General features: G+C 70.9%; 49 protein-coding genes (2 of these 49 only partly in view). 26 read left to right on the top strand and 23 right to left on the bottom strand.

What is annotated here, in order from left to right; translation table 11 throughout:
- From OU416_RS30010 to thiC, 3 genes are all read right to left on the bottom strand, one after another.
- On the bottom strand, positions 1-796 hold the start of the coding sequence (locus tag OU416_RS30010; protein ID WP_270930400.1) for an FUSC family protein. The gene continues 1,178 nt to the left of window position 1, outside the view; only the first 796 of its 1,974 coding nucleotides appear in the window; the start codon lies at positions 794-796; the stop codon falls past the left edge of the window.
- A gap of 201 nt (positions 797-997) precedes the next feature.
- Positions 998-1,864 (bottom strand): bifunctional hydroxymethylpyrimidine kinase/phosphomethylpyrimidine kinase, encoded by an 867-nt coding sequence (gene thiD, locus OU416_RS30005; RefSeq protein ID WP_270930399.1) that lies wholly within the window; start codon positions 1,862-1,864, stop codon positions 998-1,000.
- 118 nt (positions 1,865-1,982) lie between these two features.
- A complete protein-coding gene (thiC, locus tag OU416_RS30000) occupies positions 1,983-3,626 on the bottom strand; it encodes a phosphomethylpyrimidine synthase ThiC (protein ID WP_270930398.1) in 1,644 nt (547 codons plus the stop codon).
- Between the two features lie 169 nt (positions 3,627-3,795).
- On the opposite strand from thiC, the gene OU416_RS29995 reads away from it, so the two are divergent.
- Complete coding sequence (locus tag OU416_RS29995) at positions 3,796-4,431, top strand: Uma2 family endonuclease (protein ID WP_270930397.1); 636 nt, start codon at positions 3,796-3,798, stop codon at positions 4,429-4,431.
- Here OU416_RS29995 and OU416_RS29990 read toward each other — a convergent pair whose 3' ends face one another.
- The gene (locus OU416_RS29990) at positions 4,432-5,013 is read right to left on the bottom strand and encodes a peptide deformylase (protein ID WP_270930396.1); all 582 of its coding nucleotides are present in this window, start codon (positions 5,011-5,013) and stop codon (positions 4,432-4,434) included.
- A gap of 272 nt (positions 5,014-5,285) precedes the next feature.
- On the opposite strand from OU416_RS29990, the gene OU416_RS29985 reads away from it, so the two are divergent.
- A complete protein-coding gene (locus tag OU416_RS29985) occupies positions 5,286-5,627 on the top strand; it encodes a DUF3263 domain-containing protein (protein ID WP_270930428.1) in 342 nt (113 codons plus the stop codon).
- Positions 5,627-6,262 carry a LytR C-terminal domain-containing protein gene (locus OU416_RS29980; protein WP_270930395.1) on the top strand — a complete coding sequence of 212 codons (636 nt, stop codon included), beginning with the start codon at positions 5,627-5,629 and terminating at the stop codon, positions 6,260-6,262. The genes OU416_RS29985 and OU416_RS29980 overlap by 1 nt, the downstream gene beginning before the upstream one ends.
- An 81-nt stretch (positions 6,263-6,343) precedes the next feature.
- Here the strand turns inward: OU416_RS29980 and OU416_RS29975 are convergent, their stop codons facing one another.
- From OU416_RS29975 to moeA, 5 genes are all read right to left on the bottom strand, one after another.
- Entirely contained in the window at positions 6,344-8,545 is a 2,202-nt protein-coding gene (locus OU416_RS29975; protein ID WP_270930394.1) for an AAA family ATPase, read from the bottom strand.
- A 100-nt stretch (positions 8,546-8,645) separates the two neighbouring features.
- Complete coding sequence (gene pssA, locus OU416_RS29970; protein WP_270930393.1) at positions 8,646-9,566, bottom strand: CDP-diacylglycerol--serine O-phosphatidyltransferase; 921 nt, start codon at positions 9,564-9,566, stop codon at positions 8,646-8,648.
- Positions 9,563-10,279: a phosphatidylserine decarboxylase gene (locus OU416_RS29965; protein WP_270930392.1), complete on the bottom strand. Its 717-nt coding sequence runs from the start codon at positions 10,277-10,279 to the stop codon at positions 9,563-9,565. The genes pssA and OU416_RS29965 overlap by 4 nt, the downstream gene beginning before the upstream one ends.
- A gap of 760 nt (positions 10,280-11,039) precedes the next feature.
- Positions 11,040-12,986, bottom strand: a complete 1,947-nt coding sequence (locus OU416_RS29960; protein ID WP_270930391.1) for a M48 family metallopeptidase — start codon at positions 12,984-12,986, stop codon at positions 11,040-11,042.
- Between the two features lie 62 nt (positions 12,987-13,048).
- Entirely contained in the window at positions 13,049-14,293 is a 1,245-nt protein-coding gene (gene moeA / locus OU416_RS29955) for a molybdopterin molybdotransferase MoeA (protein WP_270930390.1), read from the bottom strand.
- 175 nt (positions 14,294-14,468) lie between these two features.
- Between moeA and OU416_RS29950 the strand changes: the two genes are divergently transcribed.
- The 7 genes from OU416_RS29950 to OU416_RS29920 all read left to right on the top strand — a co-directional run bounded on the left by OU416_RS29950 (position 14,469) and on the right by OU416_RS29920 (position 23,140).
- Positions 14,469-15,152, top strand: coding sequence for a TIGR00266 family protein (locus OU416_RS29950; RefSeq protein ID WP_093357848.1), 684 nt, complete (start codon positions 14,469-14,471; stop codon positions 15,150-15,152).
- A gap of 418 nt (positions 15,153-15,570) precedes the next feature.
- Positions 15,571-15,774: a cold-shock protein gene (locus OU416_RS29945; RefSeq protein ID WP_093158410.1), complete on the top strand. Its 204-nt coding sequence runs from the start codon at positions 15,571-15,573 to the stop codon at positions 15,772-15,774.
- Between the two features lie 129 nt (positions 15,775-15,903).
- Positions 15,904-17,136, top strand: a complete 1,233-nt coding sequence (locus OU416_RS29940) for a serine/threonine-protein kinase (protein WP_270930389.1) — start codon at positions 15,904-15,906, stop codon at positions 17,134-17,136.
- A 228-nt stretch (positions 17,137-17,364) separates the two neighbouring features.
- Entirely contained in the window at positions 17,365-18,999 is a 1,635-nt protein-coding gene (gene groL / locus OU416_RS29935) for a chaperonin GroEL (protein WP_093357812.1), read from the top strand.
- Positions 19,000-19,093: 94 nt separating this feature from the next.
- Positions 19,094-19,756 carry a copper homeostasis protein CutC gene (locus OU416_RS29930; RefSeq protein ID WP_270930388.1) on the top strand — a complete coding sequence of 221 codons (663 nt, stop codon included), beginning with the start codon at positions 19,094-19,096 and terminating at the stop codon, positions 19,754-19,756.
- A 58-nt stretch (positions 19,757-19,814) separates the two neighbouring features.
- Positions 19,815-20,978: a MalY/PatB family protein gene (locus OU416_RS29925; RefSeq protein WP_270930387.1), complete on the top strand. Its 1,164-nt coding sequence runs from the start codon at positions 19,815-19,817 to the stop codon at positions 20,976-20,978.
- Between the two features lie 152 nt (positions 20,979-21,130).
- A complete protein-coding gene (locus OU416_RS29920) occupies positions 21,131-23,140 on the top strand; it encodes a beta-N-acetylhexosaminidase family protein (RefSeq protein ID WP_270930386.1) in 2,010 nt (669 codons plus the stop codon).
- A gap of 7 nt (positions 23,141-23,147) precedes the next feature.
- Here OU416_RS29920 and OU416_RS29915 read toward each other — a convergent pair whose 3' ends face one another.
- The 3 genes from OU416_RS29915 to OU416_RS29905 form a co-directional block, all read right to left on the bottom strand.
- Positions 23,148-23,375 (bottom strand): PspC domain-containing protein, encoded by a 228-nt coding sequence (locus tag OU416_RS29915; protein WP_270930385.1) that lies wholly within the window; start codon positions 23,373-23,375, stop codon positions 23,148-23,150.
- Positions 23,376-23,535: 160 nt separating this feature from the next.
- Positions 23,536-24,114: a suppressor of fused domain protein gene (locus OU416_RS29910; protein ID WP_270930384.1), complete on the bottom strand. Its 579-nt coding sequence runs from the start codon at positions 24,112-24,114 to the stop codon at positions 23,536-23,538.
- Between the two features lie 42 nt (positions 24,115-24,156).
- Complete coding sequence (locus OU416_RS29905) at positions 24,157-24,633, bottom strand: SRPBCC family protein (protein WP_270930383.1); 477 nt, start codon at positions 24,631-24,633, stop codon at positions 24,157-24,159.
- A gap of 59 nt (positions 24,634-24,692) precedes the next feature.
- Here OU416_RS29905 and OU416_RS29900 point away from each other — a divergent pair, with 59 nt between their 5' ends.
- From OU416_RS29900 to OU416_RS29885, 4 genes are all read left to right on the top strand, one after another.
- Positions 24,693-25,271 carry a TetR family transcriptional regulator gene (locus tag OU416_RS29900; RefSeq protein ID WP_270930382.1) on the top strand — a complete coding sequence of 193 codons (579 nt, stop codon included), beginning with the start codon at positions 24,693-24,695 and terminating at the stop codon, positions 25,269-25,271.
- Positions 25,272-25,315: 44 nt separating this feature from the next.
- A complete protein-coding gene (locus tag OU416_RS29895) occupies positions 25,316-26,209 on the top strand; it encodes an AAA family ATPase (protein ID WP_270930381.1) in 894 nt (297 codons plus the stop codon).
- 23 nt (positions 26,210-26,232) lie between these two features.
- Positions 26,233-27,363, top strand: coding sequence for a vWA domain-containing protein (locus OU416_RS29890; RefSeq protein ID WP_270930380.1), 1,131 nt, complete (start codon positions 26,233-26,235; stop codon positions 27,361-27,363).
- 90 nt (positions 27,364-27,453) lie between these two features.
- Positions 27,454-28,572 carry an XdhC family protein gene (locus tag OU416_RS29885; protein ID WP_270930379.1) on the top strand — a complete coding sequence of 373 codons (1,119 nt, stop codon included), beginning with the start codon at positions 27,454-27,456 and terminating at the stop codon, positions 28,570-28,572.
- A 135-nt stretch (positions 28,573-28,707) separates the two neighbouring features.
- Here OU416_RS29885 and OU416_RS29880 read toward each other — a convergent pair whose 3' ends face one another.
- Positions 28,708-29,601 carry a transglutaminase domain-containing protein gene (locus OU416_RS29880; protein WP_270930378.1) on the bottom strand — a complete coding sequence of 298 codons (894 nt, stop codon included), beginning with the start codon at positions 29,599-29,601 and terminating at the stop codon, positions 28,708-28,710.
- Between the two features lie 260 nt (positions 29,602-29,861).
- Here OU416_RS29880 and OU416_RS29875 point away from each other — a divergent pair, with 260 nt between their 5' ends.
- The 5 genes from OU416_RS29875 to OU416_RS29855 all read left to right on the top strand — a co-directional run bounded on the left by OU416_RS29875 (position 29,862) and on the right by OU416_RS29855 (position 35,548).
- The gene (locus OU416_RS29875; RefSeq protein WP_270930377.1) at positions 29,862-30,419 is read left to right on the top strand and encodes a (2Fe-2S)-binding protein; all 558 of its coding nucleotides are present in this window, start codon (positions 29,862-29,864) and stop codon (positions 30,417-30,419) included.
- A complete protein-coding gene (locus OU416_RS29870; protein WP_270930376.1) occupies positions 30,416-32,848 on the top strand; it encodes a xanthine dehydrogenase family protein molybdopterin-binding subunit in 2,433 nt (810 codons plus the stop codon). Before OU416_RS29875 ends, OU416_RS29870 begins: the two co-directional genes overlap by 4 nt.
- Entirely contained in the window at positions 32,845-33,699 is an 855-nt protein-coding gene (locus OU416_RS29865) for an FAD binding domain-containing protein (RefSeq protein ID WP_270930375.1), read from the top strand. Before OU416_RS29870 ends, OU416_RS29865 begins: the two co-directional genes overlap by 4 nt.
- A gap of 486 nt (positions 33,700-34,185) precedes the next feature.
- Positions 34,186-34,998 (top strand): SRPBCC family protein, encoded by an 813-nt coding sequence (locus OU416_RS29860; RefSeq protein ID WP_270930374.1) that lies wholly within the window; start codon positions 34,186-34,188, stop codon positions 34,996-34,998.
- 292 nt (positions 34,999-35,290) lie between these two features.
- On the top strand, positions 35,291-35,548 hold the full coding sequence (locus tag OU416_RS29855; protein ID WP_270930373.1) for a hypothetical protein: 258 nt from the start codon (positions 35,291-35,293) through the stop codon (positions 35,546-35,548).
- 43 nt (positions 35,549-35,591) lie between these two features.
- On the opposite strand, the gene OU416_RS29850 is transcribed toward OU416_RS29855, so the two are convergent.
- Positions 35,592-36,572 (bottom strand): o-succinylbenzoate synthase, encoded by a 981-nt coding sequence (locus tag OU416_RS29850; RefSeq protein ID WP_270930372.1) that lies wholly within the window; start codon positions 36,570-36,572, stop codon positions 35,592-35,594.
- 181 nt (positions 36,573-36,753) lie between these two features.
- Here OU416_RS29850 and OU416_RS29845 point away from each other — a divergent pair, with 181 nt between their 5' ends.
- On the top strand, positions 36,754-39,057 hold the full coding sequence (locus OU416_RS29845; protein ID WP_270930371.1) for a choice-of-anchor P family protein: 2,304 nt from the start codon (positions 36,754-36,756) through the stop codon (positions 39,055-39,057).
- Between the two features lie 433 nt (positions 39,058-39,490).
- On the opposite strand, the gene OU416_RS29840 is transcribed toward OU416_RS29845, so the two are convergent.
- Both OU416_RS29840 and OU416_RS29835 read right to left on the bottom strand, forming a co-directional pair.
- Positions 39,491-39,760: a hypothetical protein gene (locus OU416_RS29840; protein ID WP_270930370.1), complete on the bottom strand. Its 270-nt coding sequence runs from the start codon at positions 39,758-39,760 to the stop codon at positions 39,491-39,493.
- A 21-nt stretch (positions 39,761-39,781) separates the two neighbouring features.
- Entirely contained in the window at positions 39,782-40,150 is a 369-nt protein-coding gene (locus tag OU416_RS29835; protein ID WP_270930369.1) for a hypothetical protein, read from the bottom strand.
- Positions 40,151-40,304: 154 nt separating this feature from the next.
- Here OU416_RS29835 and OU416_RS29830 point away from each other — a divergent pair, with 154 nt between their 5' ends.
- Complete coding sequence (locus OU416_RS29830) at positions 40,305-41,159, top strand: helix-turn-helix domain-containing protein (RefSeq protein ID WP_270930368.1); 855 nt, start codon at positions 40,305-40,307, stop codon at positions 41,157-41,159.
- Entirely contained in the window at positions 41,156-41,371 is a 216-nt protein-coding gene (locus OU416_RS29825) for a DUF397 domain-containing protein (RefSeq protein WP_270930367.1), read from the top strand. The genes OU416_RS29830 and OU416_RS29825 overlap by 4 nt, the downstream gene beginning before the upstream one ends.
- Before the next feature lie 2 nt (positions 41,372-41,373).
- Here OU416_RS29825 and OU416_RS29820 read toward each other — a convergent pair whose 3' ends face one another.
- The 3 genes from OU416_RS29820 to OU416_RS29810 form a co-directional block, all read right to left on the bottom strand.
- Positions 41,374-41,967 (bottom strand): suppressor of fused domain protein, encoded by a 594-nt coding sequence (locus OU416_RS29820; RefSeq protein WP_270930366.1) that lies wholly within the window; start codon positions 41,965-41,967, stop codon positions 41,374-41,376.
- Positions 41,968-42,154: 187 nt separating this feature from the next.
- Positions 42,155-43,816: a DNA repair helicase XPB gene (locus tag OU416_RS29815; protein ID WP_270930365.1), complete on the bottom strand. Its 1,662-nt coding sequence runs from the start codon at positions 43,814-43,816 to the stop codon at positions 42,155-42,157.
- A 163-nt stretch (positions 43,817-43,979) separates the two neighbouring features.
- Positions 43,980-48,746 (bottom strand): RHS repeat-associated core domain-containing protein, encoded by a 4,767-nt coding sequence (locus OU416_RS29810; protein WP_270930364.1) that lies wholly within the window; start codon positions 48,744-48,746, stop codon positions 43,980-43,982.
- A 390-nt stretch (positions 48,747-49,136) separates the two neighbouring features.
- Here OU416_RS29810 and OU416_RS29805 point away from each other — a divergent pair, with 390 nt between their 5' ends.
- From OU416_RS29805 to OU416_RS29795, 3 genes are all read left to right on the top strand, one after another.
- Complete coding sequence (locus OU416_RS29805; RefSeq protein WP_270930363.1) at positions 49,137-49,883, top strand: LppU/SCO3897 family protein; 747 nt, start codon at positions 49,137-49,139, stop codon at positions 49,881-49,883.
- A gap of 240 nt (positions 49,884-50,123) precedes the next feature.
- Positions 50,124-51,722 (top strand): benzoylformate decarboxylase, encoded by a 1,599-nt coding sequence (gene mdlC / locus OU416_RS29800; RefSeq protein ID WP_270930362.1) that lies wholly within the window; start codon positions 50,124-50,126, stop codon positions 51,720-51,722.
- 110 nt (positions 51,723-51,832) lie between these two features.
- Positions 51,833-52,726: a S41 family peptidase gene (locus OU416_RS29795; RefSeq protein WP_270930361.1), complete on the top strand. Its 894-nt coding sequence runs from the start codon at positions 51,833-51,835 to the stop codon at positions 52,724-52,726.
- Between the two features lie 195 nt (positions 52,727-52,921).
- Here OU416_RS29795 and OU416_RS29790 read toward each other — a convergent pair whose 3' ends face one another.
- The 4 genes from OU416_RS29790 to OU416_RS29775 form a co-directional block, all read right to left on the bottom strand.
- Positions 52,922-53,926, bottom strand: coding sequence for an ABC transporter ATP-binding protein (locus OU416_RS29790; RefSeq protein WP_270930427.1), 1,005 nt, complete (start codon positions 53,924-53,926; stop codon positions 52,922-52,924).
- 24 nt (positions 53,927-53,950) lie between these two features.
- Positions 53,951-54,745, bottom strand: coding sequence for an ABC transporter permease (locus tag OU416_RS29785; protein WP_270930360.1), 795 nt, complete (start codon positions 54,743-54,745; stop codon positions 53,951-53,953).
- Positions 54,742-55,509 (bottom strand): ABC transporter permease, encoded by a 768-nt coding sequence (locus tag OU416_RS29780; RefSeq protein ID WP_270930359.1) that lies wholly within the window; start codon positions 55,507-55,509, stop codon positions 54,742-54,744. Before OU416_RS29780 ends, OU416_RS29785 begins: the two co-directional genes overlap by 4 nt.
- A gap of 208 nt (positions 55,510-55,717) precedes the next feature.
- Positions 55,718-56,725 (bottom strand): ABC transporter substrate-binding protein, encoded by a 1,008-nt coding sequence (locus OU416_RS29775; RefSeq protein WP_270930358.1) that lies wholly within the window; start codon positions 56,723-56,725, stop codon positions 55,718-55,720.
- Positions 56,726-57,329: 604 nt separating this feature from the next.
- On the opposite strand from OU416_RS29775, the gene OU416_RS29770 reads away from it, so the two are divergent.
- Positions 57,330-57,671, top strand: the start of a protein-coding gene (locus OU416_RS29770; RefSeq protein ID WP_270930357.1) for a sensor histidine kinase. 2,805 nt of this gene lie beyond the right edge of the window; 342 of the gene's 3,147 nt are visible here — the first part of the coding sequence; its start codon is at positions 57,330-57,332; the stop codon falls past the right edge of the window.

The following is a 57,671-nucleotide window of genomic DNA, read 5'->3' as shown; positions in this document are numbered from 1 at the left end:
CGTAGGGCAGACCGGTGCAGGCGCGGGAGCGCACCGCCCTGGCCAGCTCCGCGGCGACCTTGTCGGCCTCGGCGACGATCCGCTGCAGCCGGTCGGCCTCGATGCGATCGCTCTGCTGGGCCTGCGCGAGCAGCGTCTCGCGGGCGGCGCGGAAGCGCGCGGCACCGGCCAGCACCTCGCCGAGCCAGGTGCTGGAGCCGTCCGCCCGCCACGCGGCGGCAGCCGACTCCACCACGCCGGGGCCGGGTTCGAGCAGCGTCCGCGCGACGGCCACGCGGGTGGCGCGGCCGGGATCGCTCAGGCCGATGATCACCCGCAGCAGCAGGGCGAACGCCGCGCCGGAGGCGGAGGCGGCCAGCAGCATCCACACCGGCTGGTCGCTGCCGATGCCGGTCGTGGTGGACACCAGGGTCGCCGCGGCGAAGGTCTGCCCACCGATCCGGTAGTGCTCGCCGAGCGCGGGCAGCATGCCGGAGCCGAAGACGACGAGCGCCACCACCAGCCCGGCCAGCACCGGGATGTTCGCCAGCAGCGGGCCGAGGGTCATCACCAGCACCAGCGCCGGGGTGAACCAGACGAACCGGCGCAGGTCCGAGCGCAGCGACTGGCCACCGGTGGCGACCAGCGCCAGCACCGCGGTCAGCCCGGCCAGCAGCGCGGGCGTCTGCAGGTCGAACAGCCAGCCGACTGCGGTCCCCGCGATCACTGCGACGAGCACCAGCACGGCGTACTGGCGCTGCCTCGGGTCCGGCGCGCCCGCCTCGGTGGCGAGCAGCTGCCGGGCTCGGGCGGCCAACGCCGACTTAGCAGTCCTGACCGATTTAGCCACGCTGTCGAAAACCCCTGTCATCGTCGTTTCGCGCAGCGCGCACAGGACCGCGCGCTGCAGAGGCGTGCGGTCCTGGGAATTACGCGCTTCTCGACCAGTTTGTCGATGAGGCACACCATTCGGGTTACAGATCCGGGATGGAAATCACTCTATTAGGGGCTCGGAGGGTCAGAACGACCGCGGGCTGACGCGCCAGAAGGTCGACACCGGGCCGACGCCCGCCCCGAGCGGGTAGGCGTGCGAGACGCTGCGCGTGACGAACCGCTTGCCGCTGCGCACCGCGTCCGGCATCGACGCGCCCTTGGCGAGCGCCGCCGTGATCGCGGAGGCGAAGACGTCGCCCGCGCCGTGCGTGTGCACCGTGGCGTAGCGCGGCCCGGCCAGCGGGATGGCCTCGGCGCCGTCGAAGAGCAGGTCGATGCACTCGGGGTCGTCGGGCAGGTGACCGCTCTTGATCAGCACCCACTCCGGGCCGAAGTCGTAGATCGCCTTGGCCGCGTCCAGCAGATCGGCGCGGGTGCGCGCGTCGATGCCGGTCAGCAGCCGCACCTCGTCGAGGTTCGGCGTCACCAGGGAAGCGCGCGGGAACGCCTCGTTGCGCAGCGCGTCGAGGGCGTCCTTCCGGAGCAGCGGCTCGCCGCTGCGGGAGGCGGCGACCGGGTCCACCACGAACGGCGTGCGCCCGCCGCGGCCGATGCCGTGCGCGTCGCAGACCTCCAGCACCGCCTCGATGGTCGCGGCGGAGGCCAGCACCCCGGTCTTGGCGGCGTCCACGCCGATGTCGGAGGCCACCGCCTCGACCTGCGCGGCGACGGTCTCCGGCGGGATCTCCACCAGGCCGGTGACGCCGACGGTGTTCTGCACGGTCACCGCGGTGACCGCGGTCATCCCGTGCACCCCGCAGGCGAAGAAGGCGCGCAGGTCGGCGTGCATCCCCGCGCTGCCCCCGGAGTCCGATCCGGCGATGGTCAGCGCGGTCGGTGGGGCGGTGTCGTGCGCGGGCCGTGCTTCGTGCTCCGCCGAGATCTCGTGCATCCACTCCATGCTACGGCCCCGCTCCTGCCGATCTTCCCGGGTGCGTGCGCGCATTTCCGCAGGTCAGGTTCCGTGAGTGCTTTGGGGTGCCAGAGCGCCCCAAAGCACTCACGGGTTCTCAGTCGGCCAGCGGCAGGTAGACCTTGCCGCCGGTGCCCGCGAACTCCTCGGACTTCTCCCGCATGCCTGCCTCGATTGCCTCGACGCTGGTCAGGCCGCGTTCCTCGGCGAACTTGCGGACGTCCTGGGTGATCTTCATCGAGCAGAACTTCGGCCCGCACATGGAGCAGAAGTGCGCCGTCTTGGCCGGTTCCGCGGGCAGCGTCTCGTCGTGGAACGCCTTCGCGGTGTCCGGGTCCAGCGACAGGTTGAACTGGTCGGTCCAGCGGAACTCGAAGCGCGCCTTGGACAGCGCGTCGTCGCGCTCCTGCGCCCGCGGGTGGCCCTTGGCCAGGTCGGCGGCGTGCGCGGCGATCTTGTAGGTGATCACGCCGGTCTTGACGTCGTCCCGGTTGGGCAGGCCCAGGTGCTCCTTGGGCGTGACGTAGCAGAGCATCGCGGTGCCGGCCTGGGCGATCATCGCCGCGCCGATCCCGGAGGTGATGTGGTCGTAGGCGGGAGCGATGTCGGTGGTCAGCGGCCCGAGCGTGTAGAACGGCGCCTCACCGCACAGCTCCTCCTCCAGCCGCACGTTCTCGGCGATCTTGTGCATCGGCACGTGGCCGGGGCCCTCGATCATCACCTGCACGTCGAGCGCGCGGGCGATGTGCGTGAGCTCGCCGAGGGTCTCCAGTTCGGCGAACTGCGCGCGGTCGTTGGCATCGGCGATGGAGCCGGGCCGCAGGCCGTCGCCGAGCGAGAACGTGACGTCGTAGTCGCGCAGGATCTCGCACAGCTCGCTGAAGTGCGTGTACAGGAAGCTCTCCCGGTGGTGCGCCAGACACCAGGCGGCCATGATCGACCCGCCGCGGGAGACGATGCCGGTGACGCGCTGGGCGGTCAGCGGCACGTACCGCAGCAGCACGCCGGCGTGCACGGTCATGTAGTCCACGCCCTGCTCGCACTGCTCGATCACGGTGTCCCGGTAGATCTCCCAGGTCAGCGCGGCCGGATCGCCGTTGACCTTCTCCAGCGCCTGGTAGATCGGCACGGTGCCGATCGGCACCGGCGAGTTGCGCAGGATCCGCTCGCGGGTCTCGTGGATGCGCTTGCCGGTGGACAGGTCCATGACGGTGTCGGCGCCCCAGCGGGTCGCCCACACCATCTTCTCCACCTCCTCCTCGACCGAGGAGGTCACCGCGGAGTTGCCGATGTTGGCGTTGACCTTCACCAGGAAGTTCTTCCCGATGATCATCGGTTCGCTCTCCGGGTGGCACCGGTTGGCCGGGATCACCGCCCGGCCGCTGGCCACCTCGTCCCGGACGAACTCGGGGGCGACGCCCTCCCGCGCGGCGATGTACTCCATCTCCCGCGTGATGGCGCCGGACCTCGCCCAGCCCAGCTGGGTCCGGTGCTCCCGCCCGTCGGTCCAGCCCGCTCGCATCCGGTGGAGTCCGCTGTGGACGTCCACGGTGGCGTTCTCGTCGGTGTACGGCCCGGAGGTGTCGTACACGTCGAGGTGCTCGCCGTTGGTGAGCTCGATGCGGCGGAATGGCACTTGCAGGCCGGATTCGGTGCTGCGGAACACCTTTCGCGAGCCGCTGATGGCTCCGGTGGTGATCTCGCTGCCGTTCTCGGACGCGTTCGGACGCACGTCGGCCACTGCCAATCCACTCCCTACGCCGGCATTACCCGGTCAGGTTCTGCGGTCGGCGGCCCCGGAATTCTCCAGCCGCCCTCTCAGCCCGCTGTTGGTGCGAGCTCCCGCGGTGTTCGTTTGCCGCTGCAACGCTAGCCGCACCCCCGCGGGCTGCCAACCCCCGTTCACCCCGATGTCCGAGCGCAACGTCCTGACCTGGGAAGACGTGAATTGTCAGAGCGGGTGGCTACTTTGGGTGCGTACATCGATCACGAAGGGTGATGAAATGGATTCATTTCTCCAGGCCGAGTTCCAGCGTGCCTGGGAGGGTTTGTGCGTGCCGGAAGGCTGGCGCGCGGAGTTGATCTCGGGGCGGATCGAAATGCGGCCGCCGACGGCGGAAATGCCCGCGATCCTCGACCGAATTGCGGCTTCGCTGGTGCCTTCGGCCTCAGTGGATTGGGTGCTGCTCCGCGACACGCACGTTGAAATTCCCGGCTGGCGGGGGATTTATCAACCGAACCTGGTCGTGGTGTCGCGCGATTCCGTGCCTGCCAGAGGTGCGCGGATTCCCGGTGCGAAGGCGTTGCTGGTGGTTGAGGTCGTGACGAGCAATTCCGAACCGGGCCGGACGAAGCTGCGCGAATATGCGCGCGCCGGAGTGGGGATGTGCTTGTTGGTCGATCGATTCCAGGAAGATCGGCCGCCGGTTCAGCTGTTCACGGGTCCTGCGGAAAGGTCGTACACCCGTTGGCGGGGATGGGAATTCGGAGAACCGGTCGAGATCCCCGAACCGTTCGACCTCACCCTGGACACCAAGGGCTTCTGATCAGTCCTCGTCGTCGGCGAAGGGGTCGCCGTGCTCGGCCGGGTCCCAGGTCAGGCCCGGCACGCCCCAGCCGTTGCGCTTGATCATCTTCTTCGAGGCGCGCTTGTGCCTGCCCACCAGGCGGTCCAGGTAGACGTAGCCGTCCAGGTGGTCGGTCTCGTGCTGCAGGCAGCGCGCGAAGAACCCAGTGCCCTCGACCTCGACGGGCTTTCCGTCCACATCGGACCCGGTGACCTTGGCCCAGCTCGCCCGGCCGGTCGGGTAGGACTCGCCGGGCACCGACAGGCAGCCCTCCCAGTCCTCGTCCGGGTCGGGCATCCCCTCCGGGACCTCCGACGTGGTCAGCTCCGGGTTCACCACCACGCCGCGGTGCTGGACGCCCTCGTCGTCGGGGCAGTCGTAGACGAACAGCCGCAGGTCCACGCCGATCTGGTTGGCCGCCAGCCCGACGCCGTTCGCGGCGGCCATCGTCTCGAACATGTCCTCGACGAGGGTGCGCAGTTCGTCGTCGAAGTGCTCCACCGGGCGCGTGGGGTTGTGCAGCACCGGGTCGCCGAAGACGCAGATCGGGTGAACAGCCATGACCGCGACTTTATCGGTAACGCCGTCAGCCGGTCCGCGGGTGCTCTTTTCCGGTAGCCCGGCGGTGTGATCCGCGCACCCGGGATTGGTGGGCATGGTGTAATCAAGGGGGAATCACAGCCGTGTGATTCCGCGAACGCGCCGAAGGCCCGGATCGCGAGGCGAGGAGTCGGATGGACGCCGCCCAAATGCTGACCGCGCAGGAGATCGCTCGCCAGTGCGAGCAGCTGGCGCGCGGGCAGGAGCAGCGGGCAACGCCGGAGGGGCGGCGATTGCGGGCCGTCGAAGCGGTGCCGGAACAAGCACCCGCGCCCGAGCCGGAACAAGCGCCCGCCCCGGAGCCGGAACTGCTGCCGTCCGGCGAGCTCACCGTCCGGGAGCGCGGCGTGCTGGCGTTCGAGTCGCAGTGGTGGAAGCGCTCGGGCGCGAAGGAGCGGGCGATCCGGGAGCTGTTCGACATGTCGCCGTCGCGCTACTACCAGGTGCTGAACGCGCTGCTGGACAGTCCTGCAGCTTTTCGGGCTGACCCTATGCTGATCAAACGGCTGCGCAAGGCACGGGCGGCGCGGCAGCGCGAACGGGCCGCTCAACGACTGGGAATCGAGTTGCACTGATGACTTCAGGGGAATCCGCCGGACCCGCCAAGGCCAAGCTCATCGGCTTCGGGCTGATCGGGGCCGGTGTGATCGCGGGCGCCATCGGCATCGCCACGCTGGTCTCCGGCGGCGACGCGCCGAACTCCGCCCAACCGCTGCCCCCCGAGCCGGGGAACTACCCGGCCAAGTCGTCGCTGGTGCAGCAGCCCCCGCCGCCCGCCGCCACCGAGCCGGTCCAGCAGCAGCCCGAGAACCCGCCCGCGCCGCTGCCCTCACCGGAGAACCCGGGCGGCCAGCAGGTTCCGCCGCCGCCGCAGCGCCCCGACTCGCCGGGCGGCTCCGGCCAGCAGTCCGAGGTGATCGTGGTGCGGGTCTACAACAACAGCACGATCAGCGGACTGGCGCACCGCGCCGCGGAGGACTTCCGCCGCACCGGCTACGACGTGCCGGAGGTGGGCAACTACTCGGCGGGCCTCATCCCGACGACGACGGTCTACTTCCGCCCGGGCACCCCGGAGGAGACCCAGGCCAAGCAGCTCGCGGCCCGCTTCGGCGCCCGCGTCGAGCCCCGCTTCGACGGCATCCAGGACGCCACCCCCGGCCTGATCGCCATCATCACCAACGACTACAAGGGCCCCGTCGACGCCAAGTAACCCGATCGGGCAGCCCAGCGTCCCCTTCCGCCCCAGGTGGGCGTCAATTTCGTACGAAATTGACGCAGGGCCGGGTGACGGTCAGGGGCGGTGGGAGTGGGCGTAGGACTCCAGGGATGCGAGTTGGGCGGGGTCGAGGGAAGGGCGGACCGCCTTGCGGGCGGTGGTGAGGTGGGTTGCCGAGACCTCGGCCGCGGAGATGGATTCGCGCATCGCGGTGAGGGCCGCTTCTCGGATCAGGGCTGCGCAGTCGGCCGCTGAGTAGCCGTCGAGGTCGGCTGCCAGGGCTGGGATGTCCACATCGGAGGCCAGCGGGGTGTTCTTGGCCGCGGCGCGCAGGATCGCCTCGCGGGCTTCGGCGTCCGGCGGGGGTACGTAGACGAGGCGCTCCAGGCGGCCTGGGCGCAGCAGGGCCGGGTCGACCAGTTCCGGGCGGTTCGTCGCGCCGAGCACCACCACGTCGCGCATCGGCTCCACGCCGTCGAGCTCGGTCAGCAGCGCGGCCACCACGCGGTCGGCCACGCCGGAGTCCGATGACTGGCCGCGGCGGGGCGCCAGTGCGTCCACCTCGTCCAGGAACACCAGCGCCGGAGCGGCGTTGGCAGCGCGCAGGAACAGCTCCCGGACCGCGCGCTCGGACTCGCCGACCCACTTGTCCATCAGCTCCGCGCCCTTGACGGCCAGCACGTTCAGCCGCCCGCTGCCCGCCAGCGCGCGGACCAGGAACGTCTTGCCGCAGCCCGGCGGCCCGTACAGCAGCACGCCGCGCGGCGGCGCCACGCCGAGCCGGGTGAACGAGTCCGGGTACTGCAGCGGCCAGAGCACCGTCTCGGTGAGCGACTGCTTCACCTCGGTCATGTCGCCGACGTCGTCCAGCGTCAGCCCGCCGGTCTGCAGGTTGTCCGATGTGGACATCGAGATCGGCCGAACCGAGGCCAGCGCCGCCACCAGGTCCTGCTGGCGGATGCGCGGGTCGGCGGTGTCGGCCTGGTGCCGAAGGGCGGCCCCGACGGCGGCCTCCCGGCACAGCGCGACGAGGTCGGCGACGACGAACCCCGGGGCGCGCTCGGCGATCTCGGACAGCTGCACGTCGCCGTCCAGCGGCGCGTTGCGCAGCAGCACCCGCAGCAGGTCGGTGCGGGTGGCGTCGTCCGGGAGGCCGAGCGTCAGCTCCCGGTCGACCAGGCCCGGTTCGCGCAGCCGCGGGTCGATGGACTGCGGCTGGGAGCTGGTGACGACCACGGCGAGCCGGTCGGTGCCGATCGCGGCGCGGATCGCGTCCAGCGCCACGGTGGCCAGCGGCGGCGGTTCGGTGCCCGGCAGCAGGCTCTCCACGTCGGTCAGCAGCAGCACGCGGTTGCCCTGGGCGCTGGTGGCGCGGTTGATCGCGTCCTGCAGGCGCTTCGCGGCGGCGCCCGGTTCGAGCGCTGCCACGCTCGGCGCGGACAGCTCGACCAGCTCGGCGCCGATGTCGGCGGTGACCGCGCGGGCCAGCGTCGCCTTGCCGACCCCGGACGGCCCGCTGAGCAGCACGCCGAGGTGCGGTTCGGCACCGAGGCGGCGCAGCAGGTCCGGCTGGTCGAAGGCCAGGCGCAGCCACTCGCCGAGCCGCTTGGCGGTGTCGCGGGAGCCGACCAGGTCGGCGACCGGGACCACCGGCTCGCTCGGCTGCTCCACCGGTGCCGGTGGTGCCGCGACCGGTGCGGCGGCGGGCTCCGGGCTGCTGACGTCCCGCCATTCGACCACTGTGGACGGACGAACGGCGACCGCGCCCGCCGGTTCGGTGGCGGCCACGGTGATCAGCTCGTTGGTCCAGGTCATGCCGATGGCGGTGGACAGCTTGCGGCGCACCTCGACGGCGTTGCCGGTGGTCGTGGGCGCCACGTCCTGCGGCAGCAGCGAGACCGAGTCGCCGGTGCCGAACACCTTGCCGGTCAGCGCCAGCCGCAGCGTCTCCGGGGCGACGGTGGCCCGCGCGATCCGCGAACCGGCGATGACCACCCGCTGCGCCGCGCTGACCTGCACCGGGGCGACGCCGACCTCGGCTCCTTCGGCGAGCCCGAGGTTCATCAGCGCGACGTCGTCCAGCAGCACCACGCCGGTGGGGCTGCCGGCCCCGGCAGCGGCGGCGAGCGCCACGGTCACCCGCGCTCCGGTGAGCTGCACGGCGTTCCACGGCCGCAGCCCCAGCGCATCGAGCACTTCGGGGTGCAACCGCACCACCCCGCGCCGAGCGTCTTTGGCGGAGGGCGAAACCCGGGCGGTCAGCGTTATCGACGACACGCCGCGAGCTTAACCGCGCGCTACCGCCTCATCAGCGTTACGCGAGTTCCATCGAAGTCGTGTGTCCGACTTCAACGGAACTCGCGTCATCCAGGGCGGCTCAGCGGTTGGTGTCGTTGCGGTCGCGGCGCAGTTCCAGGCGCCGCCAGCTGCGGCGGGGGCCGTTCGGGTGGCTGTAGCGGCGGCGCACGCGGCGCGCCGCGCCCGCCACGCTGCGGCGCAGCGGCGGGCGGAGGCCGGTGCGGCGGCGGATCGCCCGCCGCTCGCGCGGCGGTGCTTCCCACGCCTCCGGGTGGTTGGCCAGCCAGTTGTGCCGGTAGATCGCGTACGGCACGTGCAGCAGGTAGATCACCATGGCGATGGCCAGCGAGATCAGCGGGAACATGATGATCGCGGCCGCCAGCAGCGCCACCAGCACCAGCAGCGGCGCGACCAGGCGCGGCGGCACCTTGACGGTCTTGAGCGACAGCGTGGGGACCCGGCTGACGGCGAGCGCGGCGATCAGCACCATCCAGATCATCACCACGGTCTGGTCCGCCCACCAGCCCGGGTGGCCGAAGTGCGCGGTGATGATGAGCGGCAGCAGCGCGAGCAGCCCGGCCGCCGGGGCGGGCACGCCGACGAAGAACTCCTTGGCGTACGGCGGCTGGTCGGCGTCCTCCAGCAGCGTGTTGAACCGCGCGAGGCGCAGCACCATGCACGCCACGAAGATCAGCGCGGCCACCCAGCCGAGCCGGTTGTCCTGCAGCTGCCAGGCGTAGAGCGTCAGCGCCGGGGCGACGCCGAAGGACATCGCGTCGGACAGCGAGTCCAGTTCGGCGCCCATCTTGGAGGTGGCGTCGAGCAGGCGGGCGATCCGCCCGTCGAGGCCGTCGAGCACCGCGGCGACCGCGATGGACCCGATGGCGCCGGGCAGGTTGCCGGTGAGCGCGAACTGGACCGCGGACAGCCCGGCGCACATGGCCAACACGGTGATCGCGTTGGGCAGCAGCCGGACGCCGGGAGTGGTCCGCATGCTCATGAGTCGCCCCGGGGCAGCTCGGCGAGCGCCGTCTCGCCGCCGATGGTGCGCTGGCCGGGCTCCACCAGGATCCGGCTGCCCGCGGGGACGTAGAGGTCCACGCGGGAGCCGAAGCGGATCAGCCCGTAGGTGCGGCCGGCGGGCAGCTCGTCGCCCTCGGCGACCGAGCAGACGATGCGGCGGGCCACCAGGCCGGCGATCTGCACCACGGCCACCCGGGTGCCGTCCGCGCCGCGGATGACCATCGAGTTGCGCTCGTTGTCCTCGCTGGCCTTGTCCAGGTCGGCGGAGAGGAACTTGCCCGGCCGGTAGGCGATGGTCTCGATCCGCCCGGCCAGCGGGATGCGCTGGACGTGCACGTCGAAGATGGTCAGGAACGCGCTGATCCGGACCATCGGCTCGTCGCCGAGGCCGAGTTCGGCGGGCGGCACGGCGGGCTCGATGTGCGAGATCGTGCCGTCGGCGGGGGCCACCGCGAGGCCTTCGCGGCTGGGCGTGGTGCGCGCCGGTTCGCGGAAGAACCACGCGCACCAGGCGGTCAGCACGCCGCCGAGAACGCCGGCGGGGCGCCAGATGCGGCGCAGCAGGAGGGTCGCGGCGGCGGCGCCGAGCACGAACGGACGTCCGGCCGGGTGCATCGGTGGGATGGTGTCGCGCGCGAGGCCGGCGAGGTGGGCCAGCGGGCTCTTCTTCGGTTCTTTCGCGGTGCTCATCGCGGTGCTACGCCCCTGCGTCGGCGGGTCCTTGGTGCGGCCGCGCGGTCGCCGGTCCCGCAGGTGCTCGGGTCCGGTGGCCGGTGCCGTGGTCGGTACAGCATCGCGGACGCCTCGGGCCAACTGACGCCAGGGGGCGTAGTTGATCAAGAACAGCCGAGCTGACCTGCGCATATGGCGCGCTGGAATGGTACCGCTGCATTGATCCCGAAGTCACCCGACGGGGTGAAAACAAGAAACAGGGACCGTTCGGCGGCTCCCCGTAGTCGCCGAACGGCCCCTGCTCGCGCGGGTCCGTGCGCCCCCCGACGGCGCACGGCCCTCGAAGTGTCCGCCGCCACCGGGCAAGCAGTGGTGTTCAGCGGACGTCTAGTAGATGCATCTGCACGACTGTTCGTTACGCGGATTCCAGTGTAATTGACGTCACACAAACTCCGTAGCCGCTTTCGGAGGATGCTTCCAGGCCGTTACATGACGCGGAGTGATCAACTTGCGGCTCGAAGTCACTCGAACGTTTTCATCTTGGCCGACGACCGCCGCCGCGATGATCGACGTGCCGCACTGCGGAAGGTGTCGCATGCGCCGCAGGCGCATAGCCCACCCTCGCAGCTGGCACCGCCGCGGGTTCTCAGCGTTCGCCTGGCGAGGACGGCCCGGCCGCCGTGTATTGGTCTATACATCAGGTCGGGCACCCGCAGTCCAGGCGGGCGCTGAGGTTCCGCTACCGGCACCGCAACGCAGAACGAGCCTGGAAATGGCTCTACTCGATCGCGGCTAGCGGTTCTTCGACGTTCATCCGTGCGCCCATCAGCTCGCCGAGCCCCCGGTACGGGTCGCCGTGCTCCACGCCGTCGGCGCTGCTGCGCAGCACCAGCTCGGAGGCGCCGTCCTCGTCGCCGCGCACCAGGCCGTCGTCCAGGTCGGACACCGCGTACTCGTCGAGGTAGAGCTCGAGCGACAGCGACCAGCCCGCGCGGTCCTGGTCGAGCCGGGCGCTGGCCACGTCGCGGCTGTCCACCCACTGCGCGCCGGAGCGCTCGCGGAGCTCGCCGACCGGCGTCGCGGCCAGCTCGCCGAGCTGCTCCAGCTCCGCCTCGCGGAACCGCGCCAGGGTGCCCGCCAACAGGCGCTTGGTGGTGCTCGCCGAGCTGGGCAGCAGCACCAGCCCCCGATCGGTGACCAGCAGGTCGTAGCTGCTGCCCGCGCACTGCACCGGGCTGACGATCCCGGCCAGCTCCGGCTCCGGCTCGGCCGCCGGGCGGCGCGCGTGGTTCAGCGGCACGCCCAGGTTGACCAGCGCCCGGTGCAGACCGGGGATCAGCCGGGGGTCGACCACCGCGGGCCGCACCAGCCGGTCGGCGTCCAGCGGCTGGCCGCCTGCCAGCCGGACCGGCGGCGGGCCGCCCCAGTCCAGCTCGTGGTGCGCGCGGCGCGCGCAGACCAGCGCGTCCACCACGACGCAGCCGAGCAGCTCGACCAGGGTGTCCTCGGCGGCCTGGTCGATGAGCTCCGGGTTCAGCCCGGGGTTGAGCACCGGGTTGATCAGGTCGCGGCCCTGGCCGCGGTGGATGGCCGCCAGCACCCCGGCGATGGACGGCTCGATCGGCAGCCCGCTCTGCTCCACCGCGGAGCTCAGCAGCGCGGCCTGCTCGGCGACGTGCGCGGCACCGGCCCGCTGCGCCAGCTCCGGCCACGGCAGCCGCTGGTCGAGGCCGTCGACCAGCAGCCGTCCCTCCAGCTCGGGCACGCTCTTGCGCGGGTTCTTCAGCACGGCGAACGCGGGCCGCTCGTCGAGCTCGCGGTCGCCGGTCTTGATCCGCTTCATCGCCTCGATGCGCTTGCGGGTGCGCGGCTCCTCGGCGATGGTCTGCTTGGCCCGCTCGGCCAGCCGCGGCTTGCGCGCCGGGTGGGCCATGAAGTTGCGGAAGCCCAGCAGCACGTCCGGGGCGTGGCCGATCGCGGTGGCCATGCTCAGGTACTCGTCGGCGTACTCGCGCCAGCCGATCTCGACGGCCACCGCCTTGCGCAGCGCGAGCACCGCGGTGCGGGTCCCGGCCTCCCGGACGGCGACCGCGTCGGCGGCCAGCTCCAGGTCCTGCGCGGTGGTGGCGGCGACCGTGGTGAACGCGCGGGCGTACCCGTTGAACAGCCACTTGGTCGGCCCGCCGGTGAGGCCGGCCGCGGTGCGCTCGACGCTGGCCGACGTGCGGTAGGCGAGCACGGTGAGCCGGTTGCGCCCGGTCAGGCGGCCGATCTCGCGGGCCATCGCGGCCCGCAGCTCGCTGACGTTGAGCGCCGCCAGCAGCGGCAGCCCGAGCTCCAGGTACCGGGTGCGGGTGCGCAGGCCGAGCAGCGCGGTGTCCTCGCGGACCACCACGACCGGCTCGGAGGTGATCCGGATCTCGTCGGGTTCGGGGGCTTCGGCCGAGGCGGCGATGGAGTTGGCCATCCGCCACAGCTGGGGTTGCTCCGCGCGGTCCAGCCGCACCCCGCGGGCTCGCACCCGCGAGCGCAGCACGGCGCGCAGGCCGACCGCGAACAACGCGCCGACGACCAGTGCCGCCGCGGCGGCTTTGAGCCCGCTGGTCCGGTCGTAGCGGAAGGTGACGACAGCGATCGAGAGCAGGCCGAGGACCAGCGCGATCGGGGCGACGAAGAAGGCGATGTGCAGCGCCAGTGCCAGGGCGGCGCGCCAGGGGCCACGCACGTGCAGAACTCCGGAGGGGTGGGCGGGACGGTGGTGCAGTCTTCGCGACGATGCCGGATCCGTCAATCCAGCAGCATCACGTCCACTGTGGACTCCGCGGCGAGTTCGGTGACGCCCTCGGGGATTTCCAGCAGGCAGTTCGCCTGCGCGAGCCCGGCGAGCAGGTGCGAACCGGGCGCGCCCTGCAGGCCGACGGTGCCGGTGGCCGGGTCGAACCGGCCGCGCCGGTACTGCCGCCGGTCGGTGGGCGCGGTGAGCGGCTCGGTGAGCACCGCCCGGCGCACCGGCCGCCGCGTCGTCCGGTGCCCGGCCGCGGCGAGCAGCGCGGGGCGCACGAAGACCTCGAACGACACCATCGAGCTGACCGGGTTGCCCGGCAGCGTCACCACGGCCATCCCGCCCCGGTAGCGCCCGCAGCCCTGCGGCATGCCCGGCTGCATCGCGACCTTGGTGAACTCGACGCCCTCGCCGGTCAGCGCGTCCTTGACCACCTCGTACGCGCCCGCGCTCACCCCGCCGGAGGTGATCAGCAGATCGGTGCTCGCCAGGTGCGGGGCGAGCGCGCGGTGGAAGGCCTCGACGTCGTCGGGCACGAACCGCAGCAGCGTCGCCTCGGCACCGGCCTCGCGCACCGCGGCGGCGAGCATCAGGCCGTTGGACTCGTAGATCTGCCCGGGCTGCAACGCCGTGCCGGGCTCGACCAGCTCCGAACCGGTGGACAGCACGAGCACCCGCACCGGGCGGTGCACGGGCAGCTGCGCGGCGCCGATCGCCGCGGCGACGCCGAGCTGAGCGGCGGAGAGGGTGGTGCCCGCGGTGAGCACCGTGGCGCCTGCCACGACGTCCTCGCCCGCCCGCCGCACGTGCGCGCCCGGCTGCACCGAGGCGAACGCCCGCACGTGCTCGGTGCCGCGGTCGGTGCGCTCCACCGGGATCACCGCGTCCGCGCCCGGCGGCATCTGCGCGCCGGTCATGATCCGGTGCGCGGTGCCGGGCTGCAGCGGCGGCACGTCGATCCGGCCAGCCGGGACGTCCTCCTGGACCGGCAGCTCCACCGGCTGCTCCGGGCTCGCGTCGACCAGGTCCACCGAGCGCACGGCGTAGCCGTCCATCGCCGAGTTGTCGAACGGCGGCAGCGAGATCGGCGCGACCAGGTCCTCGGCCAGCGCGTGCCCCAGGCAGTCCGCCAGCGGCTTGACCTGCACCGGGGTCGGCTGCAGCAGCGCCGCGACTTTCGCCTGGTGATCGGCGACCGCGGTCAGGTCGGGAGTTCCGGTTCCGTTCGGCACGCCCCGATCATCGGCCATCACCACCCCCGCTGTCGCCACTGGCGTGTGAATCGACACCGGATCCTGTCGTGGCAGACTCGTCCGAGCGCGTCCGGATCCGGGCATCGCGGCGCACGTGTTCGCCGAAACCGCAGGTCGGCGGCTCGTGCGCGGCGCGGGTCGAGCCGGGCGCCGTCGGACACAGGAGGTATTCGTGCAGGTTCGGACCCGCCACACGCCGTCCTTCGGGGTGGCCAGGTTGATGCTGGCCCCGGGCGAGCCGGTGCAGGTCGAGAGCGGCGCGATGCTCGCGACCAGCTACGGGGTGACCGTCGACGCCCGTGCGCAGGGCGGCTTCCTGAAGTCGCTGGCCCGCGCCGCGCTGGGCGGCGAGTCGTTCTTCGTGTCCACCTTCACCGCGCCGCAGCAGGGCGGCTGGGTGGACGTGGCGCCGAACCTGCCCGGCGACCTCAACGTGCTCGAGCTCGACGGGCGGGTCGGCTGGTGCATCACCAAGGGCTGCTGGCTGGCCTCGGCGAGCACGGTGCAGCTGGACACGCAGTGGGGCGGGTTCAAGAACCTCTTCGGCGGCGAGGGCGGGTTCATGACGCACGCCGCGGGCCAGGGGCCGATGGTGGTCTCCTGCTACGGCGCGCTGGACGTGGTGACCCTGCAGCCCGGTGAGTACGTCACGATCGACACCGGTCACGTGGTGGCATATGCCGATACGGTGCAGAGCCGTTTGCGGCAGATGAGCCAGGGCGCGATGCAGTCGCTCAAGAGCGGTGAAGGCCTGGTCTTCGATTTCGCCGGGCCGGGGCAGATCCTGACTCAAACTCGCAATCCCCGGGGCCTTGTCAGCTGGCTGCAGGCGAATGGTCTCGGAGCCCGGTCCTGACCGGACTCGGCATCCGGCGCAATCGGCTGTTCGGGTGACGGCGAAAGTCGGAACCGAAATCCGAATGGTGCGCCTGCTCCGTTCGGGAAAGGCCGGGTCGGCGCCATTCCGCCGACCGGCGCAGTGCGCGGGCCATGACCTGCGGGGAATCGGTGGAACGCCGAGGTCGACGGCGGCTGGACGCCTGCCTGCGGCGCCGCTCCGCCGGGCGCTTTCGCTGTGGGCGGAATGGATTGGTGCCGTTGGGGGAACATTCCGGCGGGATAACGGACGGTGTCCGGTTGCGGCACCCGTTCGGCCCAGTCGTTAACGGAAAAGTTGCATTGCCGAACCCGCGACGAGATCCGAATTCGGGGGTAGTGTGACCGTTGCTCCAGCGGCGTTCGCGCCGTGCATCACTTTTCATGAGGAGGACGCCGTGGCGGTCGGCACGGTCAAATGGTTCAACTCGGAGAAGGGCTACGGATTCATCGCAACGGACGGTGGATCTGATGTGTTCGTCCATTACTCCGCCATCGACATGTCGGGTTTCCGCACCCTTTCCGAAGGGGACCGGGTGCAATTCGAGGTGAAGGCGGGGCGTGACGGCCGCACCCAGGCTGACGGGGTCCGCAAGGTCTGATCGAGCACGCTCGCGGCCCGGTCCCGTCCCTCGGGGCCGGGCCGCTGTGCTGGGGCTCACCGGGGTCGATCGAGCCCGGCCGGGCCAACCGTGAGACGAGCGTGATCTAGGCCGGTTACGCTGCTGCTCGTGTCGGAAGACCTCACCGGGAAGCGTCTCGGCCACTACAAGATCGACGGAGTGCTCGGTCGCGGTGGCATGAGCGTGATGTACCGCGCCACCGATGTCCGACTCGGCCGCAAGGTCGCCCTCAAAGTCATGGGCGAGCACATCACCGGTGATGCCGAGTTCCGCGAGCGCTTCGTCGACGAGGCGCGCAACACCTCGGCGATCGACCACGCCAACATCGTGCCGCTGTACGACTTCGGCGAGGTCGACGGCATGCTCTTCATCGCGATGCGGCTGGTCGACGGCTCCGACCTGGCGAGCCTGATCAAGGACGGGCCGATCTCGCCGAAGCGCACCCTGGAGCTGCTCTCGCAGATCTCCGAAGCGCTGGACATGCTGCACGAGCGCGGCCTGGTGCACCTCGACCTGAAGCCGGCCAACGTGCTGGTGACCTCGCGCGAGTCCGTCCACGAGCACGTCTACCTGGCCGACTTCGGGCTGACCAGGCGCGGCGCGACCGGCCACCGCACCTCCAGCGGCGACTTCCTCGGCTCGCCCACCTACGCGGCGCCGGAGCACCTGCGCGGCGAGCCGGTGGACGGCCGCACCGACCAGTACGCGCTGGCCTGCATGCTCTTCGCCTGCCTGACCGGCCGGCCGCCGTTCCAGGGGCAGGTGCAGGAGGTCATCCAGGGCCACCTCGCCGCCGAACCGCCGCCCGCCACCTCGCTGGTGGTGCTGCCCGCCGCCATCGACGAGGTGCTGCGCCGGGGCATGGCCAAGAAGGCCGACCAGCGCTTCAGCAACTGCCAGGACCTGGTCTCGGCCGCGCGCGCCGCGCTCGGGCAGGCCGCCGGGGACGCCCCGCCGCAGCCGCGCTCGGTCGTCCCGATGCCCGGCCCGCAGCCGGTGCAGTACCCGCCGAGCCAGCCGATCCCGGCGCAGGGCTACCGGCCGCCGTACCCGCAGCAGCAGCCGCCGCGCCCGCTGCCGCCGCCGGGCAACGACCCGGTGCGGCTGCGCCCGCCGATGCCCGCGGGCTCCTCGTCGTTCGCGACCACGTCGTCGAGCAGTTCGACGAAGTGGATCGTGCTGACGCTGGTCGGCGTCGCGCTGGTGCTGATCATCGTGGTCTTCGTGGTGATGGCCACCTCGATCGGTGGTTCCGGCAGCACCGACACCACGTCGACGACGTCGGAGACCTCGTCGTACAACAGCAACGACCTGCCCACGACGGTCCCCACGGGCGACTGACCCGCCGCCGACTCGCTTGCACTCGACTGGGGAGAGTGCTAAACACGGTATTGGCACTCAGCAAGGTTGAGTGCCAGGTCGGGACGGTGAGGCCGTCTCCGGCGGTACCACCAGACGGTACCGCCGCCGGTCGTCCGTCGCGGGCACCGCGCCTGGCCGAGCACGAGTCTTGCCGTGGGGTGCGTACCCACCTCCGCGGCGTCCATACAGGTGGAGGACCACACCGCAATGGCCAAGATGATCGCGTTCGACGAGGACGCCCGCCGCGGTCTTGAGCGCGGCATGAACACCCTCGCCGACGCCGTCAAGGTGACGCTCGGCCCGAAGGGCCGCAACGTTGTGCTCGAGAAGAAGTGGGGCGCCCCCACGATCACCAACGACGGCGTCTCCATCGCCAAGGAGATCGAGCTCGAGGACCCGTGGGAGAAGATCGGGGCCGAGCTGGTCAAGGAGGTGGCGAAGAAGACCGATGACGTCGCGGGCGACGGCACCACCACCGCCACCGTGCTGGCCCAGGCCCTGGTTCGCGAAGGCCTGCGCAACGTCGCGGCCGGCGCCAACCCGATCGCTCTGAAGCGGGGCATCGAGAAGGCCACCGAGGCGATCGCCGAGCAGCTGCTCAAGAACGCCAAGGAGATCGAGACCAAGGACCAGATCGCCGCCACCGCCGCGATCTCGGCCGGCGACCGCCAGATCGGCGAGCTCATCGCCGAGGCCATGGACAAGGTCGGCAAGGAAGGCGTCATCACCGTCGAGGAGAGCAACACCTTCGGGCTCGAGCTCGAGCTCACCGAGGGCATGCGCTTCGACAAGGGCTACATCTCGCCGTACTTCGTGACCGACTCGGAGCGCATGGAGGCGGTCCTGGAGGACCCGTACCTCCTGCTGCTGAGCTCCAAGGTCTCCAACGTCAAGGACCTGCTCCCGCTGCTCGAGAAGGTCATGCAGGCCAACAAGCCGCTGCTGATCATCTCCGAGGACGTCGAGGGCGAGGCGCTGGCCACCCTGGTCGTCAACAAGATCCGCGGCACCTTCAAGTCCGTCGCCGTCAAGGCCCCGGGCTTCGGCGACCGCCGCAAGGCGATGCTGCAGGACATGGCCATCCTGACCGGCGGCCAGGTCATCAGCGAAGAGGTCGGCCTCAAGCTGGAGAACGCCGACCTGAACCTGCTGGGCCGCGCCCGCAAGGTGGTCGTCACCAAGGACGAGACGACCATCGTCGAGGGTGCCGGTGACGACGAGCAGATCGCCGGCCGGGTCAACGAGATCCGCGCCGAGATCGAGCGCTCGGACTCCGACTACGACCGCGAGAAGCTGCAGGAGCGGCTGGCCAAGCTGGCCGGCGGCGTGGCCGTCATCAAGGCCGGTGCGGCGACCGAGGTCGAGCTCAAGGAGCGCAAGCACCGCATCGAGGACGCGGTCCGCAACGCCAAGGCCGCCGTCGAGGAGGGCATCGTCGCCGGTGGTGGCGTCGCGCTGCTGCAGGCCGCGCAGGCCGCCTTCGACGGGCTGAAGCTGGAGGGTGACGAGGCGACCGGCGCGAACAGCGTCAAGATCGCCGTCGAGGCCCCGCTGAAGCAGATCGCCGTCAACGCCGGCCTCGAGGGCGGCGTCGTCGCGGAGAAGGTCAAGAACCTGACCTCGGGCCACGGCCTGAACGCCGCGACCGGCGAGTACGAGGACCTGGTCCAGGCCGGCGTCCTCGACCCGGCGAAGGTCACCCGTTCGGCGCTGCAGAACGCCGCCTCCATCGCCGCGCTGTTCCTGACCACCGAAGCCGTGGTCGCGGACAAGCCGGAGAAGGAGTCCGCGGGCGCAGCGGCCGGTGCCGACCCGATGGGCGGCATGGGCGGCATGATGTGATTCCTGCCCCAGGCAGCTGAAGAGGGCCGTCCCCGTTCGCGGGGGCGGCCCTTTTCGCGTTGGGTGGTACCGACCGAGATGAGAAGAGCTCGATGTGAGTGGGTTGCTGGAAGTCATCGCGTTCGACGCCGCCGATGCCGAGGCGGCGCAGGCGGGCGGGGCTGATCGGGTCGAGCTGTGCCGGGATCTTGCCGCCGACGGCCTGACGCCCGAGCTGTCGGTGGTTCGCAGCGTGCTGGCCGCCACCGACCTGCCGGTGCGCGTGATGGTGCGCGAGCAGGCCGGGTTCGGGGCCGATGTCGACGTGCTGCGGCGGCGGGTCGGCGAACTGCTGGGCGCCGGTGCGGGGGAGTTCGTGCTCGGGTTCCTGGACGAGCACGGCCAGGTCGACGTCAACGCCACCCGCGCGGTCGTCGCGGAGCTGGCCGGCCGCCCGTGGACCTTTCACCGCGCCGTGGACCACGCCGCCCACTACCGGACGGCGTGGGCGCAGGCGGTGTCGCTCGGCCCGGACACCGTGCTGACCGCGGGCAGCCCGTCCGGAATCGCGGAGGGCCTTGCCGACCTGCGGGAACTCGCCGCGGTGCAGGACGCCGACGGCGTGGAGCTGCTCGTCGGCGGCGGTCTCCGGCAGGAGCACGTCCCGGTCCTGCGGGACGCCGGTGTGCGCGCCTTCCACATCGGCAGCGGCGCCCGCTCGTCCGGCCCGGTGCTCGCCGAGCTCGTCCGGCCCTGGCGGGAACTCATCGACTCCTGACCGGCATGGCGGTGTCGCACCGCCGACGGCTGGCAGATGATCGTCGCGGGAGGCCAGGATGGGACACGAGTTCGACGCGATCACGGTCGACGAGCTGCGCGCCCGCGGCAGCCTGAAGTGGACGCTGCACGATCCGGGCACGCTCGGCGCGTTCGTGGCGGAGATGGACTTCCCGACCGCGCCACCGGTCGTGCGCGCGGTGCGCGCAGCGGTGGACGCGATGAACTTCGGCTACCTGCCGCCGCGACTGGCCGACGAGATGGCGCTGGCCTGCGCGGGCTGGCAGGCGCGGCGCTACGGCTGGGACGTCGATCCCGCGTGGATCACCGCGATCCCGGACGTGCACTGGGCGCTGGCGATCGCGATCGAGCGCTTCTCCCGGCCGGGCAGCGCGGTGGTCATGCCGACGCCCGGGTACATGCCGTTCCTGGTCGAGCCCGGTGAGCTCGGCCGCGAGGTCATCGCGGTGCCGATGGCCCGCGACGGCGACCGGTTCGTCCACGACCTCGACGCGCTGGACGCGGCTTTCCGGGCGGGCGGGAACCTGCTGGTGCTGTGCAACCCGCACAACCCGCTCGGCCGGGTCTTCACCGCGGCGGAGCTGACGGCGGTCTGCGAGGTCGTCGACCGGCACGGCGGCCGGGTGTTCGCCGACGAGATCCACGGGCCGCTGGTCTACCCCGGTCAGCAGCACGTGCCTTACGCGTCGCTGTCCGAGACGGCCGCCGGGCACGCGGTGACGGCGACTTCGGCGACCAAGGCGTGGAACGTGCCCGGTCTGAAGTGCGCGCAGTTCATCGTCAGCAACGACGCCGACGCCGCGACGCTGGCCGCCGCGGGTCGTCTCGCGGTGCTGGACTCCAGCACCCACGGCGTGCTGGCCACGACCGCCGCGTACACCGAGGGCGAGCCGTGGCTGACCGAGGTGCTCGACTACCTGGACGGCAACCGGCGCGCGGTGGCGGAGCTGCTGGCCGAACACCTGCCCGAGGTCGGCTACCGCGAGCCGGAGGGCACCTACCTGGCGTGGCTGGACTTCCGCGCGCTCGGCCTCGGCGACCACCCCGCCGACTTCTTCCTGGAGAAGGCGCGGATCGCGCTCACCGACGGGGCGGCCTGCGGCGAGGCGGGCCGCGGTCACGCGCGGCTGACCTTCGCCACGCCGCGACCGGTTCTGGAGCGGATCATCAGCGGGCTGGCCGGGGCGGTGCGCTCCGGCTGAACGACACACCGGGGCGTGTTGGATCTGGTGGAAACGGCCGGGTCAGGGGGTGGGCTTCAGGCGCTCGGGTGGGGCTGGACGCCGCCTGCCAGCGATCGAGACCGGGGTGTGATCTCCTTGAACGCGTTGGGAAATCCAGGCGAGGTGGGGTCATGTTCGGTCGAAGTGCCCGGCGGCGGTCCGCAGCGGTCGCGACGCTGATGTGCGCCGTGCTGGCGGGTTGCACCAACACCCCGCAGCCGGCCGAACCCACCGCGCCGCCGCCCGCGCCGTCGCTGCCCGGGACGGGGCTGCCGCAGGTGACCCCGCAGCCGAAGGAGATGCGGCGGCTCGGCGACGACATCGCGGTGCGGGGCAAGGTCGAGGTGGTCGTGGACCAGCTGGTCGACCAGCCCACCCGCGCGCTGGTCGAGCAGGTGCTGCGGATGGCCGGGGCGAGCGACGTGGTGGTGCGCGAGGAGGGCCGGCCGCCTGCTGCGGACGCCGAGCTGCGCATCGAGATCGGCGCTCGGGGCTCGCAGGCCATCGCGCAGGGGCTGGGCGGGTTCGACCTCGCCGCACCGGCGAAGCTGCCGCCCGAGGGGTACGCGCTGGCCGGGCGCGGCGGAGCGGATCCGGCGGTGGTCATCGGTGCTTCCGACGCGGCGGGCGCGTACTACGGCGTGCAGACGCTCCGCCAGCTCGCGTCGCCGGGGCGGATCGCCGGCGTCGGCATCATCGACCACCCGGACATGCCGCTGCGCGGCAGCGTCGAGGGCTTCTACGGTCCACCGTGGACGCACCAGCAGCGGATGGACCAGCTCGCCTTCTACGGCGACGTCAAGCTCAACACCTACATCTACGCGCCCAAGGACGACCCGTACCACCGGGAGAAGTGGCGCGAGCCGTACCCGCAGGCCGAGTTCGCCGCGGTGCAGCAGCTGATCGGGCAGGCCGCCGCGCACCACGTGAAGTTCACCTTCGCGCTCTCGCCGGGCACCTCGATCTGCTACAGCGACGAATCGGACTTCCGCGCCCTGCTGGCCAAGCTCCAGGCGGTCTACGACTCGGGCGTGCGCGACTTCTCGGTGCCGCTGGACGACATCTCCTACACCCGCTGGAACTGCACCGGCGACCAGGCGAAGTACGGCAGCCCCTCGCAGGACGCGGCCGGGCGGGCGCAGGCCGAGCTGCTGAACCGGGTGCAGCGCGAGTTCGTCGACACCCACCCCGGGGTGGCGCCGCTGCAGTTCGTGCCGACCGAGTACTCCGACGTGGAGGACTCGCCGTACAAGTCGCAGATCCGGTCCACACTGGACCCGCGGGTGCTGGTGATGTGGACCGGGGACGGGGTGATCCCGCGCCGGATCACGGTGTCCGACGCGCAGCAGGCCGAACAGGTGTGGGGCCGCAAGCTGTTCCTGTGGGACAACTACCCGGTCAACGACTTCGACGGCTCGGTCGGCCGGGTGCTGCTCGGCCCGTACGAGAAGCGCGAGCCGGGGCTGAACGAGCAGCTCACCGGCGGCGTGGTGAACCCGATGAACCTGGCGACGGCCAGCGAGGTCGTCGAGCTCGGTGCGGCCGACTTCTTCTGGAACGACGAGGGTTTCGACGCGCAGCGGGCCTGGCGGGCCGCGGCCGACTACCTGGCGGGCAAGCGCTTGGCCGGTGGTGAGCCGGGGCTGGTCGCCGATCCGGCGACGGCCGGTGCGCTGCTGGCGTTCTTCGACCTGGAGCACATGGGCCCGCTGCCCAGCGGGCGGCCGTGGCTGCCGCAGGCCCCGGAGCTGTCCCGGCGGATCGAGCAGTTCCGCACCGGCTGGCAGAGCGGCGACCGCGCGACCGCGGTGCGCGAGCTGCGCGAGTACGCGCAGGCGATCGCGGAAGCACCGGAGCGGATCGGCGCGGGAGCGCCTGCGGAATTCGTCGAGGACGTCAAGCCGTGGCTGACCGCCACCGAGCTGTGGGGCCAGTCGCTGGTGGCCACGATGGACGGGCTGCAAGCGCGGGTCGACGGCGACGAGGGCAGCACGTTCGGGCACTTCAGCGAGGCCAAGCAGCTCGCAGCTCGGGCCGCGCAGATCCGGACGGTGCCGGGCAAGGTCCGCCCGCAGGGTCCGGTCCACGTCGGTGACGGTGTGCTGGACACCTTCGTCGAGCAGGCGCCCGGCCTGCGCTGACCGCGGCTCACTCCTCCGGGACCACCAGCCAGCAGGCCAGGTACAGCAGGATGCCGGAGCCGAAGCCGAACAGCGTCACGGCGATCAGCGCGACCCGGACGATGGTGGGGTCCACGCCCAGGGCCTTGGCGGCTCCGCCGCACAGCCCGGCGATCATCCGCTCGCCGCGGTTGCGGCGGAACTTGCGGTTGGTCTCGGTGTTCGCAGCGGTCGAGGTGGGGATCTCAGCGCTCATACCTGAATCCTCCGCTCCGGGGGCTTCCGGCACGTCCGGGAACAACCCCGACCGATCCCTGATCCAGCCCTGACGTCCTTCCGGAAGTGGTCATGCATCAGGAGGGGCACCCGCAGCCCGGGGAAGCACTCAGGTTCCGCCGAGCGGCCACCTGAGCAAATCAACCACCAGCAGGTTTTCCGGAAGCGGTGCAGGGGCGGTGGATGTCGAGGAGGTCGGCGCTGCTCTGCTCCCACCGGTCGTAGAGCGCGTCGCGGCCGTAGCGGGCGACCAGCTGCGCTTCGCCGCGGGTGATCGGCACGAGCGTGATGAGCTGCAGGACCGGCTGGCCGTCGGCGTCGAGCAGGACGTCGAACTCATCGCCGAGGTAGGGGTGCGGCGCGGCCAGGGCGCCGGCGATCTCGGACTCCGGCAGCAGGACGCGGTCGTTCATGATCAGCGCGCCGTAGCCGACGCGGCTGTTGGACTCGGTGAGCAGCTCGGCGATCACGCCGGTGAGGTGCTTGGCGTGCAGCTCCTGCTCGGCTCGCAGCGTGCACACCAGTTCCTGCGGCAGCGGCGCGCCCGCGGTGCGCTCGCGCAGACCGCTGGTCAGCACGGTGACGTGCGCGCCGTCGGAGTGGTCGCAGTAGACCAGGTTGTAACCGCGCTCGCGGCCACCGGCAGCCCGGCTGTCGGCGCCCCGAACCCGGCCCACGTGCTTCTCGATGTGCGCGGGGAATCCGCTGAACCGACTCATGCGCCTCCTCCCGAAGCCGTCGCGATCCTATCCGCGCCCCCGCTACACCAGTGCGCGCAGCAGCCGCACCCGCCAGGACCAGCGGGCGGGTGCGCGCACCGCTCCGGTGGTGGCCTCTTCGGCGCGGTCGAGGCAGTCCTCCAGCAGGGCGTCGTGCATCGGCCGCCAGAGCAGCGGCCAGGTGATCCGGGCGGTCCCGCGGGCGTGGATGGACAGCAGGTGGTGCAGCGAGGTGCGCCCGTCTTCGCGCTGCACGGCGAACTCGTGGAACCCGTCGAAGCCGCGCGGAGCGGTGAAGCGGAACCGGATCCAGCGCCCGGGCGAGTACCCGGCGATCCGGTATCCCACCGGGCCGTGGCCGCCGGAGGCACCCACGCCCAGCGGGCGGTCGAACTGGATCGGCGGCCACTCCTGGCTCGGCCACAGCCGGTCGTGCGGGCCGGCGAGCGAGTCGATCAGCGCTCCGGCGGTGTCCTCGTCCACCGGCAGGTGCCGGACGTGCACGTTGCGAACGGCCATCGGAACCCCCTTTTTAGATGGTTCTCTCTAAAACGTTATTAGAGCATATCCTCCAATACATGGGTAGGCCGCCACGGCACGACGCCGACCGACTCCTGGACGCCGCCGTCGCCTTGGCCGCGGAGGCCGGACCGCGCGCCGTGACCATGGCGGCGGTCGCGCGAGCCGCTGGCGCGCCGAGCGGCTCGGTGTACCACCGCTTCCCGGACCGGACGGCTCTGCTGTCCGCCTTGTGGCTGCGCACCGTCACCCGGTTCCAGGACGGCTTCTTCACCGCTGTCGAAGCGCCGCCGCTGGACGCCGCCGTCGCCGCGGCGCGCCACGTGGTCGAGTGGAGCCGGGACAACCCGGCCGAGGCGAAGGTGCTGCTGGCCGGTCCCGGCGCCTACGGCATCGCGGACTGGTCGGATGCGGCCCGCGAACACCTGGCGAAGGCGAATGCGCAGGTGGACGAGGCCCTGACCGGTTTGGCGCAGCGGCTCGGCCGATCCGGTGCGGCCGGTCGGTCCCGGGTGTTCCTGGCCGTGGTCGACCTGCCCTACGCCGTGGTGCGGCGGTACCTGGGGCGGGGCGAGCCGGTCCCGGCTTTGGAGGTTGGCACAGTCACCGACGCGGTCCGGGACCTGCTGGCCGGATGATCTGATGATCGCCCTGGCCGTGGTCGTTCGCCTACGCTCGCGGTATGGCGGTGGATGACGCGTTCGACCTGAACTCCCCGGCCGAGGTCGCCAAGGCGCTGGACGACACCGGCTACCTGCCCGACGACGGCATCGCCACGGCGGCCTTCCTGGCGATGCGGATGCGGCGTCCGCTGCTGTGCGAGGGCGAGCCGGGCACCGGCAAGACCGCGCTGGCGCAGGCCCTGGCCACCGCGCTCGGGGTGGACCTGATCCGGTTGCAGTGCCACGAGGGCATCGACGCGGCGCAGGCGCTCTACGACTGGGACTTCCCGCGGCAGCTGCTGCACCTGCGCACCCTGGAAGCGGCCGCCGGGGGCGAGCTGGACGCCGAGTCGGCCGAATCCTCGCTCTACACCCGCAGGTTCCTGCTCGCGCGGCCGCTGTTGCGGGCGTTGCAGGAGTCGCCGTGCGTGCTGCTGGTCGACGAGATCGACCGCGCCGACGACGAGTTCGAGGCCTTCCTGCTGGAGGTGCTGTCGGAGTACGCGGTGACCATCCCGGAGTTCGGCGTGGTGTCGGCGGCCCAGCCGCCGATCGTCGTCCTCACCTCCAACCGGACCCGCGAGGTGCACGACGCCCTGAAGCGGCGCTGCCTGTACCACTGGCTGGAGCACCCGGACCTGGAGCGCGAGGTGGCGATCCTGCGGCGTCGGCTGCCGGGGCTGGACGAGCGGCTGGCCGAGCAGGTGGCCGCGACCGTGCAGCGGATGCGGCAGATGGAGCTGCTCAAGCCGCCAGGAGTGGCCGAGGCGCTCGACTGGGCGCAGGCGCTGCAAGCGCTCGGGCAGGACGAGCTGGACACCGAGACGGCTGCGACGACGCTGGGCGCGGTGCTCAAGTACCGCGAGGACGCGGAGCGCGTTCGCGCCGCGGGCGTGCTGACCGCCGAGCGCTGAGGAAACGCGGGAAGGGGGGCGGAATGCACACCGTGACCGGGCTGGTCGGGTTCGCGCGTGCCCTGCGGCATTCCGGCATGGCCTGCGGCCCGACGCGCGTGCAGGCCTTCCTCGCCGCCGTCGAGCAGGTCGGGTTCGACCGCGACGCCGTCTACTGGGCGGGCCGCTTGACGCTGTGCTCCGACCCGGACGACCTGCCGCGCTACGACGCGGCGTTCGAATCCTGGTTCGGCAGCGCCGAGTCGTCCGCCGAGCCGGTGGGCCGCCCGCTCCCGCGTCCCGCGCAGATCGCCGCGCTGACCGCTGATGGCGGCGGGAACGACGAGGGCGAGGCGGACCGGCCGCTGGCCGCCGCGGCCAGCGACGCCGAGGTGCTGCGCCGCCGCGACCTCTCCGAACTCGGCGTGCCGGAACGCGAACACCTGCGGCGGATGCTCGCGGTGCTGCGCCCCGAACCGCCGTCCCGCCCAGCGCTGCGGCGCCGGGGGAGCAAGCGCGGCGCGCTGAGCTCGCGCGCCACCCTGCGCGAGATGCTGCGATCCGGTGGCGAGCCGGTCCGGCTGCGGCGGCAGCGCCGCTCCCGCCGACCGCGGCGGGTCGTGCTGCTGGTCGACGTCTCGGGCTCGATGAGCGCGTACGCGGATGCGCTGCTGCGGTTCGCCCACGTCGTGGTGCGGAGAGCGCCCGCCAGCACCGAGGTCTTCACGCTCGGCACGCGGATGACGCGGGTGAGCAGGCAGCTGCGGCAGCGGGATCCGGAGGCCGCGCTGCTGGCGGCTTCCCGCGCGGTGCCGGACTTCTCCGGCGGCACCCGGCTCGGCGAGACGCTCCGGGTGTTCCTGGACCGGTGGGGGCAGCGGGGCATGGCGCGCGGAGCGGTGGTCGTGCTGTTCTCCGACGGCTGGGAACGCGGCGACGCCACCGAGCTCGCCGACCAGATGCGGCGGCTGCGGCGGTTGGCGCGCGGGGTGATCTGGGCGAACCCGCACGCCGGGCACGACGGCTACCAACCGGTGCAATCCGGGATTGTCGCGGCCATGCCGCACGTTGACCGGATGGTGGCCGGGCACAGCCTGCGTTCGCTGGAGGACGTCTGGTCCTGGGTCCGCCGGCTGTCCCAACCTGGTGCTGGAGGGGCGAAGTGCGAGAACTAGCGGCGTTTTTCAGTCCTGACGTGATTTCAGTGGAAATCGGGCGTCTGATTTCCACTGGAATCGCGGGTTCGGAGCGAGCGGAGGTGCGCTGTGCGTGACGTGCTGGACGAGTTGACCAAGCGGTGGGAGTCGGGCGAGTCCATCGGACTGGGCACCGTCGTCGCGACGTTCCGCTCGGCCCCGCGGCCGCCGGGCGCGTCGATGCTGGTGACCAGCGAGGGCGAGGCGTTCGGCAGCGTTTCGGGCGGCTGCGTCGAAGGCGCGGTCTACGAGGAGGCGACCACGACGCTGGCCGGGTCCGAGCCGGTGCTGCGCCGCTACGGGGTCAGCGATGACGACGCGTTCGCGGTCGGCCTGACCTGCGGCGGGATCCTGGACGTCTTCGTGGAGCGGGTCGATCGCGAGACCTTCCCCGAACTGGACGAGGTCGCCGCGTCGGTGCGCGCCGAGGAACCGGTCGCGGTCGTGACCGTCGTGGAGCACCCGGACGCGGCGAAGGTCGGCGCGCACCTGCTGGTCTGGCGCGACCGCAGCAGCGGTGGCCTGGGCTCGGCGCGGATCGACGACGCGGTGCTCGACGATGCGCGCGGCATGCTGGCCAGCGGCCGCAGCGGCGTCATCGAGTACGGGCCCGAAGGGCAGCGCCGCGGCGAGGGGCTGCGGGTGTTCGTGAACTCCTTCGAACCGCCGCCGCGGATGCTGGTGTTCGGCGCGATCGACTTCGCCGCCGCGATGGCCCGGATGGGCGCCTTCCTCGGCTACCGGGTGACGGTGTGCGACGCGCGCCCGGTGTTCGCCACGCACAGCAGGTTCCCCGGCGTCGACGACGTGGTGGTGGACTGGCCGCACCGCTACCTGGCTGCCGAGGCGGCGGCCGGCCGGGTCGACGAGCGCACCGCGGTCATGGTGCTCACCCACGACCCGAAGTTCGACGTCCCGGTGCTGGAGGAGGCGCTGAGCCTGAACCTCGGCTACGTCGGCGCGATGGGTTCCCGCCGCACCCACGACGACCGGCTCCGCAGGCTCCGCGAGCAGGGCGTCACCGAGGAGGCGCTGGCCAAGCTGTCCTCCCCGATCGGCCTCGACCTGGGCGCCCGCACCCCGGAGGAAACGGCGGTCTCCATCGCGGCGGAGCTGATCGCCCTCCGCTGGGGAGGCCGCGGCGTCCGCCTCGCCGACCTGGACGGCCCCATCCACCACCACTCCTGACCAGGTGAAGGGCACCTTCCACCAACTAACTCGGCGAAAGGTGCCCTTCACCCCACCCCCGATCGAGTCACGCCACGCGCTTGGAACGCGCGGTGAAGGGCACCTTTTAGCAACTTACTCGTTAAAAGGTGCCCTTCACCGCGGGTCGATCGAGTGGTTCGCGAGATCGACGAAGGTGTCCAGGCCGGAGGGGGATTGGCAGTGGACGTGGTTGCGCGGGTTGAGCTTCGGGTCGGTGGCGTAGCGGTGGGTCAGGTCGCGTTCGGCTGCGGCGTCGCCGTCGTCGGCGGCTAGGAGCAGGGCGGCGATCTCGTCGATCAGGTCGAGGTCCAGGCCTTCGTCGGTGGTCGTCATCGCGCCCCAGGAGTCCCAGAGCAGGAGTTCGTCGCGGCGGCGGTGCGCCAGTTCGCGGAGCACGTAGTTGCCCGCGAACCAGGCGCCGCGCATCGGGTGGCCGGGGCCGACGCCGCAGCGGTCCACGTCGATCCGCCCGCGCCGGTGGGCGGTCCAGACCTGCGCCGCGGTGACGAACGGCGCCGGGTCGGAGCGGGGCATGTCGCAGGTGTCGAACGGCCAGTCCTCCTGGTCGAGCTGAGGATCGGCGAACACCCAGCGCTGCCCGTTCCAGTACTCGGCGATCACGTGGTCGGCGTGGAAGCCCTCGTGGAAGTAGGTGGCGAAGCCGACGCGGCTGCGCGCCGGGATCCGGTGCTGGCGCAGCGCCGCGACGGTCAGCAGCGCGGCGTCCCGGCAGCACCCGACCAGCCGCTGCTCCAGCGGGCGCGGCACGGCCAGGTCTGGCGGGAACCTGCGCTGATCGGTGGCGAGCAGCCGCTCGGCCCAGCGCGAGTCGATCTCGGCCAGCCGATCGCCGGTGAACGGGATGCCCTCGCCCCGGTAGTGCACGACGAGGCCGCGCACCACGGCCGCGACCTGCCGGACGTCCGCGGGCAGCTGGTCGAGCAGCGGCGCGTAGCGGCCCGGGTCGGTGTAGCGGGAATGGTGCGCGTACTCCTGCGGTGTCGTCATCGCCTGGGGACGATAGGGCGGATTTCCCGGGATTTTCAACGGCTTTTCCAGGCCCCTCCGCGCGGCGATCCGAAGAGGACTCGCCTGCGGTGGTCCTGACGGCTACTCGGTGCGACTGAACGGCCATTCTTTTGCGCGCTTGCTCGGGTCCGTGTGGCGTAGCAGGCTCTATCGATGTGACGCCCGTCACCCAGGCGGAGTAGTCCGAGTTCCCGACCGTCCGCGCACCGCGGGCCAGTCCCTCCGAGGAGGCCGCCCAAATGCCGCGCATCACCGTCAACGTCGACGGCACCCACTACACCGATGAGGTCGAGCCGCGCATGCTGCTCGTCCAGTACCTCCGCGAACGAGCAGGCAAGGTGGGCACCGTCATCGGTTGCGACACCAGCAACTGCGGCGCGTGCACCGTCCACCTCGACGGCCGCAGCGTGAAGTCGTGCTCGGTCCTCGCCGTGCAGGCCGACGGGCACGACGTGACCACCGTCGAAGGACTCGCCCAGGACGGCAGGCTGCACCCGCTGCAGCAGGCCTTCCACGACAACCACGCCCTGCAGTGCGGCTTCTGCACCCCCGGGATGATCATGCAGGCGCTCGACCTGCTCGCCGAGGTGCGCGAGCCCGACGACCAGCAGATCCGGGAGGGCATGGAGGGCAACCTCTGCCGCTGCACCGGGTACCAGAACATCGTCCGCGCGGTCGCCGACGCCGCGCAGCGCATGCAGCCGGGAGCCGGGCCGGAGCTGGAGCACACCGAGGACACGCCGATGCCGCGAACACCCGCCGGCGAGCACGCCCAGCCGGAGGTGAGGCGGTCATGACCTCGGTGCTGGAACCCGAACTCGGACGCGCCCGCAAGCGCAAGGAGGACGCGCGGCTGATCACCGGCCGCACCCGCTGGACCGACAACCTCACCCCCGCGGGCACCCTGCACCTGGCGGTCCTGCGCAGCCCCGTCGCGCACGCCCGCATCAGGTCGATCGACACCGCGGCCGCGCGCCGGATGTCCGGGGTGGTCGCGGTGTTCACCGGCCGGGACCTCGCCGACGAGCAGGGCAGCCTGCCGTGCGCGTGGCCGATCACCGAGGACATGAAGGCCCCGGTGGCGCCGCCGATCGCGGTCGACGAGGTGCGCTTCGCCGGGGAGGCGGTCGCGGTCGTCGCGGCCCGCAGCGCGGCCGAGGCGCGCGATGCGCTGGACGTCATCGACGTCGACTACGACGACCTGCCCGTGGTGCTGGACATGGAATCCGCGCTGCGGGCCGATTCCCCGCTGGTGCACGAGGACCTGGGCACCAACCGCAACGCCACCTGGACGTTCGACTCGGCGGAGGCGGGCACCGGTGGTTCCGCGGACGAGGCGCTGCGCAGCGCGGAGGTGCGCGTCGAGCGGACCTTCCGGCAGCAGCGGCTGATCCCCGCGTTCATGGAGCCGCGCTCGGTGGTCGTCGACCCGACCGGCGAGCAGATCACCATGTGGTCGGCCACCCAGGTGCCGCACATCCTGCGGCTGATGCTGGCCATGTCGCTGGGCGTGCCGGAGCAGAAGATCCGGGTCATCGCCCCGGACGTGGGCGGCGGTTTCGGCGGCAAGCTGCAGGTGACGCCGGAGGAGTTCATCGCCTTCGTGCTGGCCCGCAAGCTCGGCAAACCGGTGAAGTGGACCGAATCCCGATCCGAGACGATGGTGTCCGCGCACCACGGCCGCGACCAGGTGCAGAAGCTGTCGATGGCGGCCGACCGGGACGGCCGGATCACCGGGCTGAAGGTCGAGCTGCTCGCCGACATGGGCGCCTACCTGCGCCTGGTGACGCCGGGCGTCCCGATCCTCGGCGCGTTCATGTTCAACTCGATCTACAAGATCCCCGCCTACCACTTCAGCTGCACCAACGTGTTCACCAACAAGACGCCCACCGATGCCTACCGGGGCGCGGGACGGCCGGAGGCGACCTTCGCCATCGAGCGGATGATGGACGAGCTGGCCGCCGAGCTCGGCGTGGACCCGATGGAGGTGCGGCGCAAGAACTGGATCGCGCACGAGGAGTTCCCCTACGACACGGTCGCCGGGCTGACCTACGACTCCGGCAACTACGAGGCCGCCACCGACAAGGCGATGGAGCTGTTCGGCTACGAGTCCTTGCGCGCGGAGCAGGAGGAGCGGCGGCGCAGCGGTGATCCGGTGCAGCTGGGCATCGGCGTCTCGACGTTCACCGAGATGTGCGGGCTGGCCCCGTCGCGGGTGCTGGGCTCGCTGTCCTACGGCGCGGGCGGCTGGGAGCACGCGTCGATCCGGGTGCTGCCGACCGGGAAGGTGGAGGTCGTCACCGGGACCTCGCCGCACGGGCAGGGGCACGAGACGGCGTGGAGCCAGATCGTGGCCGACCGGCTGGGCGTGCCGTTCGAGGACGTCGAGGTGCTGCACGGCGACACCCAGGTCTCGCCGAAGGGCCTGGACACCTACGGTTCGCGGTCGCTGGCGGTGGGCGGCATGGCGGTGGTGCAGGCCGCCGACAAGGTCGTGGAGAAGGCCAAGAAGATCGCCGCGCACCTGCTGGAGTGCGGCGAGGACGACGTGGAGTTCACCGCGGGCCGCTTCGGCGTGCGCGGCACCGACCGGGGCACCGCGCTCGGCGAGGTCGCGCTGGCCGCGTTCGCCGCGCACGACCTGCCCGACGGGGTGGAGCCGAACCTCGACGCCGACGCCACCTTCGACCCGGAGAACTTCTCCTTCCCGCACGGCACCCACCTGTGCGCGACCGAAGTGGACACCGAGACCGGCATGGTGAAGATCCGCAAGTACGTCTGCGTGGACGACATCGGTGCCGTGATCAACCCGCTGATCGTGGAGGGCCAGGTGCACGGCGGGCTGGCGCAGGGCATCGCGCAGGCGCTGTTCGAGGAGGCCGTGTACGACGAGACCGGCACCCTGACCACCGCCACGCTGGCCGACTACCTGGTGCCCTCGGCGGCCGACCTGCCGGAGTTCATCACCGACCGCACCGAAACCCGCGCGACGTCGAACGTCCTGGGCGTCAAGGGAGTCGGCGAGGCGGGCACGATCGCCTCGACACCTGCGGTGGTGAACGCGGTGGTCGACGCGCTGCGGCCGTTGGGCGTCTCCGACGTGGAGATGCCGTGCTCGCCGCAGCGGGTGTGGCGCGCCGTCGCGGGCGCGCGCGAAAGCGGTGCCACCGCACCGGAAGCCGGTGGCGGTCTCGGTTCGGTGAACCCCCAGGGAGGTGCTCGGTGATCCCCGCCCAGTTCGAGTACGTCGCTCCCTCCACAGTGGAGGAAGCGGTGGCCGCGCTCGCCGAGTTCGGCGACGAGGCCAAGGTGCTGGCAGGCGGGCAGAGCCTGCTGCCGGTGCTGCGGATGCGGCTGGCCGACCCGCAGCTGCTGGTCGACCTCGGCCGCGTCGAGGACGTGCGCGGAATCCGCGAGGACGGCGACGCGCTGGTGATCGGCGCGATGACGACCCACCACGACGTGCTGCGCGACCCGCTGGTGCGGCAGCACGCCGAGCTGATCGCGCTGGCCACCCGCACGGTCGCCGACCCGCAGGTGCGCCACCGCGGCACCTTCGGCGGCTCGCTCGCGCACGCCGACCCGGCCGGTGACCTGCCCGCCCCGGCCCTGGCGCTGGACGCGGAGATGGTGCTGGTCGGGCCGTCCGGCCAGCGCACCGTGCCCGCCGCGGAGTTCTTCACCGACTACTTCACCACCGCGCTGGAACCGGCCGAACTGCTGGTCGAGGTGCGGGTGCCGAAGTGGACCGGCTGGCGCGCGCACTACGAGAAGTTCAACCGCGTCGCGCAGGCGTGGTCGATCGTCGGCGTGGCGGCGGCGGTGCGCGTCGCCGACGGTCGGATCGCCGAGGCCCGCATCGGCCTGACCAACATGGGCCCGACGCCGGTCCGCGCGACCGGCGTCGAACAGGCCCTCGTCGGTCGACCGGCCACCCCGGAGGCGATCCGCGAGGCGGCCCGCCACGCGGCGGAGGGCACCAGCCCGACGGCCGACGCCAGCGCCGACGTGGATTACCGCTCGCACCTCGCGGAGGTCCTCACCGGCAGAGCGGTCCTGACCGCGGCCTCCGGCTGACCGCGTCCCCGCCCCGCCCGGAGCCACGGCCCGGGGTGGGGCGGGGGCCACCGACGCGTCGTGGCGTGCCCGAGGGCTGCTGCGTCCCGAGACGACTTCCGCGATTTCAATGGAAATCGGAGACCTGATTTCAATGGAAGTTGCGCACCGTCGGCGTGTCGTCCCCCGACACGCCGATACCCTGCGCGATTTCAATGGAAATCGGACGTCTGATTTCCATTGAAATCGCGCAGCGGTCGACGGTGGGCCGGGCGTCGAGAACTTGCGGAGCGTGCGCGTTGTGCGGTGGGGCTCGCCCGGTCGGGTGGGGTCGGTGTCGTGAGGACGGTGGAAGGTCCGGGTCGTGTTGGTGATCATGGATGCCGCTCGGTGATCCGAACGGGGTAGAGGTCGGCCGCCGAGGCTGGGAAGCTGGAGGCTGATGCCTCAGCAGAGAGGACGGCCCGTCCCGCCGGGCCGAGTTCGTTCGAACCAGGAGGACTCCCCGTGCAGATGCAGCACCAGTTCAGCGTTCCGGTGCCGGTCGAGGTGGCCTGGCAGGCGCTGCTCGACCCGGAGCGGGTCGCACCGTGCATGCCCGGCGCGACCCTCACCAAGGCCGAGGGCAACGAGTTCTCCGGCTCGGTGAAGGTCAAGCTCGGTCCGGTGACGCTGCTCTACAAGGGAACCGGCACCTTCAAGGAGATCGACGAGGACGCCCGCCGCGTGGTCATCGACGCCAGCGGCAAGGACTCGCGCGGCAGCGGCACCGCCGCGGCGACGGTGGCCGCGGTGCTCACGGCCGAAGGCGACACCACCGCCGTCACGGTGGACACCGACCTGAAGGTCACCGGCAAGCCGGCGCAGCTGGGCCGCGGCCTGATCTCCGAGGTCGGCGGCAAGATCCTGAACCAGTTCGCGGCCAACCTCGCCAAGCAGCTCACCGAGGAGGGCGCCGCGGCGGAGCCCGCGGCGGCGAAGCCGGAGGGCGACGCGAAGCCCGGCGGAGCCGAGGCGAAGCAGGAGGAGCCTGAAGTCGTGGTGGCGGAGCGCGCGGAGCCTGCGGAGGCTTCGAGCGCCGCAGGCGCGGCGAAGCCGAGCTGGCGGGTAACGCCGGCAGGCGGCGAGCCCGCGGAGGCGGAGCCGTCGCGGCGGGCGGAGGCGCCCGCCGGAGGCGGCGCGGCGTCGGACGACGCGATCGACCTGCTCGGTACGGCCGGAGCCCCGGTCCTCAAGCGCCTCGCCCCGGCAGCGATCGCAGTCGTCGCCCTCGGCATCGTCTTCCGCCTCATCCGCCGCCGTCGTCGCCGCCGCGCCTGATCTCCTCGCCCGGCGGCCCAGGTGCCGCGCGGCACCATCATGGGCTCCGTTTCAGCTGTTCAGTGCCCGTGAGTGCTTTGAGGGGCTATAGCACCCCAAAGCACTCACGGGCCTTCACCTGCGGAAACGACATGCGTCGTGAGGCCGGTTCCCGCGGGTCTCGTCAACCGGGCGAAAGCCGACTCGGTGAACGGTGTGCGCAGCAGGCTGATCCGGCGGGCCGGGGCGTCGGGCGCGGACTTTACTCCGGACGGGCAGGGCTAGATCGCCTTGCCGGACAAGGAGGTTCGCGATGTTGAAGTCCGTGGCCAAGGTGCTGGTGCCGGGGATGCTGCTGGCGGCGAGCGTGCTGGTCGCTCCGGTGTCGGCCCAGGCGACGACGAGTCCCCGCACGACCGACGATTGCATCGACTACGCGGTGGACCACGGGGTGAACGAGTCGCTCGCGTTCTTCGCCTGCGACGCGCCGACGTTCGACGAGTGCTACTGGACCTTCCGGGACAACTACGTCCCGGCCACGGTCGCGTACCACGCCTGCAAGCTCAAGTGACCTGTTGAGCTCTCGGGGGTGGGTCCTGCGGTTGCCGCTGGACTCACACCCCCGAGCTCAGCTCGTGCACCCGGCGCAGCCTGTCGAGCCAGTAGTGCTGCACGTCCGCCGTGGGCGTGGCCGCCGCGACCAGGGCCGGGTCCGGTTCTGGGGGGCGGCGGAGCACCGGGAGGTGGCCGTTCACCGGGAGCAGGGATTTCGCGACGACGTCGCCGTCCAGGAGCGCCATCGTGCCCAGGCCGCAGGCGAAGGGGAGTTCCGGCAGGGCTCCGGCCAGGGCGAGCTGCGCGGCGAGGCCGATGCTCGTCTCCACCGCCGAGGACACCACGCACGGCAGCCCGCACGCCTCGGCCACCTGCAGCGCGCGCCGCACACCGCCCAGCGGCGTCGCCTTGATGATCGCCACGTCCGCGGCGCCGGCCACCGCGACGCGCAGGGGGTCTTCGGCGCGGCGGATGCTCTCGTCCGCAGCGATGCGCACCTCCACCTGGCGGCGGACCGCGGCGAGCTCGTCCACCGACGGGCAGGGCTGCTCGGCGTACTCCAAGCCTCCGGCAGCCCGGTCCAGTTCGCGGATCCTGGCGACGGCGGTGTCGACGTCCCACGCGGCGTTGGCGTCGATGCGGATCGCGCCGTCCGGCCCCAGCGCATCGCGCACGGCCGCGACGCGCTCGACGTCGTCGCCCGCCGCCTGCCCGGGCTCGGCGACCTTGACCTTCGCCGTGCGGCAACCCGATGCTGCGACGATCGCGTGCGCCTTGTCCGCAGACACCGCCGGGACCGTGCAGTTCACCGGGATGCTGGTGCGCACCGGCTCCGGCCAGGCCTCGGTGCAGGCCTCCAGCGCGGCGGCCAGCCACGGCACCGACTGCGCGTCGTCGTAGTCCTCGAACGGGCAGAACTCGCCCCACCCGGCCGGGCCGCCGAGCAGCACTCCGCGCCGGACCGTCACCCCGCGGAACCTGTTGCGCATCGGCAGCGCGTAGACCCGAACCGCGTCCAGTTCCGCCAGGTCGATCGTCATGGCCTCGATCCTGTCACCCCACGACCACGCCGGCGTGCCAGGGCACGTTCACCCGGGTGTACCAGCGAGCTGGGAAATGCATCGATGCAGCTTCTGTCCATTAGTGCAAAACGCCGTTCCCGGATCTGCCGGGCTGATAGCTTCGCCCGCTGCCAGGACCGGACGGTGCATTGGGGGAACGATGGGACGGTTGCGAACCAGGACGCTCACCGCCGCAGCGGTGAGCGGACTGCTGCTGACCGCGGTGCTGGTCCCGGAGGAGGGTGCCGGGGACGCGGGAGGGGTGGCGCTGCTCCAGAGCGACGACGAACCTCCGGTCATCGATCAGGGCGGCGCCACGTGCGACGTGGAACCGGGCCCCGACCCCTTCTACACCTACGAACCCGAGTACTCGGCGTCCAAGACCTACGACGACCGGTTCGCCCAGCTCGACGAGCAGCTCCCGTACCTGCGGGGGTCGGCGCCGGAGTGGGAGAACTGGACGCCGCAGGGACTGGCGCACTGGCCGGACTGGGACGGTCGGGGCAACGATGCGCTGCTGGTCACCGCCTACCGCGACGGGGACTACGCCCGCATCTACAGCCTCGACCCGGAAACCGGTGCACTGCTCGGTGCGGTCGAGGCCGCGGAGAGCCACGTGGGCGGTATCGCCATCCTGAGGGACTGGGCGTTCGTCTCCGGTCAGACCGAGGACGGAAGGCGCAAGTACCGGAAGTACGATTTGAACGAGCTCCGGGCCAAGCTGCTGGACAGCGACCCGGAAGGGGCGCCCAGCGACCAGCTCCCCAACCTCGATGACAGGGTGGGTGAGCCGGCCGAGCTGGATCTCGCCTACTCGTCGTTCATGGGTACGGACGGCACGACGCTCTACATCGGCGAGTACTTCCGGGGCAACGAGGACACCAAGCGCGCGTACATGGGCGCGTTCTCGGTGGGCGAGAGCGGAGAGCTGGATCTCCAGGCGGAGTACGGCGTACCGCTCGGCGCGCAGGGTGTGACGGTCGTCGGCGGCGACTTCGTGTTCAGCGTGGCGCCCGACCGGACCGAGACCGCTCCACCGCCCGGTGAGCAGCCGCGCAAGGGCTGGAGCTACCTGTACACGATCAGCGCGGCCGACATGGCGGAGAACCTCATCCGCACCGATTCCGACGGGTTCGACAAGGCGACGAGTTGCTACCGCGCGCCCGCCATGTCCGAGGGGATCGCCACCGCGGGTGACCGGTCGTACCTGCTGTTCGAGTCGGGATCGCAGAAGTTCGACGACAACAGCCCGGTGCACCGGATCGAGGAGATCCACGTCGGCCGGGTCGCCGGAGGCGGTGGTGGTGAGCCGGGCGATGGTCAGACCAGCACCACCTACACCGGGCCGACCGAGGCCGATTACCACGACTCGTTCACCGCGTCGGCGAAGCTCGCCGGAGACGGTCCGGTTTCCGGCGCACGGCTGGACTTCGCGCTCGGCGAGGGCGGCGGATCGCAAAGCTGCAGCGGCACAACGGATTCCGCAGGCGATGCGAGCTGCACCCTGACGCCGAACCAGAAGCCCGGACCGACGACGCTGACGGTGCGGTTCGGCGGCGGCGACGGGTTGCAGCCCAGCACCACCACCGTGCCCTTCACCATCAGCAAGCAGGAAACCGCGCTCGCCTACACCGGGCCGAAGCGCGTCGCGAACGGAACTCCGGCGCACCTCTCCGGCGTGCTCACCGAGGAGAACGCCGACGGCCCAACGGTTTCCGGGCGCGAGGTGACGCTGTCGCTGGGCACCGGCGATTCCAGGCAGGAGTGCACCGGGACCACCAATGGCGAAGGCATCGCCGAGTGCACGATCGATGAGGCCGACCAGCCGCTGAACGACGACGCCACGGTCCCGGTCGGGCTCGACTTCACCGGCGACGACTACTACGAGAAGTCCAGCGAGCGCGCGACCGTGCTGCTGGAGTACTACACCGGCCGCTCCTACGGCATCTCGGTCGACGGCCTCCTCGGCATCGAGCCGACCCCGGACACCGGCCAGGTCCGCACCGCGCAAGCCTCGCGCCACGATCCCGGCTGCGCCGTCGGGGCAGGCCTCGCGCTGGTCCGGGCCGGAACGCTGTGCCCGGAGGTGGTGACCAGCCTCGCGCCCGGCACGTCCAAGGCCACGACCACCGTCCAAGACGCGAGCATCGGCCTGCCCGGCCTGCCGTTGATCGAGCTCAGCGGAGTGACGGCACGCTCGACGAGCACCTGCGCCTCTGGCGGCTCGGCCAGCGGCTCGGTCGACCTGACGCTGCGCGTCGGCGGCGAGCTGGTCGAGGTGACCGGCGAGCCGAACGCGGTGGTCGAGCTCCCGGGAGCGGCCCGGCTGGTGATCAACGAGCAGCTCCCGGTGCCCGGCGCGGACCACGGCCGCACCGTCAACGCGGTCCGCATCGAAGCGGGCAACGGCACCGCGGACGTGGTGATCGCCTCGGCGACCAGCGACGTCCACAACTGCGCCTGATCAGCAGCGGGCCCGCTTCACGCGACGCTGGGGGGCGGCCGGTCGGTCGGGGACGATGGTCAATTTCGTACGAAATTGACGTCCACCCGGGTGATGCAGGGCTCCGGCAAAGTCGTCCAGGCTGGGGTCGTGCGGCAGTTTTGCCTGAAACTGACCGGACAATCCGGGCGCGGCGAGGTGTCAGTTTCCGGCAAAACTGCCACCCCGGCCCGGCCGGGCTTTGCCGGAACCCTGCCCGGGCGATGGTCAATTTCGTACGAAATTGACCATCGCCCGGGTGAACCGGGCTGGGGCTGGGTGGGCTGCCGGGGCATCGGGCTCGGCACCTCATCGGAGGGGTTGGCCGGTCGGCGCGGTGGGAGGGGGCTGCGCCGACCGGCCCGCGGGGGCCGGGACTTTCGGGGGCGCGGATTTCGCCCGGCCCTTGGCTTGGTCAGATTCGGTAGAGGGAGTTCAGGGCTCGCTGTTGGAGGTCCAGCGAGGGTGGTGCGTCGTCGGGCCGGTGGGGTTCGCGGAGTCGGTGCCTGCCTTGGTTTTCGCGTTGTTGTCGTTCTTCTTCGACGTGGGCGATGAGCTGCCACACGGTCAGTGCGCCTTCGCCGCTTCCGGAGTGCTGGCCGTAGGCGGCGAAAGTGCGCCAGACCCATCCGGCGGCGATCATCGCGGTCCCGACGCAGACGGTGAACATGATCAGCGAGGTCATGGGTTTCCTCTCAGAGATCGGTCAGTTGAGGGAGTCGCCGGGGATCCACAGCTCGCTCGGTCGGGAGCGGGCGAGCGACGGTGCTCCCGGCGAACCGTGCGGAGGCAGGGCGAGCAGTTCCATCACCACGTCGGCGACCGCGCCTCTGGCGTGCCACAGCGGTGGCGGCGAGTCGTGGAACTCCAGGTCGTCGATCCGGACCCGCGCAGCCAGGGCGTCGAACGCGGACTGCGCCAGGTACATGTCCATCGCGCCGTCCTGAACCCGAATGCCCTGCACAGCGAGGACGTCATCGAGCGCGGGCAGGTACGAGAACCGGAACCCGGCCCGAACGCTCGCCTCCAAAGCCCCCAAGTGAGGCCGCAACCACGCCTCCGGCTCCTCGCCCATCCCGTTTCTCCTAGTCACTGGAGTAACTCGCATTGCTGTCACGCTACAACTGTCACGTGATAGCAAGGAAGATCTCGATCGGATGATGCGGAGGATGTGCGCGATCGTGGGATAGTTCGGTGCCTGACCAGCCCGATCTTGAGAGGACGAGACGATGGCGAATCCGCCTCCGCCGTTGGCGCGACGGATCGAACTCGGTGCACTCCTGCGGACGTACCGCGAGCGCGCGGGTTTGGAAGTCGGCGAGGTCGCGGAGGCGCTCGGCTGGAGCTACGTCCAGAAGGTCGGGCTCATGGAGTCCGGAAAGCGGAAGCTCGCCCCGCTGGAGCTCAACGCGCTGCTGGACCTCTACGGCCTGAGCGCGCCGGAGCGCGAACGAGTCGTCGCTCTCGGCAAGGAAGCGCGTAAGCGCGATGTCGGCCCCGCGTTCGTCGCGGACTGGGCTCAGACCTACGTCGCACTCGAATCCGCAGCGTCACACCTGAAGTTCTATGCGGAAGAGCTGTTGCCAGGTCTTCTTCAAACCGAGGACTACGCACGCGCCATCCTTCAGGAAGGTGGTGCACTGGTGCCGCGCGAAATCGATCGCGCGGTCGCCCGCCGAGCTGAGCGGCAGGAGAGATTCGCCGGATCGGATGCGCCCCGAGTCACCGTCGTTCTGAGCGAGTCGATCTTGCGTCGTGTGGCGGGCGGCCCTGCGGTCAGGCGAGGACAGATCGACTACCTCTGCGCGCTGGCGGCCAGGTCCAACTTCGAAATCCACATCCTGCCGTTCGCGGCAGGCGCTCACATGGCGCTCGGCACTTCGTTCACGCTGCTCCACCTCGGCGATCCTGTGGTGACCTTCGCGTACGTCGAAGCACTGACCGACTCCGACTTCTTTGATGGACCGCCGCACACGGAGCTCTATACGCTGGCGTTCGATCGAGCGCATCGGGCGGCGCTGTCTGAGGCTGAGTCGCTCAAGCTGCTCGAACGAGCCAGGTCTGAGTCTGATTTTCTGGAGTGATCGAAGTGGTGCGCGCGTCCGAGCTTCCCGTGACATGGCGCAAGAGCAGTCGGAGCCAGAACGGGGCGAACAACTGCGTCGAGGTCGCGTGCTTATCCGCCGCCACGGCCATTCGGGATTCGAAGGATCCTGACGGTCCGGCGCTGGTGTTCAGCTCCTCGGCCTTCGGTGGGTTCCTGGGCGCGATCCGGGCCGGGCGGTTCTCGGGCTGACTTCAGGCGACGCTGGGGCGGCCGAGGTCGAAGACGTCGACCTCGAAGCGGGCCCACTGCTGGCGCAGGGCCGTCACGCCGTTGTCGAGGATGTAGTTCAGCTCGCCGAGGGTCACCGGGAGCAGGGTGAACACCTGGAGCTGCTCGACGCCGTCCGGGTCGGTGAACCTGGTGAACTCCGGCGCGAACATCGGGTGACCGCTGGCCAGCACGCCGTGGAACTCGGTGCCCGGCAGCAGCGGCTGCTCGTTCGGCACGATCTGGTCGGGCACCAGGAAGGTGCGCTGCTGCACCAGCACCTCGGCGGTGAGGTCGACCAGGTGCCGCGCGGCCTCGGCCTGCTCCTTGTAGACCGTGCAGGCCAGTTCCTGGGCCGGTTCGGCGCCCAGCGGCTGGAACCGCAGCCCGCTGCTGATCACCGTGGTCAGGTGGTACTTCTCCAGGTTGAAGAAGACCAGCCCGTAGCCGCGGTTGGTGCCGTGCACGTTCGGGGGTTCGGCCGCGGTCGGCGTCCCGGCGTGGCGTTCGAGGTTCTCCGCGAGCCCGACGAACCGGTGCGCGCCGCCGAGGGCGGTGCGTTCGTGCTCGGTGGTCATCCGATCTCCAGTGTCCCTGCCTGCGGTGCGCGCCCGCAGCCGTCTTCCTCCAGGCCTTCCGTCATGCGCGCCATCCGGACCGACGTGCCTGGTCAGCTCGCGTGCGTCCACCGCAACCGTAGCGGCTGCCAGGCCCAGCGTGGACACTTTTGGGTGACAGCTGATCGGGTAGGTCCCGGAATTGTCGTCACCCGACGTCCGGGATCGGGGGACCGAGCAGGTCGTCGGCGTCGACGATCCGGTACGCGTAGCCCTGCTCGGCCAGGAACCGCTGCCGGTGCGCCGCGTAGTCGGTGTCCAGCGTGTCCCGCGAGACCACCGAGTAGAAGTGCGCCTGCTTGCCGTCGGCCTTCGGCCGCAGCAGCCTGCCGAGCCGCTGCGCCTCCTCCTGCCGCGACCCGAAGGTGCCCGACACCTGCACCGCCACCGAGGCCTCCGGCAGGTCGATGGAGAAGTTCGCGACCTTCGAGACCACCAGCCGGTTGATCTCCCCGTTGCGGAAGGCGTCGAACAGCGCCTCGCGCTCCTTGTTCTTCGTCGAGCCCTCCACGATCGGCGCGTCCAGCGCCGCGCCGAGGTCGTGCAGCTGGTCCAGGTAGGCGCCGATGACCAGCGACGGCTCGCCCGGGTGCCGGTCCAGGATCGCCTTGACCACCGGGGCCTTGGTGCGCGCCGTGGAGCACAGCTTGTAGCGCTCCTCGGCCTCGGCGGTGGCGTACTCCAGGCGCTCGTTGTCGGTCAGCGTCACCCGCACCTCGACGCAGTCGGCCGGGGCGATCCAGCCCTGCGCCTCGATGTCCTTCCACGGGGCGTCGTAGCGCTTCGGGCCGATCAGCGAGAACACGTCGCCCTCGCGGCCGTCCTCGCGGACCAGCGTGGCGGTCAGCCCGAGGCGCCGCCGGGACTGCAGGTCGGCGGTCATCCGGAACACCGGCGCGGGCAGCAGGTGCACCTCGTCGTAGACCACCAGGCCCCAGTCGCGGGAGTCGAACAGCTCCAGGTGCTTGTACTCGCCCTTGGAACGGCGGGTGATCACCTGGTAGGTGGCGATGGTGACCGGCCGGATCTCCTTCTTCTCGCCGGAGTACTCGCCGATCTCCTCCTCGGTCAGCGAGGTCCGCTCGATCAGCTCCCGCTTCCACTGCCTGCCCGCGACGGTGTTGGTGACCAGGATCAGCGTGGTCGCCTGCGCCTCGGCCATGGCCGCCGCGCCGACCAGCGTCTTGCCCGCACCGCAGGGCAGCACCACGACGCCCGAGCCGCCCGCCCAGAACGACTGCACCGCCTGCGCCTGGTAGTCGCGCAGCACCCAGCCGTCCTGCTCCAGCTTGATCGGGTGCGCCTCGCCGTCGACGTAACCGGCCAGGTCCTCGGCGGGCCAGCTGACCTTGAGCAGCATCTGCTTGAGCCGCCCGCGCTCGCTGGGGTGCACCACGACGGTGTCGTCGTCGATGCGCTGGCCCAGCATCGGGGTGATCTTCTTGTTCCGCAGGATCTCCTCGAGCACGGCCCGGTCGAAGGACTTCAGCACCAGCCCGTGCGCCGGGTCGTTGACCAGCTGCAACCGCCCGAAGCGCCCCATCGTCTCGACGATGTCGACCAGCAGCGGCTGCGGCACCGGGTAGCGCGAGAAGCGCACCAGCCCGTCCACCACCTGCTCCGCGTCGTGCCCGGCGGCGCGCGCGTTCCACAGCGCCAGCGGCGTGATGCGGTAGGTGTGCACGTGCTCCGGCGCGCGCTCCAGCTCGGCGAACGGAGCGATGGCGGTGCGCGCCTCGTCGGCGAGGGCGTGGTCGACTTCGAGCAGAAGCGTCTTGTCGGACTGGACGATCAGGGGTCCGTCGGTCACGGGTGCGCAGCTCCCTCGGGTCCGCAGGTGATCAGTGACCCCGCCGACACACCCGCCGCGGGGCGTGTGCGCTGGTCACGCGACACCCACGAGGGTACTTGCCGCGAGCGGGCGACGTCCCGCGTCACCCGGCCCCGGTGGTCCCGGGACCGGGCGACGATCGTCAGCGGCGGCCCTTGCCCTTGCCGGACGAGCCGGGGTCGTCGGGCATCTTCGGGTAGTAGGTGCCTTCGTCCTTCTTGCCCGCGCCGGGGTGGGCGATGTCGAGGTGGTCCTTCAACCCGGCGTCCTTGACGATGACGTCCTTGACCGCGGAGGGGCCGGTCTGGTTGTCCTGGAAGATCTTGTGACCACCGACGGAGTTGGGGTTGTCCGCCGCGTTGTACGCCTTGATCTGGTCCGGCGTCATCGTGTTCGGGTACATCGTGCTGGTCTTGACGGGCAGGTTGCCCTTCTTGTCCTTCGCGGCGTCGGAGTTGGTGTAGTCGATCTTGTGCACGTCCGACGGGTCGCCGGTGGTCTTCTGGATCTGGACGTTCTGCGGGGGCCGCCCGTTGGTGTAGGCGTGGAACCCGGTCGGCTTTCCGTCCTTGTTCAGCTCGCCCTTGAAGATGTGGTCCACCTTCTGCTTGTTCATCTCGTCGAACTTCTTGGCGATGTTCGGGATGGCGTCGCGGGCCCGCTGCTCGGGTGTCCTGTTGTCGACCGGGCCCTCGCCGTTGTTGCCGCCGCCCCCGCCTCCGCCGCACGGGCCCTTGCCGCCGCCCCCGCCGCCCTTGTTGCCGCCACCCTTCTTCCCCTTCAGCCCCAGCGGGTCGCTCCAGCCGCTCGGGTTGGGCACGTAGGCGCGGTGGTTCGGGCCCGCTGCCAGCCCGAGCGGGTCGGAGCTGGTGTAGCGGGCCGTGATCGGGTCGTAGTAGCGGAGGTAGTTGTAGTGCAGCCCGGTTTCGCCGTCGTAGTACTGGCCGGGGAAGCGCAGCGGGATGTCGGCGCCTGCCCGGGCGCGGTCGACCGGGTTGCCCCACGTGCTGGTGCGCTGGAACCAGGCGATCCCGCCCTGCTCGTCGACCAGTTCGGTCGGGGTGCCGACGAGGTCGGTGACGATCGCGTAGAACCGGTCGTCCACCCATTCCTGCGGTGCGCGGGAGATCAGCTCGCGCTGGGTCAGCGGGCGGAATCCGTCGGGCCCGTAGTCCCACACCGTGACCCGGCCCGGGGTGCCGGGTTCGAACCAGGCCTGCTCGATCACCGTGTCGTCGTCCCAGGTGAAGTCGACCTGCTCGGCGACGCTGCCGTCGGCGGCCAGGCGCTGCTTGGCGATCCGCCGCCCGAACACGTCGTAGCGGTAGCGCCAGTGCGCGCCGTCGGGCGTGCGCACGCCGACCAGGCGGTTGCCGGAATCCCAGGAGTAGTGCCAGGTCTCGGGCTTCTGCGAGAGGCGCTTGCGGTGCCGCAGCACCATGCGGCCCAGCGCGTCGTGCTCGTCGCGGACGCTGCCCGCGCCGCGCACCACGGTCCCGGTGTAGGCCCGGTCGCCGAGCGCGTCCTGGTCGGCGGCGGTCGGCCACGAAGCGCGGGTGAGGTTGCCCGCGGCGTCGTAGGCGTACTGCTCGGTCCAGCCGGAACCCTGCACGGACAGCACGCGGCCGGCGTGGTCGAGGGCGAACGTCCGCGGCCCGGTGAGCTGGTCCTGGACGCCGGTCAGCATTCCGTCGGCCCGGTAGGAGAAGGACCGCTGCTGGCTTCGCCGGCCTGCCGCGTCGCTGACGGTCTGCGCCCGCAGGAGCTCGTTGTGCGTCCACGCCTGCTCGATCGACATGCCCGCGCCCAGGCTGCGCCGGACCTCGCGGCCGAGGGCGTCGTACTCGAAGCGCAGCGTCCGGCCCGCCGCGTGCAGGGCGATCGGCCGGCTGTTCGCGTCGTACTCCCAGGAGCTCTCCGCCCCGGAGGGCGTGCGCCGCAGGACCCTTCGGCCCAGTGCGTCGTAGACCGAGGTCACGGTGCGGCCGTTGACCGTTTCGGCGGTGACGCGCCCGAGCCGGTCGCGCTGGAACGACACCCGGCTGTCGTCGTTCACCGCCTCCAGCAGGTGGCCCTGGGCGTCGTAGGTGAAGCGGGCGACGGCGGAGCCGGTGCGCCGCTCGACCACCCGGCCCAGCTCGTCGTAGGCGAAGCGGGTCACCTCTCCGGCGGCATCGGTGCGCTCGACGAGCTGACCGGCCGCGTCGTGGACGTACCGGGTCTCGTGCCCGTTGAAGTCGACCTCCCGGACCAGGTTGCCCGCCGCGTCGTAGTCGTACCGCCAGACGAGCCCTTGCTCGTTGGTGACGCCGACCAGCCGCGTCTCGGTGTCGTAGGCCAACCGCAGCAGGCTGCCGTCGGGGCCGGTCTGGACCGTGACGAGGTCGAAGTTCGCGACCTCGGTGCGAGTGGTGGCCGCGAGCTCGTCGGTGTAGGCGCGCTCGTTGTCGCCGCCGTCGTAGGCCCACCGCTGCGTGGTGCCGTCCGCGTCGGTCTGCCAGATGACCTGCCCGGACACGGTGTAGCCGAACCGCTGCACGTCGCCCTGCGCATCGGTGATCGCGGTGGCCCGGCCGAACTGGTCGCGGTCGAACCGGGTGACCGCACCCGACGGGTCGGTGATGGTGACGGGCAGGCCGCCGATCCCGCGCTCGATCCGGGTGGTGTTGCCCAGCGCGTCGGTGAACGAGGCCAGGTCGCCCCGTTCGTCGTAGGCGCAGGTGGTTCTCGCCCCGGTGGGATCGGTCTCCTCGATCAGGTTGCCCAGCTCGTCGTACTCGCACCGGGTGACCGAACCGTCGGCTTCGGTGGCCGCGAGCGGCAGCCCGAATTCGTCGCGCTCCCAGCGCAGTTCACTGCCGTCGGGGCGGGTGGTGGCGATGAGGTGGCCCGCGTCGTCGTACTCGTGGCGCGTCGTGCGGCCGAGCGGGTCGGTGCGGCGCAGCAGGCGGTCGGCCGCGTCCCACTCGGACTCGGTGGTGCCGCCGAGCGGGTTCACCTCCTTGACGACCTGGCCCGCTTCGTTCAGGTGGAACTCGGTGCGGTGTCCCAGGGAATCGGTGTAGCGGGTGATCCGGTTCTCGGTGTCGTACTCCAGCGCTCCGCTGAGGAAGCCGCCCGAGCCTTCGGTGCGCACGCAGCGCCCGGACTCGTCGTAGCCGAACCGGTACCACTCGCCGTTGCGGTCGGTCCAGCTGGTGATGCGCCCTTCCGCGTCGTAGGTGAACCGCAGCGGCCGGCCGGAGGAGTTGATCAGCTCGGTCAGCGCGCCGTCCGCGTAGCCGTAGCGCATCAGCTCGACCTCGGTGCCGTCGGCGGCCACCGAGAACAGCGCCGTGACGCGCTCGTTCGCGGTCTCCACCCGGACCAGGTATCCGGTGCTGTGCCGGATCTCCGTCGGCGCACCGGTTTCGTCGTAGCCGAAGTCGATCCGGTTGTGGTTGCGGTCGAACATCGCGACCAGCAGCCGGGATCCGGTGCCCGGGGCGAAGTGCAGCACGCAGCCGCGCTCCGCGTCCTTGACCAGGTATCCGCCGTCGTCCAGCCTGCCCAGCGAGCGCGCCGGGCCGTCGACGCTGGTCACCCACTCGCCCGCGGTCGGGTGCGCGAAGTGCTGGAGGGTGCCGTCGGCGGCGGCGTAGCTGATCCCGCTGCCGTCCACCTCCAGTCGTTCGTCCAGTGTGGACATCCAGCTGCGGCCGAACCAGCGGCCGAGCCGGTACCGGGAGAAGTGGCTGCGGTTGATCTCCAGCGGCAGGGCGTTCTCGAACCGGACATCGGTGGCGCTCATGATCATCTGGCCGGTGGCCACGTCGATCGGGTCGCCGACGGTGGTGCACTTGTCCATCGAACGCGGGTTGGAGTTCTGGTTGCGGGTGCCCGAGGGGTTGCTCCGGGCGGGTGGCGGATTTCCGCCCGGGGAGCGGGGATTCGGCCCCGGTGACCCGCCACCGCCGAGCGAGCGGTCGGTGTTCGGCGAACCGCCGTTGCCCCCGGAGCGGTCGGACGAGCCGTTGCCGCCGCCCGACCCGTTTCCGCCGGTGCCCTGCGAGTGGGTGGACGCCGGGTCGTCGTTGTTGTCCTTCTTGCCGTTGCCGTCGCCCTTGCCTCGGTCCGGCTTGGGGCTGTCGGGCTTGTCGTTGGAGCCGCCCTTGTCCTTCTTGATCTTGTCGAGCGCCTTCTTGGCGTCGCCGAAGCCGTCCTTGAGCTTCTTCATCAGCTTGCCCAGCGACTTCATCGCCTTGACCAGCTTCGTGGTGATGTCGGCGATCTTGGCCACCGTCTTGGCCACCGCCGCGATGACCTGCGGAACCACCCAGGCCATCGCGATGCCCAAGGTCGCCAGCACCTGCAACGCCCAGGAGATCAGGCTGCCGACGAGCTCGGCGATGATGTCGCGCACCAGGCTGCGCACCGCCGCCACGACCTCACCCGCGGTGCCGACGCCTTCCGAGGCGCCCTCGGCCGCCGCCTTGGCCGCTTCGATGAGCTTTCCGGTGTCCTCGCTGCGCTTGCGGTAGGAATCCGCGGCTTCGCCGGTCCAGTCCGCGACGTCGCTGCTGACCATGCCGGCCATCTCGGTGTTGATCTCGCCGAGCTCGGTGGCGACGTTCTTCCACGTCTCGGAGTGGGCCTTGATCTGATCGGCATCACCGGTCAAGGCGTCCAGCGCATCGGACAACGGGCCGACGTGCTCCATCAGCCAGCCGACACCGGCCGACAGGATCGCCCCGAACGGATCCAGCGCCATGTCCAGCGCATCCAGGCCGGTGCCCACCGCACCCATCACGCCCGACGCCCAGTCGCCGGACTCGATGGCCTTCTTCGTCTCGTCGATCGATTCCAGGATCGGCACGCCGCTGAACGACTTCGTCGAATCCTCGCGCTCCGCCACCAGCGGATTACCCACGACCACACCCCAATGTCCGGAAACCGGCTTCGTCCAGGCCCTTCCAGCGCGCTCGTGCGAGAACCGCGGGCGGGACGCCCCCTGCCGGACCGCGAAACCGCTGGCAGCCACCGCTGCCGAGCATCCCAACGCCGGGCCGCCCGCTGGCCGGGTCGACCGGCTCGCTGCCCCCGTGCACAGCCACACCTGCCCGCATGGTCACCGAGACCGCCAACGCCGGGCCAACGCGATGCCGGCACCCCGGGCTTCCCGGAGGCGGAACGGCAGGTCATGCTGTTGATCGGGAAGGCTCCTGACCGGTGTGGCGCACGCTTCCATATCACCAGTTCGCGCACCGAAGTCCGGGCGGGCGGTTAGCCTTCTCGGGGTGAACGAATATACGGAGGAGCAGTGAGCTACCCACAGCAGCCGGATCCTTACGGATCGCAGTCGGGGCCGTACTCGAACCAGCAGTACCCCAGCGGTCAGTACCCGACCGGCGGCTATCCGACCGGTGGTTACCCGCCGCCGAACGAACCGGACGACTTCTGGCGCCACGTCGCCGGGAACCAGCCGCCGCCGATGCCGCCGAAGAAGAAGTCCACCGGGCTCATCATCGGTCTGATCGGCGCCGGCGTCGCGGTGATCGGCGTGATCACGCTGGTGGTCGTGATGATCATCAACGTCAGCAGCCGCCCGCAGGCGAACCCGACGCTGCCCACCGGCGGTGACCCCACCCAGAGCCGGACCAGCGAGAGCCGGGTCGACACCGGCCCGGTCACCCAGGGCGACTGCGTCGACCTGGCCGACGAGAGCGGCGGCGAGATGACCATCGCCAGCTGCGGGTCGACCGAGTCCGACTACGAGGTCGTGAAGGTCTCCAGCGGCACCGACCGCTCGGTGTGCGGTGACGACTACAGCAACATCACCGGCGGCAAGACCTACTGCATCGTCCTCGACGTCGAGGCGGGCGACTGCATCACGCCGTACAACGAATCGGGCAACCGCATCCCGCTGAAGCTGGACTGCTCCGAGGCGAAGGACCAGATCACCAGGGTCGCCCCGCGCGGCGAACCGGCGCAGGTCTGCGGCGAGGGCGACGGCTACTACAACTTCGCGGAGAAGACCTTCTGCTTCAACGACGTCAAGGGCGCCTGACCCCCTCGGCGTGAGCTGCGCCTTCCGGGCAGCCGAACCTCCTCCCTCCGTCCCACCCGGTGGTTCCGCGCGGAACCACCGGGTGGTTTCGGACACCCCGCGCGGAAAGAGTCCAGCTCGGCCCTCCCCGATTCCGCCCAGTGACCAACGCGATCTGGTCCAGACCGGGCTGATGTGTTCTCGTTGCAGGGACAACCTCGCAGGTGAGCGGGGTTGTTCGCATGATGAGGGAGGCTTGCGATGCGCAGCGAGGACCGCACGGTCCGTAACATCACCCGGACCCTGATGCGGGAACTCGGGTTGACCACCGTGTTCGGGAACCCGGGCACGACCGAGGTGCCGTTCCTGACCGGCTGGCCGGACGACTTCCGGTACGTGCTCGGCCTGCAGGAGTCCGCGGTGGTCGCGATGGCCGACGGTTACGCGCAGGCGCGTCGCGAGCCGGTGCTGGTCAACCTGCACTCCGCGGGCGGGGTGGGGCACGCGCTCGGCGCGATCTTCACCGCCTACCGCAACCGCACGCCGATGATCATCACCGCGGGCCAGCAGACCCGCAGCCTGATGTTCGGCGAACCGTTCCTCGGCGCCACCGACGCGCCGAACTTCCCGCAGCCGTACGTGAAGTGGAGCTACGAGCCCGCGCGCGCCGAAGACGTGCCCGCCGCGCTGGTTCGCGCCTACCAGCTGGCCACCACGCCGCCGTACGGCCCGGTGTTCCTGTCCATCCCCGCCGACGACTGGGACCAGCCCGGCGTCCCGGTGCCCGCCCGCCCGCGCACCCCCGGCTTCGCGCCGGATCCGGCCGCGGTGTCCGAGCTGGTCGAGGCGCTGCGCGGCTGCGAGCGCCCGGCGTTCGTGGTCGGCCCCGCGGTGGACGGCGACCAGGTGGTCGACGAGATGGTGCAGCTGGCCGAGAGGTCGAAGGCCGCGGTGCTGGTGGCCCCCATGTCGCCGCGCTGCTCCTTCCCGGAGGACCACCCGCAGTTCGCCGGGTTCCTGCAGCCCGAGCAGCGCGCGCTCACCGCGGAACTGGCCGAGTACGACCTGGTCGTGGTGTGGGGCGCGCCGGCGTTCACCTACCACGTGTACCGCGGCGAGAGCGAGGTCGAGCTCCCGGAGATGTTCCTGGTGCACGACGACCCGGAGGTGCTGGCCCGAGCCCGCCAGGGCCGCGGCGTGCTGAGCACCCTGGCGCACGCGGTGCAGCAGGTGAACGCGCAGGTCGAGGACGTGCAGCGCCCTGCGCCGCGGACTTACGCCCGGCCGGAGAAGCCGGTCGCGGCCACGCCGCTGAGCGCGGCCTACGTGTTCGACGCGATCTCCGAGGCGCTGCCCGCGGACGCGGCGGTGGTGGAGGAGACGCCCAGCCACCGCAACGACCTGCACGAGCACTTCCCGATCCGCTCGACCGACGGCGGCTTCTTCACCGGCTTCTCCGGCGCGCTCGGCTACGGCATCTGCGCGGCGGTCGGCGTGGCGATGGCCGACCCGAAGCGGCGCACGGTGGCGCTGCTGGGCGACGGCTCCAGCATGTACGGCATCCAGTCGGTCTGGACGGCGGTCCGCGAGCAGGCCCCGGTCACCTTCGTGATCATGGACAACTCCCGCTACGCGGCGGTGGCGGTCCTGGGCGAGGCGGCGGGCGGCGACAAGCTCCCCGGCGTGGAGCTCGGCGGCATCGACTTCACGGCCCTGGCGACCAGCCTCGGCTGCCCGTCCAAGCTCGTCGAAACCCCGGAGGAGCTGGCGACGGCCCTGTCCGAGGAGTTCGCGGCGGACAAGCAGGGCCCGACCCTCCTCCACGTCAAGGTCGACCCGAACCAGCGCTACCTGTACTGACGGTTCAGCCTGCACCGGGCCCGTGAGCGTTTTGTGGGGCTATAGCACCACAAACCACTCACGGGCTTTTGTGCGCTGAACGGCCGGTCGGCGAACTAGCATGGCCTGCTGTGCTGACAAATGAACAGGTTGTCGGGCGAGCTCTGGACCGGATCGGGGCCGGGTACGTCTTCCCGGAGAAGGTCGTGGACATCGACAGCGCGATCCGGCGCCGTCTCGCCGCGGGCGAGTACGCCGATGTGGACGGTCCTGCCCTGTGCGAGGCGGTGACCGCGCACCTCCAGGAAGCGTGCCCGGACAAGCACCTTCGGCTGCTCTGGTCGGACGAGCCGCAGTCCCTGGAACCGGCCGACGAGGACGGGGGACAGGCCGCGTTCCTCGCGCTGCTCCGGGCCGAGAACCAGGGGATTCGCCGCGTCGAGCGGTTGAACGGCAACATCGGGCTCATCGACGTCCGGCGCATCGCTTCCGCCGACGAGGGCGCTGCCGCGATCGGCGCGGCGATGCAACTGGTCGCGGGCAGCTCCGCGCTCGTCCTGGATCTCCGCGAATGCCGCGGCGGGCTCCCGGAGGGAGCTGCGATGTGGTGCAGCTACTTCTTCCGCGACGACCAGGTGCACCTCAACGACTTCTACGAGCGCTCCACCGGCGCCACGCGGCAGTACTGGACGATCGCGCACCTGCCGGCGCCGCGCTACGCTGACCGCCCGGTCTACGTGCTGACCAGCGCGATCACGTTCTCCGGAGGCGAGGACGTGGCCTACACCCTCCAGGCGCACGGCCGAGCCGAGCTCATCGGCGAGACGACACGAGGCGGCGCGCACCCGACGGCCCGCCACCCGGTCACCGAACACATCCTCGTGACCGTGCCGACGGCCCGGACCATCAACAGCGTCACCGGCACGAACTGGGAGGGCGTCGGCGTGATCCCCGACGTACCCGTCCCAGCGGACCAGGCCCTCGACACAGCCCTCAAAGCCGCGCGAACGCACCTCGACGCATAGGCGCACGGCAGAGCCGATCGACGGTTCCGCCTGCACAGGGCCCGTGAGCGCTTTGTGGTGCTATAACCCCACAAAGCACTCACGGGCTCTTCTGCGCAGGACGGCCGAGACTCGATGAGTGGTGAGCCCGGTCGCGGAAAGCGTGAAGGGCACCTTTCGCCAAGTTTGTTGGCGAAAGGTGCCCTTCACCTCGGGTCAGTTGCGCTTGGCGGTTTCGGCTGCTTCGGCCTGCTCCGCTTCCGCCCACTGCTTCGCCGTCGACTTCTCCGCGTCGTCCGCGGACTTCTCGTCGGCGTCGGGCTTCGGGTCGTCCACATCGGACTCCGTCGCCGCGTCGGCTGCCGTCGCCGCGGGCTTCTCGTCGGCCGACTCCGCCTCCGGCGGCGTCGCTGCCCCGGCCTCCGGCTTCGCCGTCGCCGCCTCCGGGGCGGGCTTGGCCGCCGCGGTGCGGACGTCGAGGAGGCGGGCCACCTCGCTGCGGAGGTGGACGAAGGTCTCCGACTCGCGGGTGGTGATCTGGTCGCGCTCGTCGCCGAGCGGGATCTCCAGGTCCGCCACCACGCTGGCCGGGGACTTCGACAGCACGAACACCCGGTCCGCCAGGTAGATGCTCTCGTCGATGTCGTGGGTGACCAGCAGGACCGTGCTGTCGAACTGCTTGCGCACCCGCAGCAGCAGGTCCTCCAGCTCGAAGCGGGTCTGGGCGTCCACCGAGGCGAACGGCTCGTCCATCAGCAGCAGGGCCGGGCGGCAGGCCAGCGCGCGGGCGATGGACACCCGCTGCTGCATGCCGCCGGAGAGCTGCCACGGGTACTTCTTCGCCGCCGCCGACAGGCCCACCCACTCCAGGACCTCGTCGGCGCGCTCGCGCCGCTCGGCCTTGCTCACGCCGCGCGAGCGCAGCGGGAACTCCACGTTGGAGCGCACCGACAACCACGGGAACAGCGAGCGGCTGTAGTCCTGGAACACCACGGCCAGGTCCTCGGGCACGCCGTTCACCGGGGAGCCGTTGAGCTCCACCTTGCCGCTGGTCGGCTTGATCAGCCCGGAGATGGAGCGCAGCATGGTCGACTTGCCGCAGCCGGACGGGCCGACGATGCAGGCCAGCTCACCGGTGCGCACCTGGAAGGTCAGGTCGGCGATGGCCTGGTGGCCGTTCGCGCCCCCGTAGCGGTGGCCGAGCCCGGAGACTTCCAGCATGGTCTTGGTTTCGGTCTTCACGATTCAGCCTCCGACTACGTTCGCCGACGGTTGCCAGCTCAGCGCGCGGCGCTCCACCGCGAGCAGCAGGGTGTTCAGCAGGTATCCGAGCACGCCCAGCAGGACGATGCCCGCCCACATGGCGGGCAGGTCGAACGCCCGCTGGTCGAAGATCAGCCGGTAGCCGATGCCGTTGGTGGAGCCGACCAGCTCCGAGACGACCATCAGCACCAGCGCCAGCGAGAGGCTCACCCGCAGCCCGGCGAAGATCTTCGGGGTCGCGGCGGGCAGCACCACGCCGAACACCCAGTGCGAGCGCGGGATGCGGAACGACCGGGCGGTGTCCACCTTGACCTGGTCGACCGAGCGCACGCCGTCCACCGTGTTGAGCAGGATCGGCCACATCACGCCGAAGACGATCACGGTGATCTGCATTTCCGGGCCGATGCCCAGCAGCACCAGGAACACCGGGACCAGCACCGGCGGCGGGATGGCGCGCATGAACGCCATCAGCGGTCCGAAGTAGTCCATGCCGGTGCGGGAGCGGCCGAGCAGCGTGCCCAGCCCGACGCCGACGACCACCGCGATCAGCCAGCCGGCGAACACCCGGCCGAGGCTGGCGAGCAGGTCGGTGAAGACCTCGTCGGTCAGGAACAGCGAGGACGCCGGTCCGCTGAACCACTTCTGGCCCGCGGCTTCCAGGATCTGCGTCGGCGGCGGGAAGAACGGGTTCTGCGCGAACCGCGTCGCCAGTTCCCACAGCACCACCGCGACGATGAACACCAGCCACTGGCGCAAAAATCCCTGCAGCTTGCTCATGCTGCCTCCCGATCCACTGTGCTCCACCGGAGGCCGCGCTTGTGCAGCAGTTCCAGCGCCTCGTTGATCAGGTAGCCGATGATGCCCGCGACCAGCGTGCCCGCCATGACCAGGTCCATCCGGCCCGCGCCGGAGCTGGCGTCGAGCACGAAGTTGCCCAGCCCGCTGCTGCCGCCCGCCAGGAACTCGGTGCTGACCACCAGGATCAGCGCCACCGCGGCGGACATCCGGATGCCGGTGAGCACGAACGGCGCCGCGTTGGGCAGCGCCACGGTGAACATCACGCGACCGCGGCCGAGCCCGAAGGAGCGGGCGGTGTCGACCATGACCGGGTCGATCTCGTCCAGCGCGTAGATGGTGTTGAACAGGATCGGCCACACCGCGGCGTACACCGCGAGCGTGATCTTGGTCTCCGGACCCGCGCCGACCAGCACGATCGCCAGCGGGATCAGCGCCACCGACGGGATCGGGCGGAGGAACTCGATGATCGAGCGGGTGGCCACCCGGATGCTGCGGACGCTGCCCAGCAGCAGTCCGGCCGGGACGGCGATGGCGATGGCGATGCCCAGCGAGATCGCCCAGGCCAGCACGCTGGCGATCACGTCGAGCAGGAAGTCCCGGTCGCCGAGCAGCTCGACGAGTTGCAGGAGCACTGTGGACGGTGGCGGAAAGTATTGCTGGGGAACGGTTCCGGACCAGCTGAAGGCTTCCCAGACGAGCAGGAAGCCCAGCAGCCCGAGGAGTCCCCGGAGTGTTTTCGTCATTTCCCGATATCAGCTCTGTGGTGGTGCGCCCGGCGATTTTCGTCGGTGTGCGCGAATTGCAGCATTCGTGGTGGGAGGTGCGGCCCTCGGGGCGGACCTTGAACGGCAAATGGCAACGCGGTGCCAATTCCCGGGAAACCCCAGGAGAACTGGTGCGGTCGGGAGTGCGGAATCGCGCTGCGCGATTCCGCACTCACCGCACGTCAGCTCACGCCTTGGGGGTGACGATCATCTCTTCGACGTTGATGTCGGTGTTGATGAAGCCGAACTGCTTCATCAGGCGCGGCACGCGCTGCAGGCGGGTCGCGTCGGCGTGGGAGTTGAACTTCAGCAGCGTGATGATCGCCGCCGTCTCCTTGTCGATCTTCGCGAACTCCGGCAGCAGCGGCTCGATCTTGCTGCGGTCCTGCGCCTCGGCGACCGCGCGGTCCATCACCTTCTGGAACGCGGCGACGGTCTTGGGGTGCTCGTCGACGAACTTCGCGGTCGCGCCGTAGCCGGTCAGCGGCAGGTCCTCCAGCGGGCCGGTGGCGGTGTCGACCACCGGGATCGCGCCGTTGCGGGCGGCCATGGTGAGGAAGGGCTCGGTGACGATCGCGGCGTCTACGCGGCCCTGGTCCAGCGCGGCGGGCATGTTCATGAACGGCACCGGGGTGAGCTCAGCTTTGCTGAAGTCCACGCCGTGGGCGTCCAGAGTGGCCTTGACCAGCAGCTCGGTGATGGTGCCCGGGCCGCTGATGGCGATCTTCTTGTCCGTCAGGTCCTGCGGCTTGCGGATGTTGGTCTTCGGCGAGGTCATGATCACCGTGCTGTTCGGCGTGGCCGAAGCGCAGTCGGCGACGATCCGCAGCGGGGCGGTGCCGCTGGCCTGAGCGGTGAAGAACGGCACGTAGCTGCTGTAGGTGATGTCGTAGTCACCGCCGATGGTGCTGGCCAGGGCCGCGCTGCCGTCGTTGGCGTTGACGATCTCGACGTTGAGGCCGACCTCCTGGAAGTAGCCGTTCTTCACGGCCAGGTGCAGCGGCGCCAGGTCGTTGATCGGCAGCGCGCCGATCCGCAGGTTCTGCTTCTCGACCAGGTCGTTCCCACCACTGTCCCCTTGCGACCCGCCGAGGAGTCCGCAGCCGCTCGTACCCAGCAGCGCACCGGCGGTGACGGCTCCGCCTGCGAGTTTCAGCAGGCTCCTGCGGGGGAGGGCGCGGTGGACGGGGCTCATGTGTTCCTCCTCGGATACGGGGTGCGACATGGTGCGAGAACCGCGCCGGGTTGTCCGGTGCACGACGACCGAGCGCATGCATGCCCCTGGATGCGCTGTGTCCGGTTGGCGTGCACCGATGATCACCGGCTGCTCAGGTGCGGGTGAGGAGCAGTCGGCGCGCCCCCGGCGGTGCGGTGGCGGTGGCGGGGCACCCGAACTGTAGAACTTTCACTAAACGCCCACAACCAGCTGTAACTAGCTCGTTGTCACACTATTGGCCCAAATGTTGTTCATACCACTCGACCGTGTGATGAACGCCTGCGTTGGGGGCCTGACTTGTGACGCCCAGTTAAGTATAGTCTCGCCCGTCGAGGTGACTGGCCTCTTGCTTCGGGGGATGCACGTTGTGACCAGGGAGTGTGATGGCAAGCCCGGCTGACAGAGTCAGGGTCTGCGGGTGCTCGGCGCGAGCCGGGGAATCGGCGGCCCGCTCGTGGGTTCCCGGCGTGGCGACGCCGGTTCGCGGGCGCACTCCCAGCACGATGATCAACACTGTCGCGGTGCGGAGAGGTAGCCGTCCGTGGCGGTGACGCACATGTCCGCCGCAGCGCAGGAAACAGGGATGCTCAACAACGACCCCGACACCGGAGCCGATGCGCCCCCGGGAGCCACCCGCACCAAGAAGTGGTGGCTGCGCAACTGGCGCCTCCGGTACAAGATGGCCGCCGTCCTGCTCGTGCCGACGCTGGCCGCACTGGCTGTCGGTGGCATCCGCGTCTACGACGGCCTGACCACCCAGACCCGGCTGAGCACCATCGTCGAGCAGGTCGAGCTCGCCCAGCAGGCCGCCGACCTCACCCACGAGCTCCAGCGCGAGCGCGACTTCGCGGTCGTGTTCACGACCGTCAAGGGCACCGCTGGTGGCCCGAAGGCCTCCGAGGACTACGCGGCGCAGAGCCGGAAG

The organism is Saccharopolyspora indica, assembly GCF_027853965.1.
GTDB lineage: Bacteria > Actinomycetota > Actinomycetes > Mycobacteriales > Pseudonocardiaceae > Saccharopolyspora > Saccharopolyspora indica.
Note: the sequence above shows the minus strand (reverse complement) of the source record. Positions and strands in the feature narration are given on the sequence as shown.

Coding starts and splice junctions, on each gene's coding strand:
- OU416_RS29990 (WP_270930396.1), bottom strand. CDS start 5,013: ATGGCTGTTCACCCGATCTGCGTCTTCGGCGACCCGGTGCTGCACAAC.
- OU416_RS29820 (WP_270930366.1), bottom strand. CDS start 41,967: ATGACCACCGAGCACGAACGCACCGCCCTCGGCGGCGCGCACCGGTTC.
- OU416_RS29845 (WP_270930371.1), top strand. CDS start 36,754: ATGGGACGGTTGCGAACCAGGACGCTCACCGCCGCAGCGGTGAGCGGA.
- OU416_RS29915 (WP_270930385.1), bottom strand. CDS start 23,375: ATGAGCGCTGAGATCCCCACCTCGACCGCTGCGAACACCGAGACCAAC.
- OU416_RS29850 (WP_270930372.1), bottom strand. CDS start 36,572: ATGACGATCGACCTGGCGGAACTGGACGCGGTTCGGGTCTACGCGCTG.
- OU416_RS29965 (WP_270930392.1), bottom strand. CDS start 10,279: ATGAGCACCGCGAAAGAACCGAAGAAGAGCCCGCTGGCCCACCTCGCC.
- OU416_RS29995 (WP_270930397.1), top strand. CDS start 3,796: ATGTCCGAGCGCAACGTCCTGACCTGGGAAGACGTGAATTGTCAGAGC.
- OU416_RS29920 (WP_270930386.1), top strand. CDS start 21,131: ATGTTCGGTCGAAGTGCCCGGCGGCGGTCCGCAGCGGTCGCGACGCTG.
- OU416_RS29790 (WP_270930427.1), bottom strand. CDS start 53,926: ATGCTGGAAGTCTCCGGGCTCGGCCACCGCTACGGGGGCGCGAACGGC.
- OU416_RS29830 (WP_270930368.1), top strand. CDS start 40,305: ATGGCGAATCCGCCTCCGCCGTTGGCGCGACGGATCGAACTCGGTGCA.
- OU416_RS29925 (WP_270930387.1), top strand. CDS start 19,815: ATGGGACACGAGTTCGACGCGATCACGGTCGACGAGCTGCGCGCCCGC.
- OU416_RS29775 (WP_270930358.1), bottom strand. CDS start 56,725: ATGAGCCCCGTCCACCGCGCCCTCCCCCGCAGGAGCCTGCTGAAACTC.
- OU416_RS29980 (WP_270930395.1), top strand. CDS start 5,627: ATGACTTCAGGGGAATCCGCCGGACCCGCCAAGGCCAAGCTCATCGGC.
- OU416_RS29895 (WP_270930381.1), top strand. CDS start 25,316: ATGGCGGTGGATGACGCGTTCGACCTGAACTCCCCGGCCGAGGTCGCC.
- OU416_RS29890 (WP_270930380.1), top strand. CDS start 26,233: ATGCACACCGTGACCGGGCTGGTCGGGTTCGCGCGTGCCCTGCGGCAT.
- mdlC (WP_270930362.1), top strand. CDS start 50,124: ATGCGCAGCGAGGACCGCACGGTCCGTAACATCACCCGGACCCTGATG.
- OU416_RS29780 (WP_270930359.1), bottom strand. CDS start 55,509: ATGACGAAAACACTCCGGGGACTCCTCGGGCTGCTGGGCTTCCTGCTC.
- OU416_RS29900 (WP_270930382.1), top strand. CDS start 24,693: ATGGGTAGGCCGCCACGGCACGACGCCGACCGACTCCTGGACGCCGCC.
- moeA (WP_270930390.1), bottom strand. CDS start 14,293: ATGGCCGATGATCGGGGCGTGCCGAACGGAACCGGAACTCCCGACCTG.
- OU416_RS29785 (WP_270930360.1), bottom strand. CDS start 54,745: ATGAGCAAGCTGCAGGGATTTTTGCGCCAGTGGCTGGTGTTCATCGTC.
- thiD (WP_270930399.1), bottom strand. CDS start 1,864: ATGCACGAGATCTCGGCGGAGCACGAAGCACGGCCCGCGCACGACACC.
- OU416_RS29840 (WP_270930370.1), bottom strand. CDS start 39,760: ATGACCTCGCTGATCATGTTCACCGTCTGCGTCGGGACCGCGATGATC.
- OU416_RS29910 (WP_270930384.1), bottom strand. CDS start 24,114: ATGAGTCGGTTCAGCGGATTCCCCGCGCACATCGAGAAGCACGTGGGC.
- OU416_RS29870 (WP_270930376.1), top strand. CDS start 30,416: ATGACCTCGGTGCTGGAACCCGAACTCGGACGCGCCCGCAAGCGCAAG.
- OU416_RS29875 (WP_270930377.1), top strand. CDS start 29,862: ATGCCGCGCATCACCGTCAACGTCGACGGCACCCACTACACCGATGAG.
- pssA (WP_270930393.1), bottom strand. CDS start 9,566: ATGAGCATGCGGACCACTCCCGGCGTCCGGCTGCTGCCCAACGCGATC.
- OU416_RS29880 (WP_270930378.1), bottom strand. CDS start 29,601: ATGACGACACCGCAGGAGTACGCGCACCATTCCCGCTACACCGACCCG.
- groL (WP_093357812.1), top strand. CDS start 17,365: ATGGCCAAGATGATCGCGTTCGACGAGGACGCCCGCCGCGGTCTTGAG.
- OU416_RS29855 (WP_270930373.1), top strand. CDS start 35,291: ATGTTGAAGTCCGTGGCCAAGGTGCTGGTGCCGGGGATGCTGCTGGCG.
- OU416_RS29835 (WP_270930369.1), bottom strand. CDS start 40,150: ATGGGCGAGGAGCCGGAGGCGTGGTTGCGGCCTCACTTGGGGGCTTTG.
- OU416_RS29905 (WP_270930383.1), bottom strand. CDS start 24,633: ATGGCCGTTCGCAACGTGCACGTCCGGCACCTGCCGGTGGACGAGGAC.